This is a genomic window from Acinetobacter sp. YH12205 (assembly GCF_013418125.1).
Classification (GTDB): Bacteria; Pseudomonadota; Gammaproteobacteria; order Pseudomonadales; family Moraxellaceae; genus Acinetobacter; species Acinetobacter towneri.
The window spans coordinates 1-46,667 of the sequence record NZ_VPCQ01000011.1 but is presented as its reverse complement, the minus strand read 5'-3'; the positions used below and the strand labels follow the sequence as shown (position 1 = coordinate 46,667).

Sequence of the window (46,667 nt, the reverse complement as noted above, 5' to 3'; positions counted from 1 at the left end):
TTCTCTGACTTAAATTTCGCTCAAATAAACTTCGAGTAATTTAAACCAATCAATCAATGAAATATCTTCGATCAATCAATCAGTAAAAATCCACACAAGTTGTTCTTCATAATCTCTTAATGATCTTAATTTCTGCCTCGTCAGCAGAAATTTTAACGCAAAACACTTCTAACAACTCAACCCTGTAAGCTAAGTTCGTAGGCTGTTTCGCGTCGGGATGAGTGCATTCTAGGGGATTTCAAAATCTTTGCAAGCCCAAAATTAGAATATTTTTCACGTATGTATTTTTTTTCTACAAAAATGCTTGGTTTTTTAATTTTTTAGCTATTTTTTCATCAAATTTAAATAAAAACTCCCATCTACAAAGTAAACAGGACTTTTTCATCCATACTTTTATGGACTCAAATCGGTCAAGTTTTGCAGGCTGTAATCAACGATTGCCAATGTATATGATTCTTTTTGTCTTGCGACATCTAAAAAATTTTACATCTCTGTTAAAAATGCTTTTGCATTATCCAAAATAATATTCCTACATACGGCGTACATCTAGCATTGATTTCATGTCAGCTTGGTGGTTTTGTCCGTTAATTCAAAGTTGATGCTTAGCATTTGCATTACCGACTTCAAGTTGACAAACCTACTCTTCTATTCGGCAAGTTTAGATCGCGCCATCCACATGCACTACTTACAAGATGTTTTACCATATATAAGTAGCTTTGAAATTTGAATTAGGTCTTAAAGTTTTAAGAAAATTTTTATAAAACAAAGAGAAGTAATCTTACATTTTACCTTTAGATATAAACCACAACAAAACTAGAGGCAAAAAAAAGAAAGAGATCTCTCCCAAAATCTCTCCCTCGGAGTTGAATCTATATGCGATCCATATATCATTATTATAGTTATACGAAAAAAAGAGTCCCTTGGGGAAGGGACTTGTAAATTGTGGAGCTATAGTTATAAGTACCCTCTAGATCTGTTTTGTACACTGTGTCTAGATGGGTAAATCTTATACATAACTGAGCAAAAATGCAAGCTGCTTGGCAAAATTTAAGTGTTGTTTTTATAAGGTTTTTTTTGAATTTACTTATTCATATAATTAATATACCAAACAGAAAATAAAAGCAGACCGAAGCCTGCTTTTATTTCAATCACTTAGAATGGATCTAGTCCGTAAATGTGACTTTGGCAATGGCTTTTTTACCCGCCTGAATAATATATGTTGCGTTTTCTTTGACCGAGAAACCTGCGTCGACCACATTCCAATCTACTTTTACTGCGCCACGTGCAACAGCATCTTTGGCTTGTGCGGCATTTTTGGTTAAACCTGCAGCACGTACAATAGAAGCAATAAATAATTCACCACCAAATTCAGCACGTGAAATCGTCACTTCTGGCGTACCTTCAGGTAATTCACCTTCGGTAATGATATTACCTGCACCTTTATGGGCATTGGCTGCAGCTTCGCTGCCGTGGAAACGCTCAACCAATTCGAGTGCCAAAATCTTTTTGATTTCTTGAGGATTACGACCTTCTGCCATTTCTTTGAGCAACACTTCAATTTCATCCATCGACTTGAAGCTGAGTAATTCAAAATAGCGCTCAATCAGACCATCAGGCATCGACAAGACTTTTTGATACATCGCACCCGGTGCATCAAATACGCCAATATAGTTGCCTAAAGATTTAGACATTTTATTCACGCCATCTAAACCTTCAAGAATTGGCACAGTAATACAAACTTGTGCTTCCTGATCATAACGACCTTGCAAGGTACGTCCCATCAACAAGTTAAAGGTCTGGTCTGTACCGCCCAATTCTACATCGGCTTGTAATGCCACCGAGTCATAACCTTGTACCAACGGATACAAAAATTCGTGAATCGCAATCGGTTGCTGGTTGTTATAACGCTTGGTGAAGTCATCACGTTCCAACATACGCGCTACGGTTTGCTGCGATGCCAACTGAATTAAGTCTGCTGCAGTTTTTGTTGCAAACCATTCAGAGTTAAACACCACTTTGGTTTTATTTGGATCAAGAATTTTAAAAACTTGTTCCTGATACGTTTTGGCATTTTCCAAGACTTTTTCACGTGACAACGGCGGACGTGTAGCACTTTTACCTGTTGGGTCACCAATCATGGCAGTGTAATCGCCAATCAAGAAAAATACTTCGTGACCTAAGTCTTGGAATACTTTTAATTTATTGATTAATACCGTATGCCCCAAGTGTAAATCAGGTGCAGTCGGGTCAAACCCCGCCTTAATTTTTAAAGGACGATTCTCTTTTAATTTCTTTAGAAGATCTTCTTCAGAAATAATTTCATGCGTGCCTCGTTGAATGAGAGCAAGTTGTTCTTCAGCCGGCAGGAAATTTGACATCACGAAATCCAAATACATCAGTTATTCAATTTGTGCGATATACTAACACTTTTTCAGCATATTGCAGGCTATAGAATAACCATGACAGCGATCTATATTGGGGTAATGACGGGCACAAGTATGGATGGTGTCGATCTTGTTGCTGCTTCTTTTGATCCACTGCAACTCCACGCGACCCTGACTTTGCCGTTTGATCCCGATTTACGTGACGAACTCATGGCACTGACTTTGCCAGGTGACAATGAAATTGACCGCATGGGCAAAGCAGATGTGGCTTTAGCCACCATGATTGGACATGGTATTAACAGCCTGATTGAAAAAAATAAACTGGATAAATCTCAAATTAAAGCGATTGGTTCGCATGGCCAGACCATTCGTCATCGTCCTGAACATGCTTTTACTTTACAAATTGGTGATCCGAACATCATCACCGAAATCACCCAAATTCCTGTAATTTCAGATTTTCGTCGTCGTGACATGGCTGCAGGCGGACAAGGCGCACCGTTAGTGCCCGCTTTCCATCAAAACTTATTCCAACATCCGAGTATTCATCGGGTAATTTTAAATTTAGGCGGCATTGCCAATGTCAGTTTGTTGCCTGCAGGACAGCCCGAAGCAGTATCGGGTTTTGATACAGGGCCTGCCAATATTTTAATGGATGCTTGGTGTGAGCGTTACACAGGACAACCTTATGATGAAAATGGCAATTGGGCTGCGTATGGACATCCGATTCGCAGCTTGTTAGATCGTTTACAAGCCCATGCTTTTTTCTCTAAAGAACCACCCAAAAGTACAGGGCGCGAAGACTTTAACTTGGAATGGCTAGATGAACAGGTTGCCGATTGGCGCAATGATGTGGAATATGACGAGCTGGAAGATAATCCTGAAAATATTCAAGCGACTTTATTAAAGCTCACCACCCGCGCGATTAAAAAAGCCATTTATCGTTCAGGCATGGATACAGGTGAAGTCTATGTCTGTGGCGGTGGTGCCTATAATTCTTATTTGCTAGAGCAATTGCGCTGGCGTTTGCGCAAACATCAATGGACTGTACAAAGTACAGCCGATTTAGGGCTAAACCCAACATGGGTCGAAGCCACCGCCTTTGCTTGGTTGGCAATGCGTTTTTGTCAGCAATTAAGTGGCAATTTACCTGCGGTCACAGGGGCTAAAGGTGATCGCATTTTAGGTACCATGACTTTGGTTTAAGGATGCACTTTTAAACCAGATCAGTAGCAACAAAAAAGCCTTTCCTCTTCTATATAGGAAAGGCTTTGATCATTTTGAGTGCATCAATCTACTTTTTCAGATGCTGATACTCAAAAATATTTAAATCATACTTAGATTGAGAATGAAGAACCACAACCACAAGTCGTGGTTGCATTCGGGTTTTGTACCACAAAACGCGAACCTTCCAAGCCTTCAATATAGTCCACTACCGAGCCAACTAAATATTGATAGCTGAGTGAATCGACCAGCATTTTTACATCGCCATTCACAAATTCTGCATCATCTTCATTTTGGCTTTCCGCAAAGTTAAAGCCATAAGAAAATCCTGAACAACCGCCACCTGTCACATATACACGTAGCATTAAGTCTTGATTACCTTCACTGTCACGCAATTGGCGAACTTTTTTAGCAGCGTTGTCGGTGAGCTCAAGTGCTTGGGCATTCATGATGGATTTTCCTCAGGTACAATTCAGATGTCTTTTCTGCAAAAAGACCACTTATCAAGTATAGCATACTCAATATTGGGACGGTGATGCAGAATTAAAGTGAATTCTGAGTAATTACCTCAAGATTCTCCAATTATTTGTAATTTTCGTCCTGCAAGCCACATTCAAAATTGGTTGGCGCTTCTTTACAGCGGAATTGCCACAATAATTTCATCATGCGTTTGTCATAAACACCACGTTTAGTTAAATCAATCCGCGATTCACGCATCATTTTTTGATAACCCGGTTGATCTGCTGCAGGCACTTGCATCCAATATTTTGCAGGAATATCGGCTTTCATTTTGCCTAAAATACCAAAGGCACGTGGTAACTGCCCTTTCACCCATTCACGTGATTTTTGCCCAAAACCTGCAGGGAATTTATCTGGGCGGATAATAATATTGCCCGTGACCTGTAAAATTGGATAATTCACAATCGCGCCTTTAGTGCCTAAGCCTTTATGTAGTTCCAAAGGACGGAATACTGCAGCAGGCGCACCAATAATATCGACCTGACCATTGTTAAATTTACTGCCAAAATTGGTGACATCGGCACTTACTGCTTGCGCACCAATTTGCTGTACCATAATTTTTTGCGCTTGGTCATAATCTAAAACAGCAATTTTTTTCCCCGCGGCTTTGGCGACACTATTAATACTGCGGTCATTCACCATCAAAAAGGCATCACCCACAGGAATGACACCTGCGACTTCATACTGACCATTGCGCATATATTTGGCAAAAGCAGGACTCGCCAAACCTTGCATGACTTTAACTGCCAGTTTTAAATCTGGAATCGCACCAATTGCATCTAATGAGCCTGTAAAATGGTTAAATTGACGACCACGCATGCCCGTCACACTAATACCATCACATTTTCCTGCTTTAAAATCTTCTGCAATCACGCCTTCGTTTTGACCTACGCGTAACTCAATTTCTGCGCCCCAGTTTTTGGCCGCCAATTGATAGTCTTGCATTAAGTTATAGACATCACCGTTTTTACCGACCAAGTCGAATACACAGACCACTTGCTTAGCCTGCACTGCACTGGCGGCTAAAGACAAGCCTGCACCGAATAATAAAGCTTGCGTCCATTGTTTCATTTTATAGTTCCTTCCATTTTTTGTTTTTCTGGTCAAAATTGATTCAAACCTTCAATTTTGTAGCACTGTACTTTTCATCAAGCTAAGATTAGCGAATTTTGATCTTTGGCTGATATGACTCAATTGACGAATCTTTCAATTTGACATCCTCCCCGACCTAAAGGACGGAGATTCCTACTGCTAGACGCTCATGCCCGAGCGCAAGAATATTCAGTGCGGAATTTACATCCCGATCATGGAGCGTACCACACTCCACACACTGCCATTCTCTTATTCCAAGTCCTGCTCTACCTTCCGGACTACTGGAGCGTGAGCCACAGCACGAACAAGTTTGGGTGGTATAGGCTTCATTGACTTCTTCATAACATACCCCTGCGTTCTCGCATTTATACTTGAGCATGGTTCTTAGTGTTGTCCAACTGGCATCTAGCACTGATTTAGCCAATCTGGTTTGTGCTAATGCTTTGGCATTCACATTGCCAACGAAGATGGCTGCATGTTCATTCACCAGTTTTCGGCTGAATTGATGCAGCATGTTTTGTCTTACATTTTTAATATTGGCATGGATGGCTTTGACACGTTTCTTATTTTTTGCACGTTGAGCAATACCAAGTTTTTGTTCATATTGCCGATAGATTTGAGGTGCTTTAAGTTTTACGCCATCTGAACAAGTCGCTAAATCTTTTAAACCTAAATCTATGCCAATTGAGGTTTTAGCGTTGTTTTTTTCTATTTTGACTGCATCAACTACAAGACAAACATACCAACGTCCACGACTATCTTCTACGAATGTGCCTGTTTTGATATTGTATTGACTTAATCCGTAACTATCCCATAGTTTAAATTGATGCTTGCCATATTCAACATAGCCATCAGCATATTTGATTGCAACCTTTTTAAACGGTATCCAACCCAGTGAACGTCTAGCTGATTTTTTATTACTGACACGCCATTTTAGTTTTGCTTTTTTGAACTGCTTGCGTCTTGTGACCAATTCTTCTGTCACTGCCTGAATAGTTTGACTGTGCAAGTTGCATTCTTTCGATGTGCCTTTCGTGTATTTTGCAAGGTCGTATGCTGAAAAGAATTGTTGTTTACGTTGTAGATGCTTAAAACACAAATCATTGACATAATTCCAGACAAAATTTACTTCGGATGCTAACTGATTTAGCACCTTGCAATGTTTGTCTTTTATGCGTAATTTGAGTGTCTTCATCCAATTATTTTAACAGTATTTTTCTTAATAGTGACTATAGTACAAGTATTTAAAACGACATTTCGTGTCGTTCATATGGTTTACTCCAGTCGCTTATATCCTCGTGCTGAACCACGAGGTTTTTCGCTCCAGTGGATAAAAAAACCTAGAAATCTAGGGTCTGTTGATACTTCGTCTATGTTTGCGACGTGAGAGATATATCTCGCAAGGTTTTTTAGCTGATATAAGGCATGAGGCAGGAAATTTAGTCATTCTAAATGACTGACTCATAACGCAATAGCAGCAAAAAATATGCTCGTTCCGAAGGACTGTGGCTAAAACTTTCTCAGATTGCGTTATGAAACTTGGCAATAGACCCACTATTCCCTACGTTTCATGCCTGATCTGCTCAGTTTTAGCCTACAGCGCAAGCCATTTATGAAATATCAACAGACCCTCGGCTTTTTATTAAAAATCAATCTATTCACCACCAAGTGAACATTCAAAATTGGTTTTTTCGACAGAACAACGAGCGCGTTTTAACACACTCATCATGGCAGGGTCATAAATACCGCGTTTGGTCATATCCATACGTCCATCACGTAGCATTTTTTGATATTTAGTTTTATCTTCTGCGCTCAAGTTCATTTTATATTTGGCTGGAATTTCACCTTCTAAACGATTAATCATACTCATCGCTTTAGGCAGATTTTTTACAAACCAATCTCGTGATTTTTGCCCAAAGCCCGCAGGGAATTGTTCAGGGCGAATCACAAAGTCTGCGGTCACTTGTAATACAGGGAAATTAAACATCGCCCCGTGATTACCTAAACCTTTGTAGATTTCTAAAGGTTTGTACGCATAGGCAGGCGCACCGACCATATCGACCTGACCATTGTTAAATTTCGCCACAAAGTTAGATACATCAGAAATGACAGCTTGCGCACCGACACGCTGCACCATAATTTTTTGTGCATCATCATAACCCAATACCGCAAACTTTTTCCCTGCTGCTTTTTCAATCGAATTGATATTCTTGTCGCGCACAAAAATGAATGCCGAACCTAAAGGTGAAATACCTGCAACTTCATATTTCTTGCCACCTAAAGTGGTGACCATTTTTGCTGCATTGCGTTTATCTAAAGCAAAACTGATGGCACGTTTTGCAATCGCATTACTTGGTGCACCACCTAAAGCATCAATCGAGCCTGCAAACTTATTGTATTGACGGGCACGCATGGCAGTCATAAATACCCCATCACATTTGCCTGCTTTAAAGTCATTATCTGCAACAGCTTCATCTTGACGCGGAATTAAATTGACTTCTGCACCCCAGCCTTTTGCTGCTAGCGCCCACTCCTGTGCCATTTGATAAGATTCGCCAGACTTACCCAGTAAGTCAAAGACACATACATCTATTTTTGCTGCTTGCGCCTGAGCACTGAAACCGATCGCTGCGAATGCACTCAATGTTGCGCTGACCCATATTTTTTTCATTGTTTCGATCCTTCTACAGATTTTTTTATTTTTGAGTGTCCTTACACGAAACAAATATTAAGCAAGTTCAAATTAAAAAAATAGAGCATTTACTCGAATTTCATCTGTCAATTCTGCCAAAACCTTATGCTGCCTTATTTAAGCGATTACTTTTATTCCATAATTCACTTATATTTTATAGATTTAGATCAAAATAAAAATCATCTCCAACATGCATTTATTTTGTTCTTGTTTACAAAGTCATAAAAAAGCCTGTTGCTGGAACGTAGTTTTTAAGCATTACAAAAGAGATTTTTCGCAAATCGCAAATAAAACTAGGCTTATTTTTGTTTTCTGCTGGGCTTCCATTAGAATATGCCCAACTTTTGTTGTGACCAGTAAACACCATGATTCAACTTGACCAAGTTTCTTTACGCCGCGGTGGACGTGTTTTATTTCAAAAAGCGTCTATGCAAATCCATCCAGGCTGGAAAGTCGGTCTTACAGGTGTCAATGGTGCAGGAAAATCCAGTTTATTTGCTGCGCTTTTAGGTAGTTTAACCCCAGACGAAGGTACGTTGAGCCGTCCGCAAGGCTGGACTGTGGCGCACATGGCACAGGAAGTTAAAGCATTGGATTTGCCTGCGATTGATTTTGTGCTGTCGGGTGATGAAGAATACTGGAACATTCAACAACAACTGCAACATCCTGAACAATTAAATAATGACCAACTTGCACATTTGCATGGTCGTTTTGATGAAATTCATGGCTATACCGCACCCGCCAAAGCCGCACAACTGATGGCAGGTTTAGGTTTTATGGAACATCAAAACAGCTTGGCGGTCAGTAGTTTTTCTGGTGGATGGCGCATGCGTTTAAATTTGGCGCGTACCTTAATGAGTCGCTCCGAATTATTATTACTGGACGAACCAACCAACCACTTAGACTTAGATGCAATTTTATGGTTAGAAGACTGGCTTAAAGCCTATGCGGGAACTTTGGTGCTGATTTCCCATGACCGTGATTTTTTAGATGCCATTACCGATCATATTTTACATATTGAAAATAGTGAACTGACTTTATATACAGGCAATTATTCAACCTTTGAAACCACACGCAGTGAACGCTTGGCACAACATCAACAAGCGTATGAAAAACAATTAGAAACCCGTGCACATTTACAAAAATATATTGATCGTTTTAAAGCCAAAGCCACCAAAGCACGGCAGGCACAAAGCCGTATCAAGCAATTGGAACGCATGCAATTGCTTGCCCCTGCGCATGTAGATACACCATTTACCTTTAGTTTCCGTGAACCGACCAAAATGAGCTCACCCTTACTGACCTTGGAACAAGTCAGCATTGGTTATGCAGACAAAGTGATTGCCAGCAAAATTAACCTACAAATTACCCCGACCAGTCGTATTGGTTTATTGGGGATGAACGGCGCAGGTAAATCGACCTTAATTAAATCCTTAGTGGGTGAATTGGCGTTATTAGCAGGTACTCGCAAAGCCTCAGAATTACTCAATATTGGCTATTTTGCACAGCATCAAATGGATGCTTTGGATGATAGCGCCAGCCCGATGCTACAACTGGCACGCATTGCCGATAAAAAAATCAGCGAAGCCACTTTACGCGCCTTTTTAGGCAGTTTTGGTTTTAGTGGCGAACGTATGGACACGCCTTGTGAAAGTTTTTCAGGAGGTGAACGTGCACGTTTGGCTTTGGCTTTAATTGTCTGGCAACGTCCTAACGTACTGATTCTGGACGAACCGACCAACCATTTAGACTTAGATATGCGACATGCCTTAACCATGGCATTACAGGATTATGAAGGTGCAGTGGTATTGGTGTCACACGAACGTCAATTAATTGCCAGTGTCTGCGATGACTTACTCTTGGTTCATGCAGGACAATGCACAGAATTTGAAGGCGATTTACAAGATTATGCCCAATGGTTACGCCAAGCTCGTGCAGACATGCTTAAGCAAGGTACATCCAACACAGCTCCATCCAATCCAAGTCCAGTGGTTGAGAACAAGACTAACCTAGTCAAAGTAGATAAAGAAGCTCAACGCAAACTGGCAGCACAACGCCGTGAACAAACTCGCCCTATTCGTAAAAATATTGAAAAATACGAAGCGCAAATTGAAAAAATTCAACCGCGTCTGACTGAAATTGAAACCGAACTGGCAGATCCTGCCCTTTACGATGCCAACCGTAAAGATGATTTGCTCAAACTCATGAATGAGCAAAATGATCTGAAAACAAAATTGGCACAGGCAGAAGAACAAATGCTTGAATTGATGATGGAATTGGAAGAACTCGAAAGTAGCTTTGAATAGCCATACCGATGAGATTTTAACGCTATGCTAAATAGGGTTAAATCTCATCATATTTCGTAGAATATGCATTGTGTATGTTCCATACTTATAAGACACATTCGTAATAGTTTTAATCTTTAGTTTATCTTCACAATAACCACGCAAAGAAATTTAAGTCACTCTCTGCGTTTGTTTATTTTTACTTATCAATCTTGCACCACAGCATAGTTGTATGACACCCCCCACCCTGAATAAAAGTAAGACAACGATAGCTACCAAGCAAGAAGTTTTGAATTTAAAACTCAGTGTGATTTTTAAATTCAAAATCTACAATTTAAATTTAAAAGCAAAAACTTAGTTATCCACAACTCAAACTAACTGTTATTTTAAATTCAAAACTCTAATTAAAGCCAAATCAATCCATTCTTTCATGGTTATTTTGAGTCATTGAATCTCAGTGATTCACAGAAAATCGCTGCTACTCGGCAGTAATTTTTGCTTTGCTAATACATAATTCTTGTATTTTCCAGCCCTGAATATAGCGCCAGATTTCTTGAATATACCCTTGATCATCCGCCAAACCAATTTGAATCCGACAGTTAACCTGCTCACGATCAAACTCATATTCTTCTAATTCAACATTCGGTTTGATCGGTTTCCAGACACCATTATTCACTGCATGCTGAATGTTGGCATAACGTGTTTCACGATTTTCCACACGTGATTCTGCCGTATAAACGACTTTAAAATCTTCATCTTCATAGTGTGCTAACAGCTCCACATTGCCAGTAAAAAAAGCATTCACCCATGCATCACGTGCTTGTTCTAATTGATTATCCATCTTAATGATTCTCCTATATTTTTGGCTTAATGTAGCTCAGCATGACAGAACAATAAGTCAGTTTTATAAAAGTTATTTGGATGAATCACGACAACAACAAAAGCCAAACATAAAAAAGCACTCCGTAGAGTGCTTATGGTTATGCGGATGATTTGGACGAATTAAGCGTCAATATCTGCATTTAAGGCATTTTCTTCAATAAAGGCACGACGTGGTTCTACATCATCGCCCATTAAGCAAGAGAACATGCGGTCTGCTTCAATGGCATCATCAATGGTGACTTGCAACATATTGCGGTTTTCTGGGTCCATCGTGGTTTCCCAAAGTTGTTCCGCATTCATCTCACCCAAACCTTTATAGCGCTGAATCATCATGCCGCGACGCGAGTCCTGCAAAATGTGTTGCCACACTTGATGGAAATTGTTGACCGTAATTTTACGTTCGCCTTTTTCCAAATACGCACCTTCTTCAAGCAGCGTAAACCAGCTTTTTGAATTTTTCAGCAAACGTGCATATTCAGCTGAACCCAGCAAACCTGTATCTAGTAAATAAGTATGGGGCAAGTTGTGCACATATACCGTGATTCGTGGCCAATACGTTGCAGATTTTTGACCATCCGCATCTTCTTTTTCAAACTGTTCGATGCTTAATTCAGGACGCAAACTTGGTTGTAATCGTTCAATGCTTTGACGTAATTGCTCGCCCCATTGTTGTACATACGCCTGATCTGCTGCTTGATCAATTTTAAAGGCATCTAATTCTAATAAACCATCCAACAGACTTGCAGGATAACGCAGCGTTAAACGGCTCAAACTCTTTTGTGAAGTTTGATAATCAGCAATGACTTTGGCTAAAGCCTCACCACGAATTGCAGGTGCATCAGCACTCACATGCAGCTCCAATTCATCAATCGCATTAGAAATTAAATAGGTTTCTAAAGCATCGTTATCTTTGATGTATTGTTCCTGCTTGCCTTTTTTCAGCTTATACAATGGTGGCTGTGCGATATAAATATGACCACGCTCAACCAATTCTGGCATTTGACGGAAGAAGAAGGTCAATAGCAAGGTACGAATGTGTGAACCATCTACGTCAGCATCGGTCATGATGATGATTTTGTGATAACGCAGTTTGTCTGGGTTATATTCTTCACGACCAATACCACAGCCCAAAGCGGTAATTAAAGTACCTACTTCTGCCGATGAAATCATCTTGTCAAAACGGGCACGTTCCACGTTCAGGATTTTACCTTTCAGTGGCAAAATTGCCTGCATTTTACGGTTACGACCTTGTTTAGCCGAACCACCTGCAGAGTCACCCTCGACTAGATATAATTCAGATAATGCAGGGTCTTTTTCCTGACAGTCAGCCAATTTACCAGGCAAACCTGCAATATCCAAAGCACTCTTGCGGCGCGTCATTTCACGGGCTTTACGCGCCGCATCACGGGCACGCGCTGCATCAATAATTTTACCCGCAATGGATTTTGCCGCTTGTGGATTTTCCAATAAATATTCAGAGAAAGATTTATTCATGGCCTGCTCAACAGCAGGTTTCACTTCACTCGATACCAATTTTTCTTTGGTCTGTGATGAGAATTTTGGATCTGGCACTTTGACCGACACAATCGCGGTTAAACCTTCACGCGCATCATCACCCGACACCACGACTTTTTCTTTTTTCAGGATATTTTCGCTTTCCATGTAGTTGTTTAACCCACGGGTTAGCGCAGCACGGAAGCCTGCCAAGTGCGTTCCACCGTCTTTTTGTGGAATGTTATTGGTAAAGCAACGTACGTTTTCCTGATAGGAATCATTCCACTGCAAAGCAACTTCTACGGTAATTCCGTTTTCAGCCTGTGTCGTGAAATGGAAAATTTCATTCAGATGGGTTTTGCCTGCATTGATATATTTCACAAATTCAGACAAACCACCTTCATAGTCAAAAATATGTTCTAAATTGACACGTTCATCACGCAATACAATACGCACGCCCGCGTTTAAGAAAGACAATTCACGCAATCGGCGTGCCAAAATATCCACATTAAAAATGGTTTGGCTAAAGGTTTCAGCACTTGGCCAAAAACGCACAGTCGTACCTGATTGCTCAGTGTCGCCCACTACTTTTAAAGGATATTGTGGATCACCATGGCGGTATTCCTGTTGGTGAATTTGACCCGCGCGTTTAATCGTTAATTCAAGTTTACTCGATAAAGCATTGACCACCGACACACCAACGCCGTGCAAACCGCCCGACACTTTATAACTGTTGTCATCAAACTTACCACCTGCGTGCAGAATGGTCAGAATGACCTCTGCTGCAGAGACACCTTCTTCAGGGTGAATATCGGTTGGGATACCACGACCATTGTCAGATACGCTGACAGATTCATCTTCATGGATAGTCACCAAAATTTCATCACAATGACCCGCCAAAGCTTCATCAATAGCGTTATCGACTACCTCGAACACCATGTGATGCAAACCTGTACCATCATCTGTATCACCGATATACATGCCTGGGCGTTTACGAACAGCATCTAGGCCACGCAATACTTTGATACTAGAGGAATCATAAGCCTTTTCATTGGTTTGTTCTGTAGTAGAGACAGATTGATCTTCTGAACTCATGGTTTCTCCCTAGTGAAAAATAGGTCTATCCAAAGATAAAAAAATTATTGCTCAACAGCCTGCACCGTTCCGTGATCGACCTGAAATAAGCGATAAGGAATCGACAACGCTTGTAAGTGTTGTTGCACGGATTGATGATCTAAAGTGGTAATAAAAACTTGACTACCCAATTGGCTTAATCGTTCAATTAAACGTTGTTGTGCGCTTAAATCTAATTCTGCTGTCAGATCATCTAATAATACCACAGTTTCCTTATTAGACGCATGCAGCATTGCAATCTGTGACAGTTTTAATGCCATAATCAATAGCTTTTTCTGCCCACGTGACAGCACCACATCGGCATCACCCATTGGGGTTTTTAAGCGTAAATCGGCGCGGTGTGGCCCATATTCGGTATAGCGACGTTCCACATCTTTTTGATGATAATTGCACAGATCATTCAACAAGCCTGTTTCGGTATGAAAGCCTGCGCTGTATTCCAGACTAATGTGTAAATCAGGCAATAAATACTGTAAATCTTGTGCAAAAAATTGCTGCCATTGTTCCACCGTTCCCAAACGCTGCCGATGCAAAATCTCACCATAATCACTGAGCATTTTGTTCCACGGTTCCAAGTCCGACAGACTTAAATGTCGCTGTGATTTAAGCAAACTATTACGTTGTTTTAAGGCACGTGAATAATATTGCCAAGCGTGATAAAACTCTGGTTCCACGTGGAACATCAACCAGTCCAACAGTTGCCGTCGTGGTTTTGCACCATGGTCAATAATATCGGTACTGAGTGGATCAATATGTTGTAAAGGCAGAATTTTAGCCAATTGCCCTTGGGTCGCAACAGGGTCGCCATTGACCTTAATCAATTGCTCACCCGATGCCATTTTTTGCATGCCAATTTTTTCAGTCAATGACTGAGCAAATACAATCGCATCTTGGCTACTGTTCTGAATGTAATTTTTAGGAATATGGGTGCGAAAAGAACGCCCTGTCGCCAATAAATGAATCGCTTCTAAAATCGAGGTTTTACCCGAACCATTTTGCCCATAAAAGACGTTAAACGGCTGCAACTCATGAAGTGCAACCGCTTTTAAGTTCCGAACACGCTCGATATGTAAACGCGTAATATGCATGATTCAGCTAGATTTAATCTTGAAATAAACCGCTCACTTAAACACGCATTGGCATCACAACATAGGTTTGATCTTGATGTGCTGGATCTTGTACCAATACCGATTGATTGGCTTCGGTCATGGTCATCGATACATCATCGCCATCCAATGCCCCTAATACGTCCAATAAATACTGTGCGTTAAATGACATTTCTAACGGCGAATCGGCATATTGAATCGCTAAATCTTCAATTGCTTCATCTTGTTCTGGGTTATTGGCACGTAATTGCAAGGTGTCCGCACTAAAATTCAGGAATACGCCACGCAATTTTTCATTACTTAAAATCGCCACACGCTGTAAAGATTGTTTAAATACATCATGCGCGATCAGCACGTTTTTATCACCACCACGTGGAATCACACGGCGATAATCTGGGAACTTACCATCAATTAATTTAGTGGTAAAACGCACGGTAATTTCTGCTTGTTCTTTGTCACGGCTTGGGGTGCGAATGGTCACATTCAGCAATTCACGCCCAATTAAAAGTGCCAGTTGTTCATCTTCAATGCTCAGCAAACGCTGCAATTCAGCCACAGCTTTACGCGGCACAATGGCTTGAATTAATTGAGTAGCTGTCGAAGATGCCGCTGTTTCACACAAGGCCAAACGGTGACCATCTGTGGTCACAGCACGTAATTGGTTTTCATCAATTTCTAACAAAGTACCCGTTAAATAAAAGCGTACATCCTGCACTGCCATCGCAAACGCAGTTTTTTCAAACAAACGCTTCAGCTCACGCTCAGTAACCGTCACTTGCGTACCTTGAGCATTTTCTGTAGCCAATAATGGATAATCTTCCGCAGGCAAAGTACCTAATACAAAGCGGCTATTGCCCGATTTTAAAATACAGCGCTGATCTTCAGTGATTTGCAAATCAATCAAAGCTGCGCTTGGTAAAGATTTACAAATATCCATCAGTTTACGTGCAGGCACTGTAGTTTCCCCTGCCTGTAAACATGCCCCTTCAGTCAGATTCGTACTGGCAACCAATTCCACTTCCAAGTCCGAACCAGTAATGGTTAAAGCTTGCTCAGTCACTTGAACTTTGACATTGGATAAAATATTTAAGGTATGGCGACGTTCAACCGCTCCTACGACATGTGACAGAACATTCAGTAAGCTTTCTTTCGCGATTTTTAAACGCACGGTACATTCCTCTAACAACTGAAGATTGGAGTATAAAATATGTTTTTTAGCAGTGTACTATGCGGCAAAAGCTGCCGCATGGCAAGAACAGAATTTGAGCAAATTCGGTCAACTTTGCAACAATCGTTGCAGGTTTTTATAGTCTTCGTTAAAGATCGGATCTTCTTCGCGCAGGCTTTGTACTTTTTCGCAGGCATGCATCACGGTACTGTGATCACGGCCACCAAATGCCATACCAATTTCAGGGAAACTGTCGCCTGTCAGCTCACGTGCCAAGCCCATTGCCAACTGACGTGGACGCGCATAAATACGGGTACGTTTTGGCCCCACCAATTCTTTGAGCGGAATACGGAAATATTCACTCACGACTCGCTGAATATTTTCGGTACTGATGGTACGTGCGCGAATTGCCAAGACATCTTTTAAAGATTCACGTACCACATCTAGATCGATTGGGGTGCCTTTAAAACGGGAAATTGCCACCACTTTATTGAGTGCACCTTCAAGTTCACGCACATTAGCCACCACTTGCTGGGCAATAAATAAAGCACAGTTACGTGGTAAATCTACGGCGCTGCTTTCAGCTTTCTTTAATAAAATTTCAATTCGGGTTTCAATATCTGGCGGTTCTACCCCGACTGATAAGCCCCAAGAAAAACGTGACACCAAACGTGCATCCAATTCGGTTAATTCTTTTGGATAACGGTCTGAAGTCAAAATAATCTGTTTAGATTCATCCAATAAAGCGTTAAAGGTATAGAAAAACTCCACCAAACTGGCTTCTTTACCTGCCAATAAGTGAATGTCATCCACCAATAACAAATCTAAAGAGCGGCAGTTTTTCTTAAATTCTTCAACCTTGCCCTGCTGCAAAGAGCTGACAAAATCCTGCACAAAACTTTCTGCAGTCATGTACATCACCCGTGCATTCGGTTTGGCTTGCAACAAAGCATTGCCCACCGCTTGCATCAAGTGAGTTTTACCCAAACCTGTTGGGCCATACAAAAATAATGGGTTGTGCTGTGAAGCCCCCAATTGGGTCAATACCTTGCGACAGGTTTCCGCAGCCATTTGGTTAGAACGACCTTCCACAAATAAGGAAAAGGTAAATAACGGATTGAGTTGGCGTTTACGGCTTTTTGCAGAACTTTCTTCTTTTTCACGTTTAGGCTTGGCCACAGGCGCAGGGCTAGATTCCAGCGCAGCAGTAGTGGTAGCAGGTTGTTCACTGGCCGATAAAATTGCACCTGGACGCGAATCGACTAAAATTTCGACCTTACGCACGCGTCCCTCAGACAACTGCTCTGCCAAAATAGTAATCAATTCCAGATGATGTTCTTGAATGTAACGCGTCCAATAAGGATTAGGCGCATAAAGTTTTAATGTATCTTCAACTTCTTCTGCCACCAATGGGCGAATCCACATTGTAAAGACATTTCCAGAGAGCTCTTGTCGCAAGCGATTTAAGCAGTCCTTCCAAAGCATGTGAAACCCCTATCTAATCCATTTTTAAATTTAAAACTTCTCTCGACCGCCTGAGCGGGTCGCCATTCTAACCAAGTTATCCACATCTGTCATGACAAAATCAGCAAAATTGCTCAAAAAAGGAATCATTAAACCTGAATTTAAATTTGAAACGTGGTGTGGATAAGTTTATCCGCAAGGTGTGGATAAAATATAGCACAAAGTTATCCACATAATATTAAAATTATAGAAACACAGATATCCACAATTCAAAATTTTGTTTTATAAAAGAAAAAGTGGGTTTTCAACAGAAAAATGCGTCCCTAATAGTAATAAATTTAAATTTATAAATTTGAATTTATTTATAAGAAACGTTGCAACTGTGGATAATTCAATCTGAGTTTAAATTTAAATTCAAAACCGAAAGTTTTAAAATTAAACAGAATAAGCTTGTGGATAATTGTGTGAATAATACTGTTAATAACTTATTAGTCAAGCATAAACAATTACTTATCTTGTGTATACTTTAATTTGTATGATCAACCAGTCAATTGAGCGAAAACTTGTTAAAAAGAAAAATTTAGGCTTATTTTGCAAGAAACCGTGTTTTTCATTGACAGCTCAAGCAATGAGCACTAAAATCGCGGACCTTTATAGAAAGATCATTTTTGGAGTTTCGATATGAAACGTACATTTCAACCATCTGAATTAAAGCGTAAGCGCGTTCATGGTTTCCGTGCTCGTATGGCTACTAAAGCTGGTCGTCAAGTATTGGCTCGCCGTCGTGCAAAAGGTCGTCACAGCTTAACTGTTTAATACAGTCACGCTGAACCGACTCTTGGGTGTTATGACAACACTTTATGGCTTCAGCACAGAGTTGAGATTACGCTGTGCTGCCGATTATAAAGGTGTGTTTGATGGTGCGCTTTTTAAAGTGCATCAACCCCATTTCTTATTTCTTGCAAAACATTCCGAACTGCCGAATAGCCGTTTGGGTCTTGTCGTTGCAAAAAAGAAAGTGCGTCGTGCACACGAACGAAATCGAGTAAAACGACTTGCTCGCGAAAGTTTTCGCTTACACCAACAGCAATTAAATGACTTAGATATTGTGGTAATGCCCAAAGTTGGGGTAGATACGGTATCTAATGCGGAATTGCATCAGCAATTACAATTTGCTTGGCAGAAGTTACAACGTCTCGCCAAAAAGCATTCAAAAATAGCTCCCTCCCCACAAAAGTAGAGATGGCCAATGGTACTTTTACTGCATTGGTTGATACGTTTCTATCAGATCGCGATTAGTCCTTTATTGGGACCACGCTGTCGCTATATTCCAACATGTTCTCAATATTCTTTGGAAGCAGTCCATACGCATGGTGCTGTACGTGGTGTGTGGCTGGCTACAAAACGTATTTGTCGTTGTCATCCGTGGGGTGGTTCGGGCTATGATCCGGTGCCGCCAAAAGTCATTCGTTTTATTTCATTTCAGCAAATAGATTCTCAAACGCATCACATTACTGTACCCTTTCGTGATCGTTTATTGAACCAAAATCACTCTAACCACTTGGGGTAATAGATATGCAACAATGGGCCAGGTTTGCAATTCTCGGGGCCATGTTTGTCGTCGCATATTTGCTCATTTTGGCGTGGCAAAAAGATTATGGAAATGCTGAAACAGCACCGCAGCAAAAAACTGCCGTTGTTTCACATGAAGTGTCTGCAGATTTGCCGAATGCCCAAACGGCTACAGCAGCTTCTGATGTACCGCAAGCAAATATTCCTGCACAGCAAACAACCGATGCCACAGCACCTGTAAGTCAGCAGCTTATTTCAGTACAAACTGACCTTTATCATCTTTGGATCAATCCGAAAGGTGGTGATATTGTTCGTGTTGAATTACTCAATCATGACAAAAATAAAGACAGTGACGATCCTTTCGTCATGCTGGAAAGCGATGCTAAGCGCACCTATGTCGCGCAATCTGGGTTAATCGGGCTGAATGGTCCAGACAGTAGCCGTAATGGCCGCCCAAGCTATGAAATTGAAAAATCGACTTATAGCTTAGCCGATGCCAAAGAAAGCAAAAATAAAGCGGGTGAAACAGTTAAAACTTTAACTGTCCCAATGGTATATAAAACTGCCGATGGTGTAGAAATCATTAAAACCTTTAGTTTTACTGAAGGTGAATATCCTGTGCTGGTGAATCACAAAGTGATTAACCGCAGCAGCCAAAACTGGCAAGGTCAGATGTTTGGTCAGTTGAAACGTGATAATTCAGATGATCCAGGCAAGTCAGATCAAGGTATTTTTACCTTGGGTACTTTCCTTGGCGGCGCATGGGGAACACCTGAAGAACACTACAACAAGTTGAAATTTGACAATTTTAATGACGAAAAATTGAATGTCGATGCAACAGGTGGTTGGGTGGCCGTGGTTCAGCACTATTTCGTGAGTGCATGGGTTCCGGGGCAGTTAAAATTGACACAGGCCGATGGTCAACCGTATGCAGCGAAGTTGGAATCACGTAAATCTAGCGATGAAATGAACATCATTGGTTTTACCTCGCCAACCATTAATGTCCCTGCAGGTACGGTGGCAGAAGTTGATGCGACCTTCTACTCTGGTCCAAAAATTCAGTCTGAATTGAAAGATTTGGCGACAGGTTTGAACCAAACTGTGGATTATGGCTGGTTATGGCCAATTGCAAAATTATTGTTTATTGGTTTGCAATTCTTCCATGGTTTAGTGGGCAACTGGGGTTGGTCAATCATCTTATTAACCGTTCTTGTCAAACTGATTCTTTGGCCGTTATCGTCTAAGAGCTATCGTTCTATGGCGAAAATGCGTGTGATTGCACCAGAAATGCAGCGCATGAAAGAAGAATTTGGCGAAGACCGTATGCGTTTCTCGCAAGAAATGATGGCACTTTATAAACGTGAACAAGTGAATCCACTGTCAGGTTGTTTGCCATTGTTACTACAAATGCCAATTTTCCTTGCCTTGTACTGGGTATTGATGGAATCGGTAGAGTTACGCCATGCACCGTGGTTAGGTTGGATTCAAGACTTATCGGCAATGGACCCTTGGTTTATCTTGCCATTGTTGATGGGTGTGACCATGTATGTTCAACAAATGTTGAACCCACAGCCAACAGATCCAATGCAGGCAAAAATCTTCCGCATTATGCCTGTGGTATTTACCGTATTCTTATTGTTCTTCCCTGCAGGTCTAGTTCTGTACTGGATTGTCAACAACTTGATTACGATTTTGCAGCAAAGCTTGATCAACAAAAGTGTTGAAAAAGACCGCGCTAAACGAGAAGAGGCAACTCCAGTCAATTAAGTATGGCTGAGCTGCTGAATAAATCCGCTTAAGATGGTAATCTTAGGCGGATTTTTCTTTGCATATATTTTGAAAGTTTTAGGTGAATTTTATGTATAACCGCAGCACCATTGCCGCAATCGCGACTCCACCTGGCCGTGGTGGTGTGGGGGTGATTCGCCTGTCGGGACCAAAAGCCTATGCGATTGCCGCAGCATTGACCCAAAAAGACTTACCCAAAGCGCGTTATGCAGGTTTTCGCCAGTTTTACGATGCAGCCAATGAAGTCATGGATGAAGGTTTGGTGATTTGTTTCCCCAATCCTCATTCATTTACTGGCGAAGATGTGGTGGAACTACAAGGGCATGGTGGCCCAGTGATTCAAAATGTGCTGTTGGCACGTTTACTGGAACTCGGTGCAACGGCTGCCAAAGCGGGTGAATTTTCGATGCGCGCCTTTGAAAATGGCAAGCTAGATTTGGTACAGGCCGAAGCCATTGCTGATTTAATTGATGCCACTTCACAAGCCGCTGCGCGTTCTGCTGTACGTTCCCTGCAAGGGGCTTTTTCCACCAAAGTGAATACCGTGCTGGAACAGTTAATTCATTTACGTTTGCATGTTGAAGCTGCTATTGATTTTCCTGAAGAAGAAATTGACTTTTTGGCCGATGGGAAAATCCTTAATTTGCTAGATGAAGTGGCTACTTCAGTGACTGCTGTGCAACAATCTGCGCGTCAGGGACAATTGTTGCGTGAAGGTCTGCAGGTGGTGATTGCGGGCAAACCGAATGCAGGTAAATCTTCCTTACTCAATGCCTTGGCGGGTATTGAACGTGCGATTGTGACCGATATTGCAGGGACTACTCGTGACGTATTGCATGAAAAAATTACCCTGAATGGCTTACCAATTACCCTGACTGATACTGCAGGCTTGCGTGAAACAGGGGATATTGTGGAACAGGAAGGGATTCGCCGTGCGATTAAAGAAATTGAACAGGCAGATTTATTGTTATTGGTCTATGACTTGAGCCAAAACGAAGATCCGTTGCAATTGGCACAGCATTATTTTGCGGAACATATTGAACCGAAGCGTTTGATGTTGATTGGCAATAAATGTGATTTAACTGGTGTACAAGCTACAATTTCAGATTTTAAAGGGTTTAGACATATTACTGTGTCGGCCAAACAAGAAACAGGTGTTCAATCGCTCATAGAGGCGATTACAGCGCATGCAGGCTTTCAGCCTGAAGAAGATACCTTTATTGCACGTACCCGTCATTTAGACGCAATGAAGCGCACGCAGCAGTATTTGGCTGAAGCACGTGAGCAGTTGGTGGTCTATCATGCGGGGGAATTAGTAGCCGAGTCGTTACGTCTTGCACAGAATGCTTTGGGTGAGATCACTGGTGATTTTTCTGCAGATGATTTGTTGGGCAAGATTTTTGGATCGTTTTGTATTGGGAAATGATTTTTAGCGATTACTTTCTGATTTGATATGAAAATAGCATTAAGTTTTAGTGGCTTAGTGCTTTTTTATTATCCTATTTTAGGTTGGTCAGCTGATAAAAATCAGCCTATTTGATAATGTTTAGTGTCTCTTTTGTTACAAACCCGATTTAACCCATGTCATGTTTAAACATTTCAATTTACCTTTATGAAAACCCATCAATAATCACGCAAGTTTTTTTAAACCGCAGCATTTAAAGCTATGATGAGAAAATAATCAAAGATTGGCGCTCAATTCAATCCTAAATGCACGAGATGAAATCTCTGATGGAGGTTTTTTGGATGTTTGAACTGGCTTTTTTACGTGAAATACTCATTTCTTCGGTTCATTTTTTGCAATTGTCACTCGAAGCCATTTCTGTGATTTGCGTGGTGATTGGTCTGGTTAAAACTTTATTGGTGCTGGTTCAGTTAAAATCGGGGCGTACTGCACGTTATTGTTTTGGGGATTGGCTCGCGACGGCACTTGAATTTCAGTTGGCTGCAGATATTTTAGCCACCACAGTAGATCCAGATTTAGATAGCCTAATTAAACTGGCGATCATTGCAGTGATTCGAACCTTTTTAAATTACTTCCTAACTAAAGAATTAGAGCATCAAACCATCAATGAAAAATAATGGCTGCTGAGTTTGAGATCAAACAGAAGACATAGTCCTAGTCATCTACAAAGTTTGAATATTTGAATAAACTCAGCTGATCCAAACCTTGTCCTGATTTTAGTTTGTCGTTTAGATGAAACTTCATCCTAAAACAGGTTTGTTCTGCAATTGGCGATACCAAATAATGATGTAGCCACACAGTAAGCAGATGGCTGCACAAAAGCTAAGTACGGCGGTGGTTAAACCGAAATGATCGGCCAAATAACCGACTGCAATAATTGGCAGAATTGTGCCTAAATAGCCCACAAATAAATAGGTCGACATCACTGCAGCGCGATTCTGTAGATTGGTCATGGCATGAATTAAGCCAAAAGCGCCAATCAATGCCAATCCATGTCCTATGCCAAGCAGCACATCACTCACAAAAAATAGAAAACTCCAGTGTAAATACATGCATAAACCGAGTACCAATAAACTCAATAACAGCAAATACAGCCCATAATTTAGACATTTTTGTGCAGGAATGGCTTTGGAAAAATACTGCACCAGCGCTGAAATCAGCAAAATACAGGTGATAGCCAAACCACTGACCAAAGGCCCGTGCCACGGAATAATCACTTGCACAAAAGAGGGAGAGAGCGAAGCAAATAAACTAAAGGCAGCAAAGGCACAGAATGCAGTTAAACCTGTAATATAAAATTCTGCATGAAAGCGTGGTTCTGGGCGTTCTAATTTTGGGGCAATCGAGAAGGCTTGTGGTGTAAATTCAGGTGGCGCTAAACGTAACAATCCAATAAAACACAGGACAGCACCCAAAATGACTGGAATATATGGGCTAAACAAAGGTGCTGCTGAAAATTGTGCCACACCGCCACCAAGCAAAGGGCCTAAGCCAAACCCGACTGCGGTAATGACTGAACTGAGCTGTGGCGCATGTGCTTTATGTGATTCGGGGATACTCCACATTAAGCCAATTAACGCCGATGTGGTCATAAGACCTGAAGCAATCCCAATCACAAAACGCCCCAAAGCAAGCCAAAGTGCATTGGTGGCAAACATCGACAGAATCAGTCCGAGGGTGATGATGACTAAACCCAATTCTAGGGTTTTTAAGAAGCCAATACTGTTGCTGGTACGTCCTAAAAAGAGCAAGGTAGCCAAACAACCGAGCATATACGCCACAAAAATAAAGGTGATATGGCTAGGTAAAAGCTGCCACAGTTCCTGATAAATTGGATACAGTGGGCTTGCAAGTGCCGTGCCCATGGTGCCAATAATCAGGGCGAGGCTGATCATCACAAAAGGATGCCAAGATTGAGATTGAGTCATAAAAAACTCGATTGATGGCTAAACTGTTGAGTTTAGTCTCATATAGTGAGAAATATCACTCAGTGTAAAGACAAGCCTTGAATCTGGTCAAGCCTATTTGTGTTTAAGCATAGCGTTTCAGCAATTTCATAAACTCTTCCAGTTCATGTTCATCAATCGCGCATTGATCACCAATCACATGATGGCGTAAATGCGATTCGATTAACTCATTCATCAAACCATTGACCGCACCTTTAATGGCTGCGACTTGTTGTAAAACTTCAATACAGCCATGATCAGGATTGTGAAGTGCTTGTTCTACTGCCCCAATTTGTCCTTGTAGGCGTTTGACGCGATTTAAAATTTTCTTATCTGTATGTAAATGACCCAACACATCACCTCAATTTTTATATACTCTATGGGAGTATATTTAACAATGATTTCCCATTATGCGTCAGCAACACTCTCATCGTATCCATCCACATCAATTCGATCAAGGCAATCCGCTGGCGCAGAAAAAAATATTATATGCGGCTTTGCTGACGGCTGTCATGATGTTCTTGGAAATCTTGGGTGGTTGGATTTTTCATTCCATGGCTTTGCTAGCGGATGGCTGGCACATGAGCTCACACATGCTGGCGCTAGGCTTGGCTTATTTTGCCTATCGGGCAGCACGTCATTATGCAGCAGATACACGGTTTAGTTTTGGTACATGGAAAATTGAAATTTTAGCTGGCTATAGCAGCGCCATTTTATTGTTGGTGGTGGCTGCATTTATGGCAATTCACTCTATCGAGCGTTTATTTTTTCCTGTCGATATTCAGTATAACCAAGCCATCCCAATTGCAATTTTAGGGTTATTGGTCAATTTGATTTGTGCATGGTTATTACATGAAGATGATCACCATCACCATCACCATCACCATCACCATCACCATCACCATCACCATCACCATCATGAGCATACGCATGACAGCCATGACCTGAATCAAAAAGCCGCCTTTATGCATGTGGTGGCAGATGCGGTGACTTCAATTTTTGCGATTATTGCTTTAATTGCGGGTAAATATTGGGGCTGGGATTTTCTAGATGCACTGTTAGGTATTGTTGGTTCAATTTTAGTGGCGCGTTGGGCGATAGGTTTGATGCAGGAAACAGGGAAAACATTGCTGGATGCAGAAATGGATCATCCTGTGGTGGAAGAAATTCGTGAAGTGATCGCAGAGTTACCAGTCAGTGTGGTGATCACTGATTTACACGTTTGGAAAGTCGGACAGGGTAAATTTTCCTGTATTTTAGCATTGGAAACCGCACACGATTTAGACGCAGATCAAGTCCGCACTGCCCTCGCCATTCATGAAGAAATTGTGCATATTTCTGTAGAAATCAATCCGCCATCGGGTTTGAACGTTCCACGTGAAACCTAAAGCGTTGCATAGCAAAAACGAGTTGTAGCAATTGCGTAATTCTGGCTTAAAAATACTGAATTCTGTGCAGCTTTCAGCTTAGAATCAGGCTAAATTTAATTTATTTAGATGAAACACATGATTAAACAATTGAGTTTAGCTGCCTTAATGGGATTATGCAGCGCCGTGAGCATGGCCGATGTTGCAACGGTTAGCAAAAATGTCAAACAACAGCATCCGCAACTGAAATTAGACAATATTCAAGCCACAGAAATGAAAGGTATTTACAGTGCCTCTATGGATGGTCAAGTGGTGTATTTGAATGAAGATGCTCAACATATTTTGGCGGGTTCAATGATTCGTTTAAAGGATCAGCATAACTTGACCAAAGATTTATTGATCCAACAAAATAGTGTCGATTGGAAAAAGTTACCGTTACAAGATGCAATCAAAAGTGTGCGAGGTACGGGGAAACGTCAGATTGCGATCTTTTCTGACCCAAATTGCCCATATTGTAAACAGCTTGAGGCTGAACTGAAAAAGCTGAATAACATTACGATTTATACTTTTATTTTGCCGTTAAAAGCGCAATCTGTTGCGCCGTCTAAACAGGTGTATTGTGAGAAAAACCCTGCCCTTGCTTGGGAAAATCTGATCACAAAAGCACAATTGCCTACAAGTCAAAGCAGTTGTGCTAACCCTGTGGAACGCAACATGGCTTTAGCGCATCGTTTAGGTATAAATGGTACGCCAGCAATTATTTTCTCGAATGGCTTTAAAGTTATGGGAGCATATCCTGCGGCACAAATTGAACAGATCTTTAAAGAATTCGGTCCTTAAGACTAGCTATTTTTTATCTGATATTAGCAACTACAATTGTGAAGTGTGTATCAGAGCAAACCTGAAATTTGTGATTGCGAAGTAGATATAAAAAACCGCCTTAATTTTTAGGCAGTTTTTTTATGAGGATAGACGATGTTTGACTGAAAAATCACAGTCGTTAAACAGTATTTAAGCGCGTGATTTTTTCTTAATAGTATTATAAATAAACAGAATAATCAGCGCACCAATGATGGAAGCAATAAAACCTGCGGCAGAACCATCACCGTACAATCCCATCATACGCCCTGCATAGGTTGCCAATAAAGACCCTGCAATCCCGAGTAAGGTTGTGACAATAAACCCTGCTTTGTCATCTCCAGGATGAATCGCACGGGCGATTAAACCTGCAATAAAACCCACCACAATTGCGACAATTAATGACCACATGAGCAGCTCCTTGTTATCTTTGTTTATGTTTTACATCATGTTTCAGACTTATTTTTGCTGAAAAATCCCAAGGAAAATAGTCGAATAATGCTACAGCATGTTGTGTTTTTGTCCTGTTAGATAGATGAAATGCAAATTTTAGCCATAAAAAAAGTGATCTGAAACGATCACTTTTTTTAAGCGAGGCGTGTTTGTTTTATAAGCCAATTTCGCCAATAAACGGAATATGACGATATTTCTGGTCGTAATCTAAGCCATAACCGACAATAAACTTATCTTCAATTTCAAAGCCCATGAATTTAACTTCAAGTTCAATTTCACGGCGTGATGGCTTGCTAATTAAGGTACATAGCTCAATTGAATTTGGCTCGCGGGTTTGCAAAATTTCCATCACTTTATTTAGGGTGTTGCCCGAGTCGATAATATCTTCAACTACCAAAACATCTTTACCGCGAATTTCACCATCTAAATCTTTTAAAATTTTCACATCACGCGATGACACCGTGCCCCCGCCGTAGCTGGATACAGTCATAAAATCCAGTTCATGCGGCTTTTGAATGGTGCGGCATAAATCTGCCATGAACAATACAGAACCACGTAATAAGCCAATTAAAACCAACTCTTTGTCGCTATTGGCATAATGAGCATTAATTTTTTGACCAAGTTCCTGAACTTTTGTTTGGATTTCTTCTGCAGAAATCAAAACCTGCATTTCAACTGTCATGGGTAGATACCTAAAAAGCAAAAATAAAAAAGGTGTTGACCTGCAACACCCCAAAATATGCGCTAATTTTAATATATCTTGCGCGATGTTGCACGTGCTTGCATGGTTAAAATAGCATCATTTTTGTGCTGGGTGAGAATCTGTGCGTAACAACAAGGCACAACCGAGTATCAGCATTGCCCATCCGATGGGTTTTATATACGAGGGTTGCGTAGGTTTAGCCACCTGCTGCTGAGTTTTGATCGGGTTGGTAGTAGGCACGTTGTCCATAAATATAGGTCGCATGAATATTACGGTCATCTGCTAAAGTAATGAGGGCAAATAATGCATCTTCAAGATGTTTGGAACGTTGTTGTCGTAAGCGTTGTAAAGCGGTGGCATTTAAATCCAGCACCACAAAATCGGCTTCTTTGCCTACCTTAAAATTCCCCAGCTTATCGTCTAAGTCCAAAGCTTTGGCAGCACCTAATGTGGCGTGATACAACGCTTCAAAAGCAGAGAGTTTTGCCCCTTGCAGTTGTTGTACTTTATAGGCTTCATTGAGGATATGCAGTACATTAAACGTGGTGCCTGCGCCAATATCTGTACCTAAACCGACCTTCACCTGTCGCTCCCAAGTTTTATGCAGCGGAAATAAACCGCTGCCCAAAAATAAATTGGAGCTTGGACAAAAGGCAATTGCAGAATCGGTATGATGCAGACATTGCCATTCATGTTCTTCTAAATGCACACAATGCGCAAAAACCGAACGTGAACCTGTTAAACCATAGTGATGATAAACATCTAAATATCCATTTTGCTCTGGAAATAATTGTTTCACCCACGCAATTTCATTGTGATTTTCACTTAAATGGGTATGTACATAAACATCGGGATATTCGGCTTTGAGTTGCCCTGCCCGCGCCAGTTGCTCAGGGCTAGAAGTCGGTGCAAAACGTGGCGTAATCGCGTAGAGATTACGTCCTTTTCCATGCCATTTTTCAATCAACGCTTTAGAGTCTGTATAGCCTGAGTCTGCACTGTCACACAATGCTTCAGGTGCATGCCGATCCATCAGCACTTTACCTGCAATTAAACGCATTTGATGTTGTGCTGCCGCTTCAAACAACGCATCTACCGATTCAGGATGTACCGTACAAAACACCAAAGCTGTGGTGGTGCCATTTTTCAGTAATTCCTGCACAAAAAATTGTGCAATCTGATCAGCATAGGCTTTATCTGCAAATTGCAGTTCAGTCGGAAAAGTATAAGTATTCAGCCATTCCAGTAATTGTTCACCATACGCGCCAATCATTTCAGTCTGTGGAAAATGAATATGGGTGTCGATGAAGCCAGGCACAATGAGATGGTCAGGATAATGTTGGAACTCAGTGTTGGCGTTTAGCTGTGCCTGCCCTTCTTGCCATGAACCAAACCACTGAATTTTGCCTTGTTCGCAAATTAACAAGCCATCGTCTACATAACGGACTTGTTCTGAAATTTGATCGGCTTGGCTGGTACAGTTTTTGAAATCAAGAAAGCGACCACGAATTGCGGTGCGTTGTACAGGAGATGGCATAAAACAACCTACATTTTTCATTTTTTCAAGAGATTGTACCTTAAATGTGGCTTGTAGCAGTATGATAAAATTTATCGTACGGTAAATTAAAACTTAGCTCAATTGATATAAAAAAGCCCTCTCGAAAGAAGGCTTGCAACGATGATGAGGACTGTTAAATTTTATAATGTGGTTTCATGGTGTTTTCGACTATGTCGAATTGATAACCACGCAGTGATTGTCAGTACGAGTACAATAAAGCCGAGTGAAATCCAGATAGGCATGTGGAATACATCTAACATCAGCATTTTAAAGCCAATAAATAGCAGAATTAAACCCAGCCCATACGGCAAATAATGCATTTTAGTGGCTGCGCCTGAGAGCAAGAAAAACATGGCACGTAAGCCCAAAATAGCCATAAGATTTGCGGTGAGTACAATAAAGGGATCGGTGGTCACGGCAAAAATTGCAGGGATAGAATCCACGGCAAAAATAACGTCAGATGCTTCGACCAAAATTAAAACTAAAAATAATGGCGTTGCCCAAAGTACACCATTTTGGCGCACAAAAAACTGATCTTTTTCCAGTGTTGGGGTAATACGCATGTGTTTGCGTAGCCATTTCAACAACGCCATATCTTCAATATTGCTGGCTTCTTGCTCTGGACCTTTTAAGAATTTAAAGCCTGTGTAGACCAAAAATGCGCCAAAAATATACAAAATCCAGGAGAATTCTTGTACAAACCAAGCTCCAATAAAAATAAAAATGGTTCTGAGAATAATTGCGCCCAGTACGCCGTAGAGTAAAATTTTACGCTGTAAGCCCGGTGGGATGGCGAATGCGGCGAAGATCATCAACCAAACGAATACATTATCAATCGCCAGTGATTTTTCCAGCAAATAACCCGCAAAGTATTCCATGACTTTGGTGTTGGCGACTTCTAGCCCAACGCTGTGTTTAAGATACAGCCATAAACCGCCACCAAATAAAGCTGCCACACTGACCCAGGCGATACTCCAATACGCAGCGGTTTTGACTTTGACCGATTCGCCTGCTTTTTGTTTAAAGCCTAAGAAGTCAATGGCGAGCATGACTGCAACAATTGCAAAAAAGACCAGATATAGCCATAAATTGCCGATGGATTCCATACAATCTCCACATCCAACAACTGGCCACAAAAAAACCTTGACCTGTTGTCAGATGATTTCAAACATCTGTAACAACATGATCAAGGTCTTGCCTACATAGAGCGGACTTGTATCAACAAGTATGTGCACTATGCTCAGCGTCCGACTTTTTGCAAAGTGTAATGACGAAACGCTGACACGTTAAAGTTATATTTTAACGCTTGGAGGAGGCTACTCCCCTTGTTCAACATAATTTGGGATTAGGACGCTGCCTAAATCTGCGTAAAGAATTACATAATTTTAAGTGTTGTGCAATTTATTCTGTATGGTAAATCACTTTAATTTGTACAAATTCAGCACAATATTTCGTAAAGAGTGTGGCAAATTGAAAAAATAGATTTAGTTTGATAGGTGGACTTATGCAAATTCAACATCAAGAAACCCAACGCGGTGGCGAGTTTTTTATTGAACGAGATGGTCGGCATATCGCTGAAATTACTTATCAATATCAAGATGATCACACTATTTTAGCAGATCACACTTGGGTCGATCTGACATTACGAGGTCAAGGGGTTGCCCGTCAGCTATTAGATATTTTGGTCGCCTTTGCACGTGAAAAGCAGCTAAAAATTGTACCCGTGTGCTCTTATATTGAGACGGCTTTTGAAACAGATACACAATATGCTGATGTCGTGGCTTAAAAGTCTTTCTACGTTGAAATAATCTAATGTGTTGGTATTAAAACAGCATGCAGACTTCGTCTGTCGTGCAGTCTAAAATTTTCTTGAAAATATTATAAAAGCCCAAAAAAGCCAATCCACAGCGCGTAGATTGGCTTTTTTGTAACATAGTTAAGCCAAGATTATTCGTAATTAATCATCACTTTCATGGCATTTTCATCTGAAGCATGTTTAAACACATCATAGGCTTTTTCAAATTCAGAGAATTTAAAATGGTGCGTTGCCAGTTTTTCTAAAGGTAATTTGCCTGAACAGCAGGTTTTTAACAGCATACCTGTCGTATTGGTATTCACCAAACCCGTAGTGATGGTCAGGTTTTTAATCCAGAGTTTGTTTAACTCAAAATTTACCGACTTACCATGTACGCCCACATTGGCAATATGTCCGCCCTCTTTCACGACATTTTGGCAAATATCCCAAGTGGCTTCGACACCTACAGCTTCCATGGCACAGTCTACCCCGCGACCACCTGTAATCTCTAAAATACGTTGTACCGCATCTTCTTTGGCAGAGTTAATGGTATGGGTTGCACCCAACTCTTTTGCCATCGCCAAGCGGTTATCGTCCATATCGACTGCGATAATTTGTGCAGGAGAATAGAACTGTGCGGTAAGCAGACAACCCATGCCAATTGGACCTGTACCCACAATTGCAATGGTATCACCAGGTTTAACATTGCCGTATTGCACACCAATTTCATGTGAAGTTGGCAATACATCAGACAAGAAAACCGCAACTTCTTCATTTAAACCTTCAGGCAGCAAATATAAAGAAGTGTCTGCAAATGGAGTACGGACATATTCAGCATGAGTACCATCAATCATATATCCCATGATCCAACCGCCTTCATTTTGGCAGTGTGCATAGAGTTGTTTTTGACAGTTTTCACAAGTACCACAACGGCTGACACAAGAAATAATCACCTTGTCGCCTTTTTTGAAATTTTTGACTGCCGAACCGACTTCTTCAACAATCCCGATGCCTTCGTGACCTAAAATACGGCCATCAAATTGCCCTGTCTTGGCAACTGCAGTGTCTTGAATTTCTGGGTTTTTACCTTTCCAAATACCTAAGTCAGTACCGCAAATGGTAGTTTTGGTGAGACGAATCACGGCATCTGTTGGTTGTAAAATTTCTGGACGTGGGCGTTCTTCAAAACGAATATCATTGGCGCCGTGGTAGACCATGGCTTTCATTGTTTTTGACATTGTGACCATCCTTCTTAGTAATAATGATGAAAGACATCCAGCAGCCAACCTGTAGCAACCGTCATGCTCGCAGGATGTAATCTTTTTAAAGTAACAGGTCAAGATGACAAGTTCATGAGCAGTATTGTTGCTTTTAATAATTATAATATATAAGTTTATAATTAATATAAAAATCCCCTATTTTTTGCCAAAAACAGGGGATTTTTTTTGAAAGAGTTTTAAATCAGTTTAAGCGATTTTAAGCCGTGTGTTGCAACGCTTGAATGAGTTTTTGATGTAAACCACCAAATCCACCATTTGACATAATCACCACTGCATCGCCCTCACCTGCTTGGCTCACGATTTTTTGAATAATTTCATCCAAAGTATTGGCCACCACCGCATGATTGCGAGCAGCCGCAACCACAGGCTGTAAATCCCAGTCTAAACCTTCAGGTTGATACCAAATCACAGCATCCGCCAAACGTGCTGAATCTGCCAAGCCCTCTTTATGACTGCCCATGCGCATGGTGTTGGAACGTGGTTCAATAATCGCCCAAAGCTTACGCTCACCCAAACGCTTACGTGCGCCGTCCAGTGTGGTTTCAATTGCGGTTGGATGGTGGGCAAAGTCATCATAGACTTCAATGCCGCGTATGGTGCCTAATAACTCCATACGGCGTTTCACCCCACCAAAATTGGACAGCGCTGCACATGCGGTTTCAATTGCAACCCCAACATGCTCTGCTGCGGCGATGGTTGCCAAGGCATTGGCGACACTGTGTTGCCCTGTCATATTCCAGCGCACTTCACCTTGTAGCACACCATTTTTCAGAACTTTAAAATGTGAACCATCTGCTGCAAGTTGTTCTGCATACAGTTCCGCTTGTGGATCTGCATTGAGCGAAGTACGTAGCACAGGTGTCCAGCAACCCATTTCTAACACTTCATCAATATGGGTTTCTGTAATTGGGGCAATAATGCGCCCTTCACTTGGGATGGTACGCACCAAATGATGGAATTGTTTTTGAATTGCGGCCAAATCATCAAAAATATCGGCATGGTCAAATTCAAGGTTATTTAAAATGGCGGTTTTAGGATGGTAATGTACGAACTTGGAGCGTTTATCAAAAAACGCAGAGTCGTATTCATCGGCTTCGACACAGAAATACTTGCCTGCACCCAAACGTGCACTTTCACTAAAGCCTAAAGGAACGCCGCCAATTAAAAAGCCCGGTTCTAAGCCTGCCTGATCCAATACCCACGCCAACATGGTGGTGGTGGTGGTTTTGCCGTGCGTGCCTGCAACGCCCAGTACGTGTTTGCCTTGCAAGACATGATCGGCCAAAAATTGCGGGCCAGAAATATACGGTAAACCTGCATTCAGCATGTATTCAACCGCATCAATCCCACGTTTCATGGCATTGCCCACAATCACTAAATCTGGATGCGGTTGTAAATGGCTGCGGTCATAACCTTGCATTAAGGTAATGCCTGCATTTTCCAGTTGAGTCGACATCGGTGGATAGACGTTTTGGTCTGAACCTGTGACGGTATGTCCTAAATCGCGGGCCAAAAGTGCCAATGAGCCCATAAATGTGCCACAAATACCCAAAATATGCAGATGCATTCCGCCTTACTCCACTGCTTTTATAGACACATCACGTATTTTTGTGCTGTTGTCGTGATTAACTTGATTTGAAGCAACGATAGCAAGGGTTTTGGCGAAAAGATAGTGATTCTTGTATCTCATTTCAGGGATTTTTCAGCGCTGAATCTGCGCCAAACGATGTAAAAAATTGCTGCTCTTGCATTTTTCATGGCAAATAGCTCGTAAAATAAAACTGAATTTTTAAGATAGTACGACACAATGTCTTCAGCATTTTTACTTTTGGTGGTTGCAAACTGTTTTATGACCTTGGCGTGGTATGGTCATCTCAAGTTTTTACCACATGATGCGCCGCTGTGGCAGGCTATTTTATTCAGTTGGGTGATCGCCCTGTTTGAATACAGTTTGATGATTCCTGCTACCCGTTTGCTGGCGCAGCATGGCTGGGCGGTAGGTCAAATGAAAATTACCCAAGAAGTTGTGACTTTATTGGTGTTTGTCCCGTTTATGATTTTTTTGTTTAAGCAACCTTTTAAACTGGATTATTTATGGGCAGCTTTATGTTTATGTGGCTGCGTATATTTTGTGTTTCGAGCATATTAAAATGGTGCTTTTGCATGGCTTAAACAGCTCGCGTAGCTGCAATGGTGTGAGCCTGTGGTTAATTATTAGAAAATAACCAGATAAAAATAATCAAAAAAGTCGGTTGAGTCGCCGTGTTCAATTTTAACAAGTCGAAAAATCAGTCTATAATGTGGAGTTCTTATTCAAGCTTGGCTTTCTCGCCTGAATTTCTCTTTCCTTAGTTTCGTTTCTGGAATATTTGTAATGAACGCGGCCGCTGCACAAGACGCTCCTCTCGTTGGAATTATCATGGGTTCTCAATCGGATTGGGCAACTCTCGAACACACTGCCAATATGCTGAAGCAGCTTGGTGTCCCATTTGAAGCGGAAGTCGTTTCTGCACACCGTACCCCAGATCGCTTATTTGAATATGCTGAACAAGCGCGTGATCGTGGCATTCAGGTGATTATTGCAGGCGCTGGTGGTGCCGCACACTTACCAGGTATGTGTGCAGCTAAAACTGATTTACCTGTTTTGGGTGTGCCAGTGAAATCTTCAATTTTAAATGGTGTCGATTCATTACTTTCAATTGTGCAAATGCCTGCAGGTATTGCCGTAGGTACATTGGCGATTGGTCCTGCGGGAGCAACCAATGCGGCAATTATGGCAGCCCAAATTTTAGGTTTAACCCGTCCAGAAATTGCACAAAATGTTGCCAATTTCCGTGCCGCGCAAACTGAGAAAGTTTCAAGCAACAATATTCCAGGTCAGGCTTAAGCGGGACAATTACTATGGATAAGACCATCGGTATTTTTGGTGGCGGTCAATTGGGTCGCATGATGGCACAAGCGGCTTTACCCTTAAATATTCAATGTACCTTTTTTGAAGCCAGTCCAGATTGCCCAGCGGCAACCTTGGGTCAGGTTTTTGCCAGCAAAAGCGAAAATAGCCTACAAGATTTTATACACAGTGCCGATGTATTCAGCCTTGAGTTTGAAAATACTCCGTTGGCTGATGTTGATGTATTGATTAAGCACAAAGACTTGCATCCACCACGTCAGGCTTTGGCAATTGCCCAAAACCGCTTGCTGGAAAAAGGCTTATTTGATGAATTGGCGATTCCTGTTGCGCCGTACCAAGCCGTCAACTCGCTGGAAAGTTTACAGGCTGCTGTAGCTGAACTCGGTCTGCCAATTGTGCTAAAAACCGCAACAGGCGGCTATGATGGCAAAGGTCAGTTTGTACTGCGCAGTGCAGATCAGATTGAACAAGCATGGGCAGAACTTGGCCCTGCAGGCAGCTTGATCGCAGAAAGTTTTGTTACTTTTTCACGTGAAGTATCTATTATTGCGGTGCGTGGTCAAAATGGTGAAGTAAAAACTTGGCCATTGGCAGAAAACCATCATCACAACGGTATTTTGTCGCATTCGATTGTCCCTGCACCAAACAGCGCTGACTTGCAGCCTGCGGCACAAGACTATATCACTCGCCTGCTCAATCACTTGAATTATGTAGGTGTGTTGACGTTAGAGCTATTTGTCACTGACAAGGGCTTGTATGCCAACGAGATGGCACCTCGTGTGCATAACTCAGGTCACTGGTCAATTGAAGGCGCGGTGTGTTCGCAGTTTGAGAACCATATTCGTGCTGTAGCAGGTTTACCGTTAGGCTCAACTGAAGTGGTACGTCCAACGGTGATGGTCAATATTATTGGTCAGCATCCCAAAACTGAAGATGTGTTGGCATTGAATGGCGCACATTTGCATTTGTACAATAAAACTGAGCGTGAAGGTCGTAAAATTGGGCATATTACTTTAATGCCGAATGATGCTGCTGAGTTGACAGATTTATGCCGCCAATTGGCAAAAATTTTGCCAAATCCATTGGCGCTCAGTGCTGATATGAGCTTGTAAATTTAAAAATGACGCCAAAGCGCTCATCACGATGAGCGCTTTTTTATGCTCTCACATTTTTATTCTGCCCATTTTTAAGGTGTTCTACCGTTAATCTGTCTAGGATTGACGCTGTAATTTTAGGTTGATTAAGATAGATCAGGCTGAATAAGCAACCATCACCGTAGCAAAGCAATACTTAAAATAAAAATGCGCACAAGTCTGATGGGAAACAGATGATAATTATGAATTCAAAACTTTAAATTCAAATAGCGCGTTTTAAATTTAAAGCGATGCTTCAACTTTGAATTTAAATATCAGAAATGAATTTAAAGATAGATCTGCAGTTTTGAATTTAAATAAAGTAGCGGCTCTTTTGATCTTTAAATTTAAAAAGCTACTTTTAAATTCAAAGTAATACATCGTAAATATGTAGTGAATGTCGTGTTTTGTGGATAACTTGGGTTGGTTTAATTTGAATTTAAACTTTTAAATTTAAAAGTCTTATCATGTGTTGTGATTTTGAATTTAAAAATGTGAGATGCCGTACTTGTGGATAAGTGTTTTAAATTTAAAACGAGAAAATGAATTTAAAACTGTGTAAATGAATTTAAAGTTACAGATTTTCATCTGATCTCTGTGGCTGAAGGTGTTATGGTAAAGCCAAGATTTAAATTCAAAACACATCAAAGGGTATTATGCATCGTTTCGCTGTGATTTTTGCGACAGCTGCAATGGCAGCTACTCAGGTTCAGGCAGAACTGATTATCAATGGAAAATCTGTCACCGTAACACCAACGGTCAGTACATCTGCAAATTTTCAACCACAAAACCATTTTCAAAGTTGTTTGGCCAATTTACGCAGCCAAGCCATTGCCAAAGGGGTGAGTGGCAGCAGTTATGATCGCTATACTCAAAATCTCAGCCCAGATTATTCCGTCATTGAGCGTTTAAATTACCAACCTGAATTTTCTACGCCAATCTGGGATTATCTCTCAGGCTTGGTCGATGATGAGCGCGTGCAGGCAGGACAGCAGAAATTGGCACAGCACCGTGATGTGCTCAATCGTGTTGCAGCAGCCTATGGCGTACCTGCAGAAACCGTAGTGGCGGTTTGGGGTGTAGAAAGTAACTTTGGTGCGATTTCAGGATCCTATCCATTATTGCAAGCGCTAGGTACCTTGAGCTGTGAAGGACGCCGTCAAAGCTATTTCCGAGGTGAGTTTTTTACCACCATGCGTTTATTGCAACGTGGTGATGTCACTGAATCACAATTAAAAGGCTCATGGGCAGGGGCGTTTGGGCATACTCAGTTTATGCCATCGACCTATGATGAGTTGGCGGTCGATTTTGATGGTGATGGTCGCCGTGACTTAGTATCTAGTATTCCAGATGCTTTGGCTTCCACCGCTAACTTTTTAAAACGTCGCGGCTGGCAAACAGGGCAGCCGTGGGGCTTTGAAGTCAAAGTGCCTGCAGGCATGTCTTTGAGTGGTGAAGGGCGACGCAATAAAAAATCCCTCAGCAGTTGGGTTAATCGTGGGTTGACTCGTGCAGATGGTTCGGCATTAATTCAGGGCAATTTATCGGGCAGTAGTCAGGCAGGCTTGATGGCACCTGCAGGTGCGAATGGCCCTGTATTCTTAGTGTTTAGAAACTTCGATGCCATTTATAGCTATAACGCAGCAGAAAGTTATGCCTTAGCGATTGCGCATTTATCAGATCGTTTAATGGGGCAGTCTGCATTCCGCACCGCTTGGCCAACCGATGATGCAGGTACATCCCGCGCAGAACGCCGTGAAATTCAACGCTTTTTGTTAAGTCGTGGTTATGACATTGGTGAAGTGGATGGTTTAATTGGCGACAAAACCCGTCAAGCGATTCGTCAGGAACAGACTCGACTCGGCTTGGCTGCAACAGGTCGGGCAGGGCAGCAAATTTTAAGAGCGTTTCGTAATGAAGCGGCCAAACAAATGATGCAATAAGTTGTTGCGATTGCATAAAAAAGGTCTGCAAATGTGCAGACCTTTTTAATTTTTGTCTTAAAACAGGGGATTAAGGTTCAATTTTCACTGCTTCAAGCAAATCAAAAATCACAGTCGTGACATCTTGGCTTAATTCTTTGTTATTAAAAATTTCATAAGCTGAAATGGTGATGTCGGTATCACTTGGCAGCAAACGCTGTTCTTCTTCAATCAGGTGTTCAATTGGTAATAAGGTCTGTCTAACCTCAAGATGCAAAATATCTTTGTATTCAATATTTTCATCTTCAAGTTCAATCACTTGCTCATTAAAATACGGCAATAAAATCGAGTGGAGACAAGGTTGAAGCTCAACAATATCAAAAATTTCGATATCACGGCTTTGTTCAATCGTGCTGATGTGGTCATTTACTTCAATCAGGATATGGTAGTAACTCACATGAATCTCCACAGATCGTTCAGGGTTATACAGAGCCTTCACAATAACATGAAATGAGTAAATTTGCTGCCTTTGCACGTGTAATGGATATGCAACTATCGTACAGGGTGAGGGGAGTTTTGTGTTTTAGTCACTTCAGTTTGCCAGATTGCTCAATGCCGTGCATGGAGTAAATCGAGATCGGCAGGGCGCAGTTGGAAATTCTGCAACTGCTGATCTTTTAGCATTGGATACATTAAGGCATAAGGGTCGTTATGGTGTGCTAAACCTAAAGCATGGCCGAATTCATGCGCCAAAGTTAAGCGTAAATCATCTTTAGATTGAAACTCATAAATCCGAATGGCCTGACCATCAAAGCTGCCTTTATCAAATAAACGTGGCTGAAAACGTGCATTAAATTGCTGGATGGAAATATCAATGTCCTGATTGAGTTGATTGAGGGCATCGACTTGTTGGTTGAGTTGGTTAATTTGTTGATTAAATTGCGCCATTTCGTGTTCTAAACTCCACATGTTTTGCTGGATTTCTTGTTTTTTGGCTGCAAAAACTTCCTGTTGCGAAGGATGTAGCCCACCACTTTGGTTAATTTGCTGTACTTGACGATTGTATTGTTCAAGTTGTTGTTCAAATAGCATTTTTTTTGCATCAAGCTGTTGATTTTTATCTGCAATTTCTTGTTTTAGTGCTTGAATATTTTGGTTTTGATTGCTCCAGTGTTGTTGGCGTTGTTCAATGGCTGTAAGTTGCTGTTGTCGTTGGTTGGATTCATCTTGATGTTGATCATAAATCAAGTGAATGGCGAGCTTGGCATTTGGATCATATACAAAATAATCCTGTCCCGTCCCTTGTGTCCAGATCAGGGTGGCTTCCTGACTTAGTTGTAGTACATCGGCATGGCTTAAGCCAAAACGCGGATCGATTTCTCCAATACGATAACGTAAGCGAGTATCTAAAGGATGTTGCAAACTATCCAGTACTGTATTGTGTCGTGTATGAGGATGTTGAATATTTTGATAAATCAGCAAGATAGAAAACAGTATGATTGCACCCAATAGAAACAAACGCATTGCTAGCGGCATCCTTTTTTGGGTTTACTGTAGCCGAAAGTAGGGCAGAAACTCAATCTATTTGCAGTTAGAGCATCATTTTATCTATTGTACTCGGTTGAGCGTCCAATTGTCTGTGCTCTTTCATTTAAATCTTGAAGTCAGTGTATGGATATCGAAAAGAAAAACCGCGCTGCAATTGCTTGCAGCGCGGTTTTTGATGTGCGTTAAAGCGACAAATTATTTTTTATCATCTTTGACTTCAGTGAATTCAGCATCCACAACGCCATCATCGGCTTTTTGTTGACCTGCGTCACCGCCAAATGCATTTGGGTCGAAACCTTGTGCACCGCCTTGACCTTGTGCAGCTTCATACGCACGTTGTGTAATTGGCATGATGATGTTTTGCAATGCTTCAGTTTTTGCTTTGATTGCATCTACATCATTTTCTTTGGTTGTCGCTTCAAGCTCAGTGACTGCAGTTTCAATCGCAGTTTTTTCATCGGCAGTCACTTGTTCACCAAGGTCTTTTACTGCTTTTTGAGCAGAAGAAACTAAAGCATCCGCTTCGTTACGTGCTTTTGCAAGTTCTTCAAACTTACGGTCTTCTTCAGCATTTGCTTCAGCATCTTTAATCATCGCTTCAATTTCAGCATCGCTCAAACCAGAGTTTGCTTTAATTTGAATCGATTGTTCTTTGCCTGTGCTCTTGTCTTTTGCAGACACTTTCAAGATACCGTCAGCGTTAATGTCGAACGAAACTTCAATTTGTGGCACACCGCGTGGCGCTGGTGGAATGTCACCTAATTGGAAGTTACCCAACAATTTGTTTTGTTGAGCCATTTTACGCTCACCTTGGTAAACTGAAATGTCTACTGCAGGCTGGTTGTCTGCCGCTGTTGAGAACACTTGAGATTTCTTCGCAGGAATCGTGGTGTTTTTCTCAATGATTGGCGTCAACACGCCACCCATAGTTTCAATACCAAGCGTTAACGGAGTTACGTCTAGAAGCAATACGTCAGTTTTGTCACCAGACAATACGGCACCCTGAATTGCTGCACCAATTGCAACAGCTTCGTCTGGGTTTACGTCTTTACGTGGCTCTTTGCCAAAGAATTCTTGTACTTTTTGTTGTACAAGTGGCATACGTGATTGACCACCCACCAAAATCACGTCAGAGATGTCAGAAGTTGAAAGTCCTGCATCTTGTAGCGCAACTTTACATGGCTCAATGGTACGAGCGACTAAATCAGCAACCAAACCTTCAAGTTTGGCGCGAGTCACGTTCATCACCAAGTGCTTCGGACCTGTTGCGTCTGCAGTGATATATGGCAAGTTGATTTCAGTCGCATTTGAAGATGAAAGCTCGATTTTTGCTTTCTCAGCCGCTTCTTTCAGACGTTGTAATGCCAATGGATCTTGTTTCAAGTTGAAGTTTTGCTCTTTTTTGAACTCTTCAACCAAGTATTCGATCAAGGCATTGTCAAAGTCTTCACCACCAAGGAAGGTATCACCGTTGGTTGATAACACTTCAATTTGTTGGTCGCCATCAAGGTCTGCAATTTCAATGATCGATACGTCAAAAGTACCACCACCCAAGTCATATACAGCAACTTTACGGTCGCCTTCTTTCTTGTCCATACCAAATGCAAGCGCAGCAGCAGTTGGTTCGTTGATGATACGTTTAACTTCTAAGCCTGCAATTTTACCCGCATCTTTGGTTGCTTGGCGCTGTGCATCGTTAAAGTACGCAGGTACAGTAATCACGGCTTCAGTAACTGTTTCGCCCAAATAATCTTCGGCAGTCTTTTTCATCTTTTTCAAAGTTTCTGCAGAAATTTGCTGTGGTGCAAGTTTCTTGTCATTCACTTCAACCCAAGCATCGCCATTGTCTGCTTTGATGATTTTGTAAGGCACAAGACCAATGTCTTTTTGTACCGCTTGGTCTTCATAACGACGACCAATCAAACGCTTAATTGCGAATAATGTGTTTTTCGGGTTAGTTACAGCCTGACGCTTTGCAGATTGACCTACAAGAATTTCGCCATCTTTATAAGCAATAATAGATGGAGTTGTACGTGCGCCTTCTGCGTTTTCAATTACTTTAACTTTGTCGCCTTCAAGTACCGCTACACATGAGTTAGTTGTACCTAAGTCAATACCAATGATTTTAGCCATTTGGATGTTTCCTCAAAAATTCTTTTGCAATGTTTTCACTTGTTATTCGATATGAGAGCCAATCAAAATTTTTCAAGTTGTTTAGATGAAAATTTTTTATCAACTCTCGATTTTATAAGGCTTAAGCGCCAACCATCACCATTGCAGGGCGGAGTAAGCGACCATGTAAGGTGTAGCCTTTTTGTAATACGTTGCCAATTTCATTGGCTTTTGCATTTGGATCAATCCCTACGGCTTGATGCAGGTCTGCATTGAAACCATTGGCTGTATCAATCACCACCACACCAAACTTTTCTAAAGTGGTCAGTAATGATTTCAAGGTCAGTTCCACACCTTCAGACAAGGCAGTTTTTTCATCACCATTGGCGGCAATAGCACGCTCAAGGTTGTCTACAGAATCCAATAATTCTTTAGCAAACTTTTCTAAAGCAAACTTTTTAGCTGTATCTGCTTCACGTTCTAAACGCTCTTTGGTTTTTTCCGCTTCGTAAACTGCATTGGCAGTACGTGCTTTTTCCAATTTTAGGTTTTCTTCAAGTTTGCTCAGTTGTTCTTGTAAAGACTCAACGGAAACTTCTGCTTGCTCAGTATCTTGCGCTGTTTGTTGTTCCGTCTGCTCTTGCTCAAGGTCTTGAGTTTGTTCGTTCTGCTCAGTTGCCATTGATTTACTCCGTTTAAATGGGTTTTTAAACATGTACAGTCCTTTGGCGTCAGTGCTAACTGCGTTATTGCTGAACTGCCATGGTTAGAGAAGTTCGTAATTAGCTAAGAAATCGGGGCAGGGCAGGTAAAATTCAAGCGTGCCAGTAGATTAATTTTCATTGCCATGAAATTTGGTCAAAACAATACATTTTGAATCAAGATGTCGGCGGATGAATGAAGCAAATTAAACTTTGAAACTTATAATATTTTTTTGTTTAAAAAAGTATGGTAATAGGGAGCTGATTATTCAGCTAAACCAGTGCTTTTATTACGGAGATAGCTAAAAACACTGTTTTATCAACAGGATTCGACTGGGTGTTTGTTCACTATATTGTGCATGCGTATGATTAGAGTTTTTAAGTTTTGGTTGATTAATCGCTAAAACAACTTAATCGAGAGTAATTATATATTTTACACAAAACCTAACACTGCTTATTCTTTGCGCATAGATGCTATATCGCTGTAGTTTCTTGTGTATTGCTAAATGTGTTTTCGGGGCTTATCTAACTTCTGAATAAGCCCTTTTTTTACCTCATTTGTTTTGCTTTGCTGCAAGACTCAATCACGATCACGTCGTTGTTCACGGTCTTTACGGTTTTCCTGCCAGCGCTTTTGTTGTGCATCACGTTGTTGTTGCCAGCGTTTACGTGCTTCCTCACGCTTTTTTTGTTCAGCTTCAATTTGCTGCTTACGCTTTTGCTCAAGCTGTTTACGCTGCTGTTCCGATAAGCGTTTACGCTGCTCTGCTAAACGTTGTCGCTCTTGTTCATAGCGTTGTTGCTGTAATTGCTGTTGTCGTTTTTGTTCCCATTCACGACGTTCTAGTTCACGTTTACGACGCTCTAACTCAACCCGATTTTTACCTTGTTGATATTCCCAACGCTGCCGATCATTGTCATAACGTCGATGATCATCATCATAGCGTGGCTCATATCGTCCATCGTAGTAACCTTCGTCAGGCACGACTACGCAACCTACGGCTAAAAAAGCAGTCGCACATGAAAGTAAGATTAATTTTTTAGTCATGCTCTGCCTCCTGAGCTGATGAGGTGAATTTGTCTGAAACATCAAACATAGACTGCAATAGTGTCAATGACAGCGTCATAAAAGCAGGGTAGCGTATAGGTAATTTGAATGTGTATAACGATTGAAGCACTTGTATAACAAAATGGTCACTGTGCTGTTGATCATGAAGAAATTATGAAGCGTTTAGGCAAATCATGCAGACATATAAAAAGGAACAGGCATGCAAATTTTGAATTCATCTCTCAAAAATAAATTGCACAAAGGACAAGGTGCTGCTGCACGTGCATTAAATAAGTTACCAAGTCGAGTACATCATACTTTGGCTCAAGCTTTGGGTTATCCGTATCATTATCCAGACCTTGATCCATTTATTAAATGCATGATGGCGGCACAATTAAAACAAGGGAAAATTGGTTTTATTGGTGCTGACCCTGTACAGTCTAGACAGGCATTTGATCGACAAATGCAATCTATTCTGAGCACTCCAACTGCGGTCAAACGAGTTGAAGAAATCCGTTTAAACTTAGCCAGTGGCAATATCGCAGCGCGTTATTATCATCCTGCACCACATAAAAAATTGCCTTTAATCGTGTTTTATCATGGTGGTGGTTTTGTGGTGGGTGGTTTAGACAGTCATGACGAATTTTGCCGCTTAATGGCGGTACATGCCCATGCACAAGTGTTGAGTGTGGAATATCCACTCGCGCCTGAAGCTAGTCCACAGCAGATTATTCAAGTCTGTGAAGATGCTTTGGCATGGGCATATCAACATCGTCGAGAAATGAAAATTTTAAAAAATCGCATAGCGGTGGCAGGCGATAGTGCGGGTGGTAATATTGCAGCGGTGGTTGCACAGCGTAGTGCTCATTCAGCCTATGCACCTGACGCACAATTTTTAATTTATCCAGCCTTAGATTTTAAGAGTCGCCATCCTTCATTCTTTGCTTATAAAGATGGTTTGGTGTTGACGGGACAAGATATTGATTTTGTCACCCAGCACTATGTCACACAGCATCAGGTCGCTTTGGATGATCCAATCATTTCGCCAACTTTTGGCAAATTGAAAAAACTAGCGCCTGCCTTTGTGGTCACAGCAGGGCATGACGTTTTGCATGATGAAGCTGAAATTTATGCACATAAATTACGTCAACATGCTGTCACGGTAAAATATGTAGAATATTTAGATCAAACACATGGTTTTATTAGCATGACCTTTGTGTCGCGTCGCGCCAAAAAAATCAGCATTGAAATGTGTAAAAACTTTAGAAAATTTTGGGATCGACCACGTAGCTAAATCTTAGGTTGGTTTTGTTCATCTGTTTCACGTGGAACAATTAAACCAGAGTAGAGATTTCGGCTTCAGGAAAAGTCAGCTCGAATTCAGGCACGTAAAAAACCGTTGATGAAGCGTGCCTGATTAAAATCAGGAAACAAACTTGGATTCGATTGCCAAGATGTATATTTGAGTGGAATTAATCTGCCGCGAAAAGAAGGATTAAATTGATAGGATTTCCCTTGCCATGTTTGCTGAATTTTTAAAAGTGCAGCAGGGATGTAGCGACTATCAATATAAAAGCCGTGTTGCTTATTACATTTTTCAAGTTGAATGGCGAGTTGCAAATCTGCGTGTTGTATTTTGCAACTTATCTGTCGATCTTGAATATTCCAATCAAAGTTTGCCAGTTGTTTAGGAATGCCCCAAAGTTGTTGTCCGTGTTGCACAGAAGACTCGGTTGAAACGAAAATTTTAGGAATAGTAGATAAACGACGCTGCCTAAATAAAGGATGATCTAAAATCAGCAGCTCATCGTAAGCACCAATGGGGCTAGCGTGATAACGCACCCACATGACTTGAACAAGACGTCCTAAAAAAGAAGGTGTTAAGCCAAAAGGTTGTGCCTGTTTTAAAAATTGTGGGCTGAGCCAATAATTTAAAATATAGGCTTCACCTTGAAGTTGCCAAGGTGCTGGACACAGTCGGCTCTGATCTGAATTATTTTTATACATAAGTTTTCCAGCGTGATAAAAAATAACCACTGATTTATTCGCATAATCTTATTAATATAGATGCAATGCAAATACAACACAGATGGATTGGTCAGCAAATGTTAAAACAAAGTATGTTTACCATGGCAGCAATGCTTATCAGCTTCAATACGATGGCAGCCAACATCGTGGTAGAAATGACAACCAGCATGGGCAATATTGAAATCGAACTGTTTAATGACAAAGCCCCAGTTTCTGCAAAGAACTTTGAAAACTATGCCAAGTCAAACTTCTATAATGGTACGATCTTCCATCGTGTTATCCCAGGCTTTATGGTGCAAGGCGGTGGTATGGATGCCAATATGCAAGAAAAGCCAACCAAAGCGACCATTCGTAATGAATCAAGTAATGGATTGAAAAATACCCGTGGTACCTTGGCGATGGCACGTATGAATCATCCTGATTCTGCCAGCAGCCAATTCTTTATTAATGTGGTAGATAACGATTTCTTAAATCGAAGTCCACGTAACGCAGGCTATGCGGTATTTGGTCAAGTCACTAAAGGTATGGATGTTGTCGATAAAATTGTAAAAGTACCAACAGGCAACTATGGCATGCATCAAAATGTACCGAAACAAGCGGTAAAAATACTCAGTGTGAAAGTGAAAGAGGCTGCCCCAACAAAATAAGCGGATTTAGATTGCAAAAATATGAAAAACATATTTTTAATTTAAAATTATAGGGTTAGTGCGAGTTTTGTGTGTTTTTGAACCAAAATAGTGCGTAAAAATCCAACACTCGTGAAAACAAGCAGTTAAAAGCACTTGCACGTGTAGGAAATTGCCCTATAATGCACCAATCCCGACACAAAACAGCCTACGAACTTAGCTTGCAGGGTTGAGTTGTTAGAAGTGTTTTGCGTTAAAATTTCTGCTGACGAGGCAGAAATTGAGATCATTAAGAGATTATGAAGAACAACTTGTGTGGATTTTTACTGATTGATTGATCGAAAATATTTCATTGATTGATTGGTTTAAATTACTCGAAGTTTATTTGAGCGAAATTTAAGTCAGAAAATTG

Annotated in this window: 40 protein-coding genes and 1 pseudogene; 17 read left to right on the top strand and 24 right to left on the bottom strand. The window is 41.2% G+C overall.

The window, feature by feature from the left end:
- Positions 1-1,163: 1,163 nt before the first annotated feature.
- Positions 1,164-2,396: a tyrosine--tRNA ligase gene (gene tyrS, locus FTU92_RS12410; RefSeq protein WP_167845626.1), complete on the bottom strand. Its 1,233-nt coding sequence runs from the start codon at positions 2,394-2,396 to the stop codon at positions 1,164-1,166.
- A 63-nt stretch (positions 2,397-2,459) separates the two neighbouring features.
- Here tyrS and FTU92_RS12405 point away from each other — a divergent pair, with 63 nt between their 5' ends.
- On the top strand, positions 2,460-3,587 hold the full coding sequence (locus FTU92_RS12405) for an anhydro-N-acetylmuramic acid kinase (RefSeq protein ID WP_004969740.1): 1,128 nt from the start codon (positions 2,460-2,462) through the stop codon (positions 3,585-3,587).
- 131 nt (positions 3,588-3,718) lie between these two features.
- On the opposite strand, the gene erpA is transcribed toward FTU92_RS12405, so the two are convergent.
- The 4 genes from erpA to FTU92_RS12385 form a co-directional block, all read right to left on the bottom strand.
- On the bottom strand, positions 3,719-4,054 hold the full coding sequence (gene erpA / locus FTU92_RS12400) for an iron-sulfur cluster insertion protein ErpA (protein ID WP_004969742.1): 336 nt from the start codon (positions 4,052-4,054) through the stop codon (positions 3,719-3,721).
- A 133-nt stretch (positions 4,055-4,187) separates the two neighbouring features.
- Complete coding sequence (locus FTU92_RS12395; RefSeq protein ID WP_131261901.1) at positions 4,188-5,195, bottom strand: putative solute-binding protein; 1,008 nt, start codon at positions 5,193-5,195, stop codon at positions 4,188-4,190.
- Between the two features lie 157 nt (positions 5,196-5,352).
- Positions 5,353-6,411 (bottom strand): RNA-guided endonuclease TnpB family protein, encoded by a 1,059-nt coding sequence (locus FTU92_RS12390; protein ID WP_180096340.1) that lies wholly within the window; start codon positions 6,409-6,411, stop codon positions 5,353-5,355.
- A gap of 459 nt (positions 6,412-6,870) precedes the next feature.
- Positions 6,871-7,887 (bottom strand): putative solute-binding protein, encoded by a 1,017-nt coding sequence (locus FTU92_RS12385; RefSeq protein WP_180096337.1) that lies wholly within the window; start codon positions 7,885-7,887, stop codon positions 6,871-6,873.
- Between the two features lie 386 nt (positions 7,888-8,273).
- On the opposite strand from FTU92_RS12385, the gene FTU92_RS12380 reads away from it, so the two are divergent.
- Complete coding sequence (locus FTU92_RS12380; RefSeq protein ID WP_104852778.1) at positions 8,274-10,214, top strand: ATP-binding cassette domain-containing protein; 1,941 nt, start codon at positions 8,274-8,276, stop codon at positions 10,212-10,214.
- A gap of 457 nt (positions 10,215-10,671) precedes the next feature.
- Here FTU92_RS12380 and FTU92_RS12375 read toward each other — a convergent pair whose 3' ends face one another.
- The 5 genes from FTU92_RS12375 to dnaA form a co-directional block, all read right to left on the bottom strand.
- A complete protein-coding gene (locus FTU92_RS12375; protein WP_004969754.1) occupies positions 10,672-11,034 on the bottom strand; it encodes a hypothetical protein in 363 nt (120 codons plus the stop codon).
- A 161-nt stretch (positions 11,035-11,195) separates the two neighbouring features.
- Positions 11,196-13,664 (bottom strand): DNA topoisomerase (ATP-hydrolyzing) subunit B, encoded by a 2,469-nt coding sequence (gyrB, locus tag FTU92_RS12370; protein ID WP_004969755.1) that lies wholly within the window; start codon positions 13,662-13,664, stop codon positions 11,196-11,198.
- A gap of 44 nt (positions 13,665-13,708) precedes the next feature.
- A complete protein-coding gene (gene recF / locus FTU92_RS12365) occupies positions 13,709-14,791 on the bottom strand; it encodes a DNA replication/repair protein RecF (protein WP_004969757.1) in 1,083 nt (360 codons plus the stop codon).
- A gap of 37 nt (positions 14,792-14,828) precedes the next feature.
- The gene (dnaN, locus tag FTU92_RS12360; protein ID WP_004969759.1) at positions 14,829-15,977 is read right to left on the bottom strand and encodes a DNA polymerase III subunit beta; all 1,149 of its coding nucleotides are present in this window, start codon (positions 15,975-15,977) and stop codon (positions 14,829-14,831) included.
- A 108-nt stretch (positions 15,978-16,085) separates the two neighbouring features.
- Complete coding sequence (gene dnaA, locus FTU92_RS12355; protein WP_180096335.1) at positions 16,086-17,462, bottom strand: chromosomal replication initiator protein DnaA; 1,377 nt, start codon at positions 17,460-17,462, stop codon at positions 16,086-16,088.
- 660 nt (positions 17,463-18,122) lie between these two features.
- Here dnaA and rpmH point away from each other — a divergent pair.
- The 6 genes from rpmH (at position 18,123) to FTU92_RS12325 (ending at position 22,883) form a co-directional block, all read left to right on the top strand.
- Positions 18,123-18,257, top strand: a complete 135-nt coding sequence (gene rpmH, locus FTU92_RS12350; protein WP_000831329.1) for a 50S ribosomal protein L34 — start codon at positions 18,123-18,125, stop codon at positions 18,255-18,257.
- A gap of 31 nt (positions 18,258-18,288) precedes the next feature.
- Positions 18,289-18,681 carry a ribonuclease P protein component gene (gene rnpA / locus FTU92_RS12345; protein WP_004969764.1) on the top strand — a complete coding sequence of 131 codons (393 nt, stop codon included), beginning with the start codon at positions 18,289-18,291 and terminating at the stop codon, positions 18,679-18,681.
- 9 nt (positions 18,682-18,690) lie between these two features.
- Positions 18,691-19,011, top strand: coding sequence for a membrane protein insertion efficiency factor YidD (yidD, locus tag FTU92_RS12340; RefSeq protein WP_004969767.1), 321 nt, complete (start codon positions 18,691-18,693; stop codon positions 19,009-19,011).
- A gap of 5 nt (positions 19,012-19,016) precedes the next feature.
- Positions 19,017-20,780, top strand: coding sequence for a membrane protein insertase YidC (gene yidC / locus FTU92_RS12335; protein ID WP_004969769.1), 1,764 nt, complete (start codon positions 19,017-19,019; stop codon positions 20,778-20,780).
- Between the two features lie 91 nt (positions 20,781-20,871).
- Complete coding sequence (gene mnmE / locus FTU92_RS12330; protein WP_180009220.1) at positions 20,872-22,227, top strand: tRNA uridine-5-carboxymethylaminomethyl(34) synthesis GTPase MnmE; 1,356 nt, start codon at positions 20,872-20,874, stop codon at positions 22,225-22,227.
- Positions 22,228-22,547: 320 nt separating this feature from the next.
- On the top strand, positions 22,548-22,883 hold the full coding sequence (locus FTU92_RS12325; RefSeq protein WP_154321234.1) for a DUF1622 domain-containing protein: 336 nt from the start codon (positions 22,548-22,550) through the stop codon (positions 22,881-22,883).
- Positions 22,884-23,006: 123 nt separating this feature from the next.
- Here FTU92_RS12325 and FTU92_RS12320 read toward each other — a convergent pair whose 3' ends face one another.
- Positions 23,007-24,194 (bottom strand): MFS transporter, encoded by a 1,188-nt coding sequence (locus FTU92_RS12320; RefSeq protein ID WP_171287397.1) that lies wholly within the window; start codon positions 24,192-24,194, stop codon positions 23,007-23,009.
- A 103-nt stretch (positions 24,195-24,297) separates the two neighbouring features.
- On the bottom strand, positions 24,298-24,564 hold the full coding sequence (locus tag FTU92_RS12315) for a metal/formaldehyde-sensitive transcriptional repressor (RefSeq protein ID WP_004969779.1): 267 nt from the start codon (positions 24,562-24,564) through the stop codon (positions 24,298-24,300).
- 58 nt (positions 24,565-24,622) lie between these two features.
- Between FTU92_RS12315 and dmeF the strand changes: the two genes are divergently transcribed.
- Together dmeF and FTU92_RS12305 are read left to right on the top strand one after the other, a co-directional pair.
- Positions 24,623-25,600 carry a CDF family Co(II)/Ni(II) efflux transporter DmeF gene (dmeF, locus tag FTU92_RS12310; RefSeq protein WP_180096333.1) on the top strand — a complete coding sequence of 326 codons (978 nt, stop codon included), beginning with the start codon at positions 24,623-24,625 and terminating at the stop codon, positions 25,598-25,600.
- A 171-nt stretch (positions 25,601-25,771) separates the two neighbouring features.
- The gene (locus FTU92_RS12305) at positions 25,772-26,419 is read left to right on the top strand and encodes a DsbC family protein (protein ID WP_373686064.1); all 648 of its coding nucleotides are present in this window, start codon (positions 25,772-25,774) and stop codon (positions 26,417-26,419) included.
- Positions 26,420-26,590: 171 nt separating this feature from the next.
- On the opposite strand, the gene FTU92_RS12300 is transcribed toward FTU92_RS12305, so the two are convergent.
- The 4 genes from FTU92_RS12300 to FTU92_RS12285 form a co-directional block, all read right to left on the bottom strand.
- The gene (locus FTU92_RS12300; protein WP_154321231.1) at positions 26,591-26,848 is read right to left on the bottom strand and encodes a GlsB/YeaQ/YmgE family stress response membrane protein; all 258 of its coding nucleotides are present in this window, start codon (positions 26,846-26,848) and stop codon (positions 26,591-26,593) included.
- Between the two features lie 196 nt (positions 26,849-27,044).
- Positions 27,045-27,572: a hypoxanthine phosphoribosyltransferase gene (hpt, locus tag FTU92_RS12295; protein WP_004969787.1), complete on the bottom strand. Its 528-nt coding sequence runs from the start codon at positions 27,570-27,572 to the stop codon at positions 27,045-27,047.
- 217 nt (positions 27,573-27,789) lie between these two features.
- A complete protein-coding gene (gene guaD, locus FTU92_RS12290; RefSeq protein WP_180009222.1) occupies positions 27,790-29,130 on the bottom strand; it encodes a guanine deaminase in 1,341 nt (446 codons plus the stop codon).
- 161 nt (positions 29,131-29,291) lie between these two features.
- On the bottom strand, positions 29,292-30,257 hold the full coding sequence (locus FTU92_RS12285) for a TerC family protein (RefSeq protein ID WP_104852786.1): 966 nt from the start codon (positions 30,255-30,257) through the stop codon (positions 29,292-29,294).
- A gap of 398 nt (positions 30,258-30,655) precedes the next feature.
- Here FTU92_RS12285 and FTU92_RS12280 point away from each other — a divergent pair, with 398 nt between their 5' ends.
- On the top strand, positions 30,656-30,937 hold the full coding sequence (locus tag FTU92_RS12280; RefSeq protein ID WP_004969793.1) for a GNAT family N-acetyltransferase: 282 nt from the start codon (positions 30,656-30,658) through the stop codon (positions 30,935-30,937).
- Positions 30,938-31,098: 161 nt separating this feature from the next.
- On the opposite strand, the gene FTU92_RS12275 is transcribed toward FTU92_RS12280, so the two are convergent.
- Positions 31,099-32,184 (bottom strand): zinc-dependent alcohol dehydrogenase family protein, encoded by a 1,086-nt coding sequence (locus FTU92_RS12275; RefSeq protein WP_180096322.1) that lies wholly within the window; start codon positions 32,182-32,184, stop codon positions 31,099-31,101.
- A gap of 238 nt (positions 32,185-32,422) precedes the next feature.
- Complete coding sequence (gene mpl, locus FTU92_RS12270) at positions 32,423-33,793, bottom strand: UDP-N-acetylmuramate:L-alanyl-gamma-D-glutamyl-meso-diaminopimelate ligase (RefSeq protein WP_004969796.1); 1,371 nt, start codon at positions 33,791-33,793, stop codon at positions 32,423-32,425.
- 240 nt (positions 33,794-34,033) lie between these two features.
- On the opposite strand from mpl, the gene FTU92_RS12265 reads away from it, so the two are divergent.
- The 4 genes from FTU92_RS12265 (at position 34,034) to FTU92_RS12250 (ending at position 38,213) form a co-directional block, all read left to right on the top strand.
- Positions 34,034-34,375, top strand: a complete 342-nt coding sequence (locus tag FTU92_RS12265) for a DMT family protein (RefSeq protein WP_180096320.1) — start codon at positions 34,034-34,036, stop codon at positions 34,373-34,375.
- Positions 34,376-34,600: 225 nt separating this feature from the next.
- Entirely contained in the window at positions 34,601-35,113 is a 513-nt protein-coding gene (gene purE / locus FTU92_RS12260; protein ID WP_019836195.1) for a 5-(carboxyamino)imidazole ribonucleotide mutase, read from the top strand.
- 14 nt (positions 35,114-35,127) lie between these two features.
- A complete protein-coding gene (locus FTU92_RS12255) occupies positions 35,128-36,249 on the top strand; it encodes a 5-(carboxyamino)imidazole ribonucleotide synthase (RefSeq protein WP_154321228.1) in 1,122 nt (373 codons plus the stop codon).
- Between the two features lie 677 nt (positions 36,250-36,926).
- Positions 36,927-38,213: a lytic murein transglycosylase gene (locus FTU92_RS12250; protein ID WP_004969803.1), complete on the top strand. Its 1,287-nt coding sequence runs from the start codon at positions 36,927-36,929 to the stop codon at positions 38,211-38,213.
- A gap of 70 nt (positions 38,214-38,283) precedes the next feature.
- Here the strand turns inward: FTU92_RS12250 and FTU92_RS12245 are convergent, their stop codons facing one another.
- From FTU92_RS12245 to FTU92_RS12225, 5 genes are all read right to left on the bottom strand, one after another.
- Complete coding sequence (locus FTU92_RS12245; RefSeq protein WP_162164695.1) at positions 38,284-38,661, bottom strand: hypothetical protein; 378 nt, start codon at positions 38,659-38,661, stop codon at positions 38,284-38,286.
- A gap of 140 nt (positions 38,662-38,801) precedes the next feature.
- Positions 38,802-39,716, bottom strand: a complete 915-nt coding sequence (locus tag FTU92_RS12240; RefSeq protein WP_180096318.1) for a matrixin family metalloprotease — start codon at positions 39,714-39,716, stop codon at positions 38,802-38,804.
- Positions 39,717-39,935: 219 nt separating this feature from the next.
- Positions 39,936-41,873 carry a molecular chaperone DnaK gene (gene dnaK / locus FTU92_RS12235; protein ID WP_154321227.1) on the bottom strand — a complete coding sequence of 646 codons (1,938 nt, stop codon included), beginning with the start codon at positions 41,871-41,873 and terminating at the stop codon, positions 39,936-39,938.
- Between the two features lie 121 nt (positions 41,874-41,994).
- Complete coding sequence (gene grpE / locus FTU92_RS12230; RefSeq protein ID WP_256732321.1) at positions 41,995-42,567, bottom strand: nucleotide exchange factor GrpE; 573 nt, start codon at positions 42,565-42,567, stop codon at positions 41,995-41,997.
- 566 nt (positions 42,568-43,133) lie between these two features.
- Entirely contained in the window at positions 43,134-43,601 is a 468-nt protein-coding gene (locus FTU92_RS12225; protein WP_131261893.1) for a hypothetical protein, read from the bottom strand.
- Between the two features lie 220 nt (positions 43,602-43,821).
- On the opposite strand from FTU92_RS12225, the gene FTU92_RS12220 reads away from it, so the two are divergent.
- On the top strand, positions 43,822-44,895 hold the full coding sequence (locus FTU92_RS12220) for an alpha/beta hydrolase (RefSeq protein ID WP_131261892.1): 1,074 nt from the start codon (positions 43,822-43,824) through the stop codon (positions 44,893-44,895).
- A gap of 40 nt (positions 44,896-44,935) precedes the next feature.
- On the opposite strand, the pseudogene FTU92_RS12215 reads toward FTU92_RS12220, so the two are convergent.
- A pseudogene (locus FTU92_RS12215) lies at positions 44,936-45,608 on the bottom strand (acetoacetate decarboxylase family protein).
- A gap of 98 nt (positions 45,609-45,706) precedes the next feature.
- Here FTU92_RS12215 and FTU92_RS12210 point away from each other — a divergent pair.
- On the top strand, positions 45,707-46,276 hold the full coding sequence (locus FTU92_RS12210; RefSeq protein WP_180096316.1) for a peptidylprolyl isomerase: 570 nt from the start codon (positions 45,707-45,709) through the stop codon (positions 46,274-46,276).
- Positions 46,277-46,667: the final 391 nt, after the last annotated feature.

What these genes read in the sequence shown, in the direction of transcription:
- tyrS (WP_167845626.1), bottom strand. Translation starts at nt 2,396, where the DNA reads ATGTATTTGGATTTCGTGATGTCAAATTTCCTGCCGGCTGAAGAACAA.
- FTU92_RS12405 (WP_004969740.1), top strand. Translation starts at nt 2,460, where the DNA reads ATGACAGCGATCTATATTGGGGTAATGACGGGCACAAGTATGGATGGT.
- erpA (WP_004969742.1), bottom strand. Translation starts at nt 4,054, where the DNA reads ATGAATGCCCAAGCACTTGAGCTCACCGACAACGCTGCTAAAAAAGTT.
- FTU92_RS12395 (WP_131261901.1), bottom strand. Translation starts at nt 5,195, where the DNA reads ATGAAACAATGGACGCAAGCTTTATTATTCGGTGCAGGCTTGTCTTTA.
- FTU92_RS12390 (WP_180096340.1), bottom strand. Translation starts at nt 6,411, where the DNA reads ATGAAGACACTCAAATTACGCATAAAAGACAAACATTGCAAGGTGCTA.
- FTU92_RS12385 (WP_180096337.1), bottom strand. Translation starts at nt 7,887, where the DNA reads ATGAAAAAAATATGGGTCAGCGCAACATTGAGTGCATTCGCAGCGATC.
- FTU92_RS12380 (WP_104852778.1), top strand. Translation starts at nt 8,274, where the DNA reads ATGATTCAACTTGACCAAGTTTCTTTACGCCGCGGTGGACGTGTTTTA.
- FTU92_RS12375 (WP_004969754.1), bottom strand. Translation starts at nt 11,034, where the DNA reads ATGGATAATCAATTAGAACAAGCACGTGATGCATGGGTGAATGCTTTT.
- gyrB (WP_004969755.1), bottom strand. Translation starts at nt 13,664, where the DNA reads ATGAGTTCAGAAGATCAATCTGTCTCTACTACAGAACAAACCAATGAA.
- recF (WP_004969757.1), bottom strand. Translation starts at nt 14,791, where the DNA reads ATGCATATTACGCGTTTACATATCGAGCGTGTTCGGAACTTAAAAGCG.
- dnaA (WP_180096335.1), bottom strand. Translation starts at nt 17,462, where the DNA reads ATGCTTTGGAAGGACTGCTTAAATCGCTTGCGACAAGAGCTCTCTGGA.
- rpmH (WP_000831329.1), top strand. Translation starts at nt 18,123, where the DNA reads ATGAAACGTACATTTCAACCATCTGAATTAAAGCGTAAGCGCGTTCAT.
- rnpA (WP_004969764.1), top strand. Translation starts at nt 18,289, where the DNA reads ATGACAACACTTTATGGCTTCAGCACAGAGTTGAGATTACGCTGTGCT.
- yidD (WP_004969767.1), top strand. Translation starts at nt 18,691, where the DNA reads ATGGTACTTTTACTGCATTGGTTGATACGTTTCTATCAGATCGCGATT.
- yidC (WP_004969769.1), top strand. Translation starts at nt 19,017, where the DNA reads ATGCAACAATGGGCCAGGTTTGCAATTCTCGGGGCCATGTTTGTCGTC.
- mnmE (WP_180009220.1), top strand. Translation starts at nt 20,872, where the DNA reads ATGTATAACCGCAGCACCATTGCCGCAATCGCGACTCCACCTGGCCGT.
- FTU92_RS12325 (WP_154321234.1), top strand. Translation starts at nt 22,548, where the DNA reads ATGTTTGAACTGGCTTTTTTACGTGAAATACTCATTTCTTCGGTTCAT.
- FTU92_RS12320 (WP_171287397.1), bottom strand. Translation starts at nt 24,194, where the DNA reads ATGACTCAATCTCAATCTTGGCATCCTTTTGTGATGATCAGCCTCGCC.
- dmeF (WP_180096333.1), top strand. Translation starts at nt 24,623, where the DNA reads ATGCGTCAGCAACACTCTCATCGTATCCATCCACATCAATTCGATCAA.
- FTU92_RS12305 (WP_373686064.1), top strand. Translation starts at nt 25,772, where the DNA reads ATGGCCGATGTTGCAACGGTTAGCAAAAATGTCAAACAACAGCATCCG.
- FTU92_RS12300 (WP_154321231.1), bottom strand. Translation starts at nt 26,848, where the DNA reads ATGTGGTCATTAATTGTCGCAATTGTGGTGGGTTTTATTGCAGGTTTA.
- hpt (WP_004969787.1), bottom strand. Translation starts at nt 27,572, where the DNA reads ATGACAGTTGAAATGCAGGTTTTGATTTCTGCAGAAGAAATCCAAACA.
- guaD (WP_180009222.1), bottom strand. Translation starts at nt 29,130, where the DNA reads ATGCCATCTCCTGTACAACGCACCGCAATTCGTGGTCGCTTTCTTGAT.
- FTU92_RS12285 (WP_104852786.1), bottom strand. Translation starts at nt 30,257, where the DNA reads ATGGAATCCATCGGCAATTTATGGCTATATCTGGTCTTTTTTGCAATT.
- FTU92_RS12280 (WP_004969793.1), top strand. Translation starts at nt 30,656, where the DNA reads ATGCAAATTCAACATCAAGAAACCCAACGCGGTGGCGAGTTTTTTATT.
- FTU92_RS12275 (WP_180096322.1), bottom strand. Translation starts at nt 32,184, where the DNA reads ATGTCAAAAACAATGAAAGCCATGGTCTACCACGGCGCCAATGATATT.
- mpl (WP_004969796.1), bottom strand. Translation starts at nt 33,793, where the DNA reads ATGCATCTGCATATTTTGGGTATTTGTGGCACATTTATGGGCTCATTG.
- FTU92_RS12265 (WP_180096320.1), top strand. Translation starts at nt 34,034, where the DNA reads ATGTCTTCAGCATTTTTACTTTTGGTGGTTGCAAACTGTTTTATGACC.
- purE (WP_019836195.1), top strand. Translation starts at nt 34,601, where the DNA reads ATGAACGCGGCCGCTGCACAAGACGCTCCTCTCGTTGGAATTATCATG.
- FTU92_RS12255 (WP_154321228.1), top strand. Translation starts at nt 35,128, where the DNA reads ATGGATAAGACCATCGGTATTTTTGGTGGCGGTCAATTGGGTCGCATG.
- FTU92_RS12250 (WP_004969803.1), top strand. Translation starts at nt 36,927, where the DNA reads ATGCATCGTTTCGCTGTGATTTTTGCGACAGCTGCAATGGCAGCTACT.
- FTU92_RS12240 (WP_180096318.1), bottom strand. Translation starts at nt 39,716, where the DNA reads ATGCGTTTGTTTCTATTGGGTGCAATCATACTGTTTTCTATCTTGCTG.
- dnaK (WP_154321227.1), bottom strand. Translation starts at nt 41,873, where the DNA reads ATGGCTAAAATCATTGGTATTGACTTAGGTACAACTAACTCATGTGTA.
- grpE (WP_256732321.1), bottom strand. Translation starts at nt 42,567, where the DNA reads ATGTTTAAAAACCCATTTAAACGGAGTAAATCAATGGCAACTGAGCAG.
- FTU92_RS12225 (WP_131261893.1), bottom strand. Translation starts at nt 43,601, where the DNA reads ATGACTAAAAAATTAATCTTACTTTCATGTGCGACTGCTTTTTTAGCC.
- FTU92_RS12220 (WP_131261892.1), top strand. Translation starts at nt 43,822, where the DNA reads ATGCAAATTTTGAATTCATCTCTCAAAAATAAATTGCACAAAGGACAA.
- FTU92_RS12210 (WP_180096316.1), top strand. Translation starts at nt 45,707, where the DNA reads ATGTTAAAACAAAGTATGTTTACCATGGCAGCAATGCTTATCAGCTTC.